Consider the following 57,339-nt stretch of genomic DNA (forward strand, 5'->3'; position numbering starts at 1 on the left):
CCGATAGACAGCTGATGCTACGCAATGCGCCGGTCGTTCGATTCGGCGCATTTTCTTGTTTTGGAGTGCCATTCCGATGATGCGTCAGTACGAGCTCGTGGAGCGCGTGCAAAAATACAAGCCGGATGCCAACGAGGCCCTGCTGAACAAGGCTTATGTTTACGCCATGCAGAAGCATGGCAAGCAAACCCGTGCCAGCGGCGACCCCTATATTTCCCATCCGCTGGAGGTGGCGGCGATCCTGACCGAAATGCGGCTTGATGAATCGACCATCGCCGTGGCTCTGCTGCATGACACCATCGAGGACACTTCGGCCACGCGCGCCGAAATCGACGAACTGTTCGGCGAGGACATCGGCCGGCTGGTCGAAGGTCTGACCAAGATCAAGAAGCTCGATCTTGTCAGCAAGCGGGCCAAGCAGGCCGAAAATCTCAGAAAGCTGCTGCTGGCCATATCCGACGATGTGCGGGTGCTGCTGGTCAAGCTGGCCGACCGGTTGCACAACATGCGCACGCTCGAGCATGTGCCGCCGGAGAAGCGCGCCCGCATTGCCGAGGAAACCATGGATATCTATGCGCCGCTGGCCGGCCGGATGGGTATGCAGGAAATGCGCGAGGAGCTCGAGGAGCTCGCCTTCAAGAATATCAACCAGGAGGCCTATGACACGGTTACCGGTAAACTGGCCGAGCTTTCCGAGCGCAACCGCGATCTGATCCACACGATTGAGGATGAGCTGTCGGCGCTGTTCAGCCAGCAAGGGCTGAAGGCGCAGGTGAAGGGCCGGCAGAAAAAGGCCTATTCGGTGTTTCGGAAGATGGAGTCCAAATCGCTGTCGTTCGAGCAGCTTTCGGACGTGTTCGGCTTCCGCATCATCGTTGACACCGAGGCCGACTGCTACCGCGCGCTGGGTATTGTGCATATGCGCTGGTCGGTGGTGCCTGGGCGGTTCAAGGATTACATTTCGACACCGAAACAGAATGACTACCGCTCGATCCACACAACCATTGTCGGGCCGTCGCGGCAGCGCGTCGAGCTGCAGATCCGCACCCGCATGATGCATGACATCGCCGAGCGGGGGGTGGCCGCGCACGCGCTTTACAAGGATGCCTCCACCAGCGGCGACGAGGAACTGCTGTCGAAGGACTCGCGCGCCTATTCCTGGCTGCGGCAGACAATCGAGGCACTGTCTGTTGGCGACAACCCTGAAGACTTCCTCGAGCACACCAAGCTGGAGCTGTTCCAGGACCAGGTGTTTTGCTTCACGCCGAAAGGTCAGCTCATCGCCCTGCCGCGCGGGGCGACGCCGATCGATTTCGCCTATGCGGTGCACACCGATATCGGCGACACCTGTGTCGGCGCCAAGATCAATGGCCGGATCATGCCTCTGGTCACACGGCTTGCCAATGGCGATGAAGTCGAGATCCTGCGTTCGGGCGTTCAGGTTCCGCCGCCCGCGTGGGAAGAGATTGTCGTGACCGGCAAGGCGCGTGCGGCGATCCGCCGGGCGACCAAGGCAGCGGTGCGCAAGCAATATTCCGGTCTGGGCATGCGCATTCTCGAGCGCACCTTCACCAGGGCGGGCAAGCCGGTGTCACGGGATGGTCTCAAGCCCGTGCTGCACCGCCTGGGCCACAAGGATGTCGAGGATGTGCTGGCGGCTGTCGGTCGTGGCGAGCTGGCGTCGGATGATGTGTTCCGCGCGGTTTATCCAAATCATCAGGAAACACGGGTTTCGCCGCGCAAGCCGGCGGACGAGGGCTGGTTCAACTTGCGCAGTGCTGCGGGGCTCATCTTCAAGTTGCCCGGGCTTGCGAAAACCCAGAAACCATCGAAGGCGTCGCGCCAGATCGGGCCCGATCCCGACATGGATGCAATGCCGATCCGCGGCATGGACGACAATTCCGTGGTCAAGTTCGGTCCCGGTGGCGCGGTGCCGGGCGACCGGATTGTGGGCATTCTCGAAACCGGGGCAGGGATTACCGTCTATCCGATCCAGTCGCCCGAGCTGACAAAGTTCGATGACGAGCCGAACCGCTGGATCGATATCCGCTGGGATATCGACGAGAACAACAAGAACCGTTTTCCGGCCCGCATCCTGGTCACGGCGATCAATGCTCCGGGGACGCTGGCAGAGGTGGCGCAGACGATCGCAACCAGCGAGACAAATATCCAGAACCTGACGATGGTCCGGGTTGCCGCCGATTTCACCGAGATGCTGATTGATTTGCAGGTTTGGGACCTCAAGCACCTCAACCAGTTGATTACCCAATTGAAGGTGCTGGAGTCTGTTTCCACCGTCGAGCGGATTTATCAATAGCCTGCAGCTGCAACATGAGCGATAAGCTTGGGTGAAGCCGTGCCCCTGCCTGACCGATTTTTTTGAGTGGCGCCTTTACCAGTTCTTCGCTGTTGGCGGGCAGACTGGCTTTGGTGGACACGGAACAAGGGGCGCTCTCGCGGAATTGTTGTCGCACTGACTTAGAGCTGACACAAAAAGAGCGATATACGGACAACACATGCTGTTTCGTCGCCGAAGACCAGAGGGATTTTTTGACCGGTTGCGCACTGCGCTCTGGCCGAGGAGGTCGTTTGGCCGTTCGTTCCAGTATTTCATCAAACGCGTGCTGCGGCTGACCGCGACACCGCACGCGATTGCGGCGGGTGTGGCTGCCGGGGTTTTTGCCTCATGGACGCCGCTGCTCGGGTTTCATTTCATTCTCGCTTTCGCGATTTCCTATCTGCTTGCCGGCAATATGGTTGCCGCGGCACTGGGAACCGCATTCGGCAACCCGCTGACGTTTCCCTTCATCTGGACATTGACCATCAAGATCGGAAACATGCTGATCGGGATCGAAACCGGTACGCATGAACGGCACGTCAATCTGGAGGCATTGCTGCGGCACCTGGACATCAGCCAGTTGTGGGATCCGGTGCTCAAGCCGATGCTGATCGGGGCGATACCGCCGGGCGTGGTCAGCGGCGTGGCCTTCTACATTCTCACCTATTGGGGCGTCCGGGCGTTTCAGGCGCGGCGCAAATCAAGGCTGGCGATGCGGGCCAAGGCCCGTATCCAGGGACTGGCCACGGCAAGTCCGGACAGGGCTACAGACAGGGCAAACAGCGCGTGATCATCGGAATAGGCAGCGATCTCATCGATATCAGGCGAATCGAGAAAACTCTTGAACGCCACGGCGAACGCTTCACCAACAGGTGCTTTACCGATGTCGAGCGGGCGAGATCGGATCGCCGGGCCCAGCGCGCAGCCTCCTACGCCAAGCGGTTCGCGGCCAAGGAAGCCTGTTCCAAGGCGCTTGGTACCGGGCTTTCGAAAGGCGTGTTCTGGCGTGACATGGGCGTGGTCAACATGCCGGGCGGCAAGCCGACGATGCAGCTGAGCGGCGGCGCGGCGCGGCATCTCGACAGCATGACGCCTGACGGCATGACCTGTGCCATTCATTTGACAATAACTGATGATTATCCGCTGGCGCAGGCTTTCGTTGTCATAGAAGCGCTTCCACGGTCCTGACGCTAGGCTGGCTGTGTGATTGCAGTCCCTTGCGGATCCGATATCCGAGGATATCGGCCGCAGATCGCAGGACATTGGCGGGCGGTGTTGCCGCGAACGATGCAAACAGCTAGAGAAAGCGTTTCCGCGCCATACCTGAGGAACTCAACGCGTGTCAGATACCAAAAAAGACCAATCCGGCGGACTTTGGGAAAACATCAAGGTGCTTGCCCAGGCGCTGCTGCTGGCGGTGATTATCCGCACCCTGTTTTTCCAACCGTTCAGCATCCCTTCCGGCTCGATGATGGAGACGCTTCTGGTTGGCGACTATCTGTTCGTTTCGAAATATTCCTACGGGTATACCAAATATTCGATTCCGTTCTCGCCGGACCTGTTTTCCGGCCGGATCTGGGGCAGCGAACCCGAGCGCGGCGATGTTGCTGTGTTCCGGCTGCCGAGCAATACCAAGATTGACTACATCAAGCGCGTGATCGGTCTGCCGGGTGACCGGATCCAGGTCACCGACGGTGTGCTCTACATCAATGGCGAGGCGGTCAAGCGCGAACTGGTTGGCAGCTACGAGCCCGAAGGGCGCTACAGCCGGGGCACGGACGTTCCCGTCTACAGGGAAACGCTGCCCAACGGCGTGAGCTATACAACGCTTGATCTCAGCCCCAATTCTCCCGGTGACAACACAAGGGAATTCGTGGTTCCCGAAGGCCATTATTTCATGATGGGCGACAACCGCGACAACTCCCAGGACAGCCGCTTCGAGGTTGGTTACGTGCCGCTCGAGAACTTCATCGGCCGGGCGACGATCATCTTCTTCTCCATTGGTGAAGATGCATCGCCGCTGGAAATCTGGAAATGGCCGAGCAGCCTGCGGTTGGAGCGGTTCTTCAAATCAGCTCAGCGATGAAGCGCGCAGTCAAAAAGGCGGCGGAAGTCGTCGCCAGGGTTGAGGAGCGCATCGGGCACACATTCGCCGATGCGGGCAGGCTGGAGCGCGCGCTGACGCATTCCAGTCTCCGCAATCCGGCGGGCGGCAACTATGAACGGCTCGAGTTTCTCGGCGACCGGGTGCTTGGCCTTTGCGTGGCCGAGTTGCTGTTTGATCATTTCCGCGATGCCACCGAGGGCGAGCTGTCGGTTCGTCTCAACCAGCTTGTCAGCGCGCAAACCTGCGGGGAAGTGGCGGACGAGTTGGGATTGCACGAGTTCATCCGGACCGGCGCGGATGTCAAACAGGTTGCCGACAAGCGGATGCTCAATGTCCGTGCGGATGTGGTAGAGTCGATTATTGCCGCGATCTATCTCGATGCCGGGCTTGAGGCTGCGCGGGGCTTTATCCACACGCACTGGAAGGCACGGGCCCTGGCCGATGATGCCGCGCGCAGAGACGCCAAGACAGAATTGCAGGAATGGGCCCACGCCCGGCATGGGGTTACCCCGGTATACCGGGTAACCGACCGGTCCGGCCCTGACCACGAACCGGTGTTCAAGGTGGTGGTCGAGATTGAAGGGGCCAAGCCCGCCAGCGGCACAAGCCGCTCCAAGCGCGCCGCCGAACAAGCCGCAGCGACGGCAGTGCTCGAACGCGAAGGCGTCTGGCAGGCAAATGCAGGAAAAGATGATGACTGACACACCTGAAACAGATGCAACCCCGGCCGAGCCGCAAGGCCCGACCCGATCCGGCTTCGTGGCGCTGATCGGCGCTCCCAATGCGGGAAAATCAACCCTGATGAACCAGCTTGTCGGCGCCAAGGTGTCGATCGTCTCGCACAAGGTGCAGACGACACGGGCGATCGTGCGCGGCATTGCCATTCACGACCGGACCCAGATCGTGTTCATCGACACGCCGGGGATCTTCACGCCGCGGCGTCGGCTTGACCGGGCGATGGTGACAACCGCCTGGGGCGGAGCCAAGGATGGCGACCTGGTTCTGGTGCTGATCGATGCCGAGCGCGGGATCCGTGGTGACGCGGAAGCGTTGCTGGATTCGCTGGCCGAGCGGCACGGGCACAAGATCCTGGTGATCAACAAGATCGACCAGGTCAAGCGCGACACGCTTCTGGCGCTGACGGCTTCCATTCATGAGAAAGCAAAGTTTGACGAGACCTTCATGATCTCGGCGCTCAACGGTTCTGGCTGCAAGGACCTGATGAACTATCTGGCAAACAAGCTGCCGGAAGGGCCGTGGTACTATCCCGAAGACCAGATTTCGGACTTGCCGATGCGGCAGCTGGCGGCGGAGATTACCCGCGAGAAACTGTTCCTGCGCCTGCACCAGGAATTGCCCTATGCATCGCATGTGGAAACGGAAAGCTGGGAAGAGAAGAAGGACGGCTCGGTTCGCATCGAGCAGGTCATCTATGTCGAGCGTGACAGCCAGAAGAAGATCGTTCTCGGCCACAAGGGCGAGACCATCAAGGCCATCGGCCAGGCTTCGCGCATGGAGATCGCCGAGATCCTCGAGCAGAAGGTGCATCTGTTCCTGTTCGTCAAGGTTCGCGAGAACTGGGGCAATGATCCCGAGCGCTACCGCGAGATGGGGCTTGAATTTCCGCACTGAGCGGGCAAGGTCACGCAATGGAATGGCGAGACGAGGGAATCATCCTGGGCCTGCGAAAGCATGGCGAGACCTCGGTTATCGCCGAGGTGATGACGAAGGCGCATGGCCGGCATCTGGGTATCGTGCGCGGCGGCCGCTCCAAGCGGCTTCAACCGGTGTTGCAACCGGGCAATTCGGTGGATCTGGTCTGGCGTGCCCGGCTGGACGAGCACCTGGGACAGTACCAGGTCGAGCTCCTCAATGCCCGCGCCGGGCGGCTGATGGAAAGCGCAATCGGTGTCCACGGGGTGCAGGCGATGGCTGCGCTGCTGCGACTGTTGCCGGAGCGTGATTCCCATCCGCGGCTGCATGATGCCTTTGCGATCATTCTCGACAGTCTGGACACACCCGAGCAAGCCGGCGCGCTCTATGTCCGTTTCGAGCTTGCGGTGCTCGAAGATCTTGGCTTCGGTCTCGACCTGACTGCGTGTGCGGCGACCGGGGTGCGGACGGATCTCATCTATGTCTCGCCAAAATCGGGCCGGGCGGTTTCAGCCGAAGCCGGCGCTCCGTGGGCTGACCGGATGCTGGCATTGCCCGCGTTCCTGCCCGACCGCACCCAGGCCTGCACGACTGCGGAAATGCTCGCCCAGGCGTTCAATCTGACCGGCTATTTTCTCGGCCGGCACGTGTTCGAGCCGCGCGGTGTAGAGCCGCCGATCAGCCGTGAAAGTTTTTGTGCGGCGGCCTTGCGGGCGATGCCGCAGGCTGAGCCCACGTCCCCCTCAATCCAGGAGCCGATTTCATGATGGATGACAGCAATCGCCGCGCCAACGGCCAGTTTACCGGCGTCGTGCCACTCGATGTGGTGGGCAGGGAGGGCGGCCTGAAGGTGATGCAGGGTATTCTCGAGGGACGACTGCCCGGAGCTGCCATGGCGAAAACGCTCAATTTCTGGCTTACCAAGGTCGAAGAGGGGCTGATCGTTTTCACCGGCACACCGACTGTCGATCATCTCAATCCGCTCGGTACCATTCATGGCGGATGGGCGGCAACGATCATGGATTCCTCGCTTGCCTGCGCCGTGATGACGACGATCAAGCCCGGCGAGGGCTACACCACCGCGGAATTCAAGCTCAACCTGACCCGGCCAATCCTGCCGGATATGGGCGAATTGTCCTGCGAGGGGCGGATTGTTCACCGGGGCAGGACGATCGCCACTTCGGAAGCCTATCTGCGCGACAGTTCGGGCAAGCTCCTGGCGCATGGCACCGAAACCTGCGCGATATTCCCGATCGACAAGCTGATGCGCTGAGGCGCAGCGGATACACATGGCCATTGTAGCCGGACTTGCGGGCCTGGCTTTCAGGCGTCTGGTTCACCGGATCCAAATCGGGCGGGCAACCATCTTGTCGCCCCAGCGCAGCAGTCATCAGCGCCAGCGGACTGACAGTCGAAGCGATGACGGTAACCGCAAGCGAGCCGCCCAGGAAACCGTCACGCAAAAAGCTGCAATTCATGATGCCGTCCACGACCGGATTGTCCGACAGGTTTCGGCCGGCATCACTCCGCCGGAGCCAGTTCCGGCCGCTCTACCGCCTGTTCCCTGATTGGCCAGTGAACGATTGCGGCGAACAGGCCGAGCGCCACGCCCAGCCACCAAACAGGGTTGTAGGTGCCGAAGACGTCGTAGAGGTAGCCGCCGAGCCAGACACCAAGGAAGGAGCCGACCTGGTGGGAGAAGAAGACAAGGCCTCCCAGCATGCCGAGGTGTCCGGTGCCGAACATGATGGCCACCAGCGCGTTGGTCGGCGGAACGGTTGAGAGCCAGAGCAGGCCCATGACGATGGCGAAGATCACCACCGACGTGCCGGTCTGCGGCAACAGCAGGAATGCGGTAACCGCGATCGAACGGCAGATATAGATCCAGACCAGCGCCATCGGCTTGGAATAGCGCTGGCCGATATAGCCCGAAGCCAGCGAACCGATGATGTTGAAAAAGCCGATAAGCGCCAGCGACAGCACGGCAAACGAACTTTCGATGCCGATGTCGCGCAGATAGGCCGGGAAGTGGGCGGTGATGAAGGCGACCTGGAAGCCGCAGACGAAGAAACCCGAGACCAGCAGCAGATAGCTCTTGTGACCCAGCGCCTCGCGCAGGGCTTCGCCGATCGACTGCTTGTACTGCAGCGCCGACTGCGATCCTGAACTGGAGTTGCCGCGCAGCGGAATGGCCAGGAACGGGATGATGAACATCATCGCCGCCATCCACAGCAGGGCCTCCTGCCAGCCATAGGCATCGATCAGGCCCTGGCTGAGCGGGGCAAAGACGAACATGCCGGCCGAGCCGGCCGCAGTGCCGATGCCGAAGGCCATGGAGCGGCGCTCGGGCGCGACGTTGCGGGCAAAGGCCGCCAGCACGATGCCGAAGGATGCCGAGGCGATGCCGAGGCCGACGAGTACGCCGCCGCCGATGTAGAACCAGCCCGGGCTCGGCGCCACCGACATGATGAACAGACCGCCCGAATAGACAAAGGCGGACAGGGCGAGAACCTTCCAGGTGCCGAATTTGTCGGCCACCGCGCCGAAGAACGGTTGTCCCAGGCCCCAGAACAGGTTCTGAATCGCCATGGCGAGGCCGAACGTGGTGCGGTCCCAGCCGGTGTCGGCGAGCATCGGCAGCTGGAAAAAACCCATCGCCGACCGCGGTCCGAAGGACAGAAGCGCAATCAGCGAACCGGCAATGATGATCAGCCAGGGCAGGGGCGGGATGGCTGCGGAGGGACGGGTTTCGGACATGGAAGGCTCCTCGAATGAGCGGCGACTTTAGCCATTGCCGTGCAGGGGACAAGTGCTTTTGTTTGAACCTAACGATCACCGGAATTGATCAGTGAGTGCCCGAGCATCAGCAATGCTTGCCGATTGGCCGTGCCTTTGTTGACAGCGGGCGGGCATGAGGGAATGCTTGGACAAGACGTGTGGATGCCGGAGGCAGAGCCGATGAAGCGGAAAATTTCAAAATGGTTTGCCGCGGGCGTATTGCTTGCCGGTCTGTCAGGCGCAGTCAATGCGCAGGATTTTGATCCCGACCGGGCCACATTCGATCCGGAAAGCAAGTTTGTGATCACGCCCTATGGAGCCATTATTGGCGACCCGGCGCAGGTGACGGACCTTTCGACCGAGCGAACCGGGTTTACCTATTGCTCGGCGGTGCCGGACAAGGATCGCGGGCTGCTGCTTATGGCGTCAATCGTGATTCCGGCCCAGGGCGGCGCCGAGGGCAGTGGCCACGCGATGATGATGAATGTCGATCAGGCGCGCAGTTTCATAGCCCACCTGCGCAAGGCGCCGGAATGGGCCGAGGTGGCGGCCAAGAACAAGGTCGGCCTGTTTTCCAAGCCGATCGGAGACGTGACCGGCGCGGAAGGTGATGCCGAGCATCTGGCGCTCAAGTTCGTCTCCGACGCGCAAAGCAAAGGGTCGGTGCGGATCGAGCACATGCTGGGCGGTGTGGCCAGGGCGTTCAGCCTGGGGATCAACCCGGCGCTGAAATTTGCCGCGCAGGCGGAATATGTGCTGGAAAAGGCGCTTGCCGAAACACCAGATGCAGCGCCTGCTGAGGACGCTGAAAAAAGCAAATTGTTCAAGTAACCGGTAATCGCTGCGTCGTTGCTGCGACATCCGGCTGACTTGCAATCGGAAATGCAACGTCCTATGTGAATGGTTCCCCGGCATTGCCGGGTTCTTTTGAAACCCTATTATGCTCAAATTGAGCATAATAGATGATGACGGGAGGGTTTGCCATGACCCGGTTGGAGACAGGCACGAGCGCACAGGCTGCAAGACAGGTGCAAAGTGCAGCAGAGCGGTTTGGCGTGATGGAGCGTCCGGAGTTGAAATATACCCCGGCGGTAGCGCGCGAAACGGCCCATCTCTACGAGCGCGTGCGCAATCACATCCCGGAAATCGAATGGCCCGTCTACGCGCCCTATGTGCACGCCATCAACCGGATCAAGAAGGAACGCGGCGCGGCGATCCTGGCGCATAATTACCAGACTCCGGACATCTTTCACTGTGTTGCCGATATCGCTGGCGATTCGCTGCAGTTGGCGCGTGAGGCTACACTGGTCGACGAGCAGATCATCATCCAGTGCGGTGTGCATTTCATGGCCGAGACCTCGAAATTGCTCAACATGGACAAGACCGTGCTGATCCCCGACGTCAAGGCCGGGTGCTCGCTGTCGGATTCGATCACCGGCGCGGATGTGCGGCTGCTGAAAGAACGCTATCCCGGCGTGCCGGTGGTGACCTATGTCAACACGTCTGCCGACGTGAAGGCGGAGACCGATGTGTGCTGCACCTCGTCCAATGCGGTTGCCGTGTGCGAGAGTTTCGAATCCGATACGGTGCTGTGCATTCCCGACGAATACCTGGCGATGAATGTCGCCAAGCAGACCAAGAAGAAAATCCTGACCTGGAAGGGCCATTGCGAGGTGCATGAGCGCTTCACGGCGGAAGAGCTGCTGGCCTACAAGGAAGCCGATCCGACCATCGAGATCATCGGCCATCCCGAGTGCCATCCGGACGTGATCGCGGTCTGCGATTACTCGGGATCGACTTCCGGCATGATCAATTATGTCAAGGACACGCGGCCGTCGCGGGTGCTGCTGGTGACGGAATGCTCGATGGCATCGAATATCGAGAGCGAAGTTCCGGACGTCGAGTTCATCAAGCCGTGCAATCTGTGCCCGCACATGAAGCGCATCACCTTGCCGAAGATCCTCGACAGCCTGCTCTACATGACCGAGGAGGTTGTGGTCGACCCGGCGATTGCCGACCGTGCCCGGCTGGCCGTCGAGCGGATGATCAACCTCAAGAACTGACGTTCTGGGCCAGCGGCGGCAGCGCCGCTCTCGACCAGCAGGGAGCACGCCATGGCGTCCACAGCAGTTGCCATTCAACAGCCAGAACCGGTCAAGCGATCGGACGAGGTGATCATCATTGGCGGCGGTCTTGCCGGGTTGTTCTGTGCGCTGAAACTGGCGCCCAAGGCGGTGACCGTGCTCGCCGCCGCGCCAATCGGCCGGGGCGCGTCTTCGGCATGGGCGCAGGCCGGTATCGCTGCGGCCGTGGGGCCGGGCGACACGATCGAAAGCCACGTCAACGACACCATCATTGCAGGAGACGGCATCGTCGACGAGAAGGTCATCCGCATGATGGCGTCGGAAGCGTCCGACCGGATCCATGACCTGCTCGGTTACGGCGTGCCATTTGACCGCGATCTCGAGGGCCATCTGGCCGTCAGTCGTGAAGCGGCGCATTCTCAAAGCCGCATCGTCCGGGTCAGGGGTGACATGGCCGGCCGGGCCATCATGGAGGCGCTGGTCGCATCGGTGCGCAAGACACCCTCGATCCGGGTGCTGGAAGGCTATGTGGTCGAGGACCTGATCGTCGAAGAAGGCCGGGTGACCGGCGTGGTCGCCCGTGACAAGGCCGGCAGCGGCGAGGAACTGCACAGGATCACCGGATCGAACGTCGTGATGGCCACGGGCGGTACCGGCCATCTCTACGAGGTGACGACCAACCCGACCGAGGCGCGCGGCGGCGGCATCGGCATGGCGGCGCGCGCAGGTGCACGCATGGCCGACATGGAATTCGTGCAGTTTCACCCGACCGCCATCAATGTCGGCAAGGACCCGGCGCCGCTGGCCACCGAAGCACTGCGCGGTCATGGCGCCACGCTGCACAATTCAGCCGGCGAGCGCTTCATGCTGCCGCTGCATGCGGACGCGGAACTGGCGCCGCGTGACGTGGTGGCGCGCGGCATCTTTGCCGAGGTGAAAGCCGGCCGGGGCGCGTTTCTCGATTGCCGTACGGCTGTGCCGGATTTCGCCGCGGAGTTTCCAACCGTCTACGGCTATTGCCAGGAAGCGGGCATAGACCCGGTTACCGAGATGATCCCGGTTACACCAGCGGCGCATTATTTCATGGGCGGCATCTGGACCGACATTGACGGGCGGACTTCATTGCCGGGTTTCTGGGCCTGCGGCGAATGCACCTCGACAGGCGCGCACGGCGCCAACCGGCTGGCCTCGAATTCGCTTCTTGAAGCAGTGGTGTTTTCAGCCCGCATTGCCGAGACGCTGAAAGCGGAGATCAAGCCGGATGCGCCCGCGGACTGGCAGGATGGTTCGGTGACGACAACCGAGTACATCACCGAGAACGACCATCCCAACATGGTGGCCCTGCGCAAGACCATGAGCGCCAACCTGGGCGTGCTGCGTGATGGCGAGGGCATGCGCCAGGCGCTTGAGACGATCCTGCATCTTGCCAGGGAAAGCCATTCTGTGCGGTTTGACAACGTGATCACCACGGCGAAACTGATCGCGGTCTGCGCACTCAACCGGACCGAAAGCCGGGGCGGGCATTTCCGTACCGATTATCCGGAGGAGCAGGCGGACTGGAAACGGCGGACGCTGGTGACGCTCGATCAGGCCCACGCCATTATCCCCGACCTGCTGGAGGGCTGACCCATGACGACCGCATTCCTGCCTGAACTGCCGCATTTGATGGTCGAGGACCAGGTGCGCGCAGCACTGCTCGAAGATCTCGGACGTGCCGGCGACATTACCTCCAACGCCACCATCGGCCCGGACAGGCAAGCCACCGCGCAGATGAACAGCCGCGAAGCCGGAGTGATCTCGGGTCTGCCATTGGCGCAGGCCGCGTTCCGGCTGATCAACCCGGCAATCAGCTTTGAAGCGCTGGTGGGGGATGGCGAACGGGTCGCGCCCGGCACGATGGTCGCCCGGATTTCCGGACCTGCGCGGGGCCTGCTTTCGGCGGAACGGGTGGCGCTGAATTTCCTCATGCACCTGTCCGGCATCGCGACCCATACGGCGCGCTTTGCCGACGCCATCGCGCACACCAGCGCCAAGGTCACCTGCACACGCAAGACCATTCCGGGGCTCAGGGCGGTGGAGAAATACGCCGTGCGCTGTGGTGGCGGCTCCTCGCACCGCTACGGCCTCGATGACGCGATCCTGATCAAGGATAACCATATCGTGGTTGCCGGCGGGATCACCGAAGCGCTGAAGGCGGCGAAGGCTTTCGCCGGACATCTCACCAAGGTCGAGATCGAGGTCGATACGCTCGAGCAGTTCGAAGCGGTGCTGAAGGAAGGCGCGGATGTCTGCCTGCTCGACAATATGAGGCCCGACACGCTGCGCCAGGCGGTCGCGATGAACAGGTCCAGCGGAGGCCGGATCACGCTCGAGGCGTCCGGCAACGTCAATCTCGACACGGTCAAGGCCATCGCCGAAACCGGCGTCGACTACATCTCGACCTCCAAGATCACCATGGCAGCGCCGACGCTGGATATCGGACTGGACATGGCGATCGGCTGAGGCGCGGGCGGCGACCCCTTGGTTTCGGCAATTGTGGTCGGGAATCAGTTTTGCAGCCTTGGTGTTTGGGCTGCAATTTGTCCCTGCGCTATAGCGTAATCGGGGCTACGCCAGCAGCGGAATCTGGTATCAGGATGACTTGTCGGTGATGCAGGTGCGGTCGCCGGGGCGGCAACCAGCATTGGAATTCGCGTGACACATCATATCGCAACGGATCGCAAAGCCAATCTGGTGGGCAGTGTCTGGATGGTTTCGGCGATGGCGATCTTTGCCATCGAGGACGCCTTCATCAAGGCCGCGTCGGAGATGCTGCCGGTCGGCCAGGTTCTCGTCATTTTCGGCCTTGGTGGTGCCCTTGTGTTCGCATCGCTGGCGCTGATCAACCGGGAACCGCTGTACAATCCCGATGTGATTTCCAAACCGATGTGTGTTCGCGTGGTCTTCGAGATCGTCGGCCGGCTGTTTTACGTGCTGGCCCTTTCGCTGATCCCGTTGTCGGCGGCAACGGTCATTCTGCAGGCGACCCCGCTGGTCGTGGTTGCGGGTGCGGCCGTGGTGTTTGGAGAGAAGGTGGGATGGCGCCGCTGGACCGCCATTGTCGTCGGGATGATCGGGGTTGTGATCATCATCCAGCCGGGAACGGACAGTTTTTCGATGCTGTCGTTTCTGGCCATCATCGGGATGATCGGGTTTGCCGGCCGCGATCTGGCCAGCCGTGCAGCCCCTGCCAAGCTGAGCACGACGATCCTCGGATTGTACGGATTTCTCTCCATCATCGTTGCCGGTGGACTGTTCGCCGCCTGGCAGGCCGTGCCTTTCGTGATGCCGGATGTCGAGGTTTCGCTTTATGTGCTGGGGGCCATCCTGGCAGGTGTCGCAGCCTATTCCTGCCTGATGAAAGCGATGCGGACGGGAGAAGTGTCCGCAGTCACCCCGTTCAGGTATTCGCGGCTGCTGTTTGGCATCGCACTCGGGATCGTGTTGTTTGGCGAGCGGCTGAGCCTGGCGATGGTGATCGGGTCCGGCCTGATTGTTATCTCGGGCCTGTTTATTCTCTGGCGCGGCCGCCAGGTCAACGCGGCGAAATAGTTTTTAGCCTAACCCGCCGGGACGGCATCGTGGGGTCTATGTCAGCAGATAAATCCAGAATGGAAGCGTGATCGCCGAGAGCAGGGTGGACTGGGCAATCAGTGTTGCCGGAAGCGTGCGTTCCGCACCGTAGACCGACGCCAGCACATGAGCCGCCGATGCCGTTGGCAGGGCGGCGAACACCACAAGGACATTGGCTTGTGCTGCGGGAAGCCCGGCGAGGCTGACGCCTGCCCATGTAAGTGCGGGCAGGATCAGCAGCTTGATCGTGGTGATGCCGCCGGTGAACCGGTTGAGCCGCACCATCGCGCCCCAGTCCATCGTGGCGCCAACCGCCATGAGGGCGATCGGAATGGCCGCGCCTGCGAGATAATCCACACCCTGCTTGAGAACACCGGGCAAGGTGATGCCGGCTGCACCAACGCACATGCCGGAGACCGAGGCGATGAAAAACGGGTTGCGGGCAATCTGACCCAGTACACCGAGCAGGCCCAACCCGTTGCCGCGGGAGAGTGCGGTGATGGCAAAGACGTTTGCCAGTGGCACGGCAAAGCCGATGGCCACCGACATCAGTGGAGCGGCATTGCCAACCGCACCGACGGCAACGAACGCAATCGCCGTGTTGAACCGCCAGGCCGTTTGCCAGGCGCCGGCGAAGTCGAGGAACTTTGCCGGTCCAAACGGCCGCAGCAGCCAGCCCAGCGAAAGCCCCAGCGACAGGATAATCCAGACGCCGGCCCCGATGATCGCGGCATCGTCGAGTGCAATCGGGCGCGATGCCGCCGCCGAGAAAATCAGGCAGGGAAACAGCAGTTCGAAATTCAGCCGGTCGATGCCGCGCCACGCATCAACGCTCAGGCGTTCGCGAAACACCCTGCCAAGAGTGATGATGCCCATGGTGGGAATGAGAACTGACAGGATGGGAATCATGAGCCGGATCGCTGGTGGACGCAGTGGCTTGCGTTCCGCAAGTCGCCGGTGTGGATGTGAAGCAGAAATGACGTTATCGGCGGCGAGGGGCCAGACCGATTTGCATCTTGTTGTCACAGGTCTGCAGCTTTTGACAAGGGGGATGCGGGCCGGATTTTCCGGCTTGGAACGGGTAGCGTGTCTGCCGGGTGTCGCCGCTGCGGCAATGGCCGGAATGTGAAAGGGGCCGCCATTTCTGGCGGCCCCTTTGGTGTCAGCGTGGTTCGCTGTGCAACCCCTTGAGGATGGCGTAACAGGCGAGCAGCAGCACGATGGTGAACGGGAAGCCCGTCGAAACCGCCATCGCCTGAAGTGCTCCCAATCCTCCGCCAAGCAGCAATGCGATGGCAACGAGGCCCTCGAAGCTGGCCCAGAACACGCGCTGCGGCACAGGTGCATCGACCTTGCCGCCTGCGGTGATGGTGTCGATCACCAGCGAGCCGGAGTCCGACGAGGTGACGAAGAACACGATGACCAGCACGATGGCGATGAACGAGGTGATCTGCTGCAGCGGCAGCGCCTCGAGCATGGCAAACAGCTTGAGTTCCAGCGGCGCGTCGACGACGACCTGGTAGCCGTCATTGACGAGCTGGCTGATGGCCGTGCCGCCGAAAACGGTCATCCAGAACACCGAAACCAGCGACGGGATGATCAGCACACAGGTGAGGAACTCACGCACCGAGCGGCCGCGGCTGACGCGGGCAATGAACATGCCGACAAAAGGCGACCATGAAATCCACCACGCCCAGTAGAACGCGGTCCAGCCCTGGCGGAAATTGTCATCTGTTCGCCCGAACGGATTGGAGAGTTCGGGCAGGTAACGCGCATATTCATAGAGATTGTGGAAGAAGCCGGTGAAGATCGCCACTGTCGGCCCGACAATCAGCACGAAGAGCAGGAGCAGGGCTGCAAGCACCATGTTGATCTCGGACAGGCGTTTGACGCCCGCATCGAGGCCGGCGACGACCGACAACAGCGCAATGCCGGTGATGACGACGATCAGCAATACCTTGGAAACATCGCTGACCGGCAGGCCGAAGAGGTGATTGAGACCGGCATTGGCCTGTTCCGCGCCGAAGCCCAGCGAGGTGGCGAGCCCGAACAGCGTGGCGAAAACCGCCAGGATGTCGATGACGTGACCGGTCCAGCCCCAGACACGCTCACCGAAGATCGGGTAGAACACCGACCGCATGGTCAGCGGCAGGCCCTTGTTGTAGGCAAACAGCGCCAGCGCCAGGGCGACGATTGCGTAGATGGCCCAGGGGTGCAGGCCCCAGTGGAAAATGGTTGCGGCCATGCCCAGGTCACGCGCCTCGGCGGTATTGCCCGCAGCGCCTCCCAGCGGCGCCCAGCTTTCTGCCGTGCCGGCATTCTCCGCAACGGAGGACGAGAAATGCGAGATCGGTTCGGAGACGCCGTAGAACATCAGGCCGATGCCCATGCCGGCGGCAAACAGCATGGCGAACCAGCCGGTGTAGGAATAGTCCGGCGTCGCGTCCTTGCCACCGATCCTGACCTTGCCGTAAGGCGAGACAATCAGGAACAGGCACAGAAGCACGAAGATGTTGGCTGCCGTGAGGAAGAACCAGTCGAAGGTTCCGGTCAGCCAGTTGCGCAGGTCGTTGAAGGCCGCACCGGTGCTTTCCTGAAAGGCCAGAGTGACGAAAACAAAGGCGACGATGGTCAATCCGGAGATCGCAAATACCGGATTGTGGATGTCGAGGCCAAACGGGCCGACTGACATGGAAATATTGTCCTGACCGACCTCGTACTCGGTGTCGATCAGATTGGCCGGGCCTTCCGGCGCCGGAATACCCGGTTCGCTGTTGTCGCTCATTGGGTGGTCTCCCGCTTGTGTTTTATTGTGGCAGGTGCCGTCGTTTGCGCTTAGCCGCGGACGAGAAAGACGGATGCTTTCGTATGGGTCGCCAGCCGGCCACCATTGGACGGCCAGAAATGGTCAGCGACATTGGGAATATGCGTCGCCATCACGACGAGGTCGCTTCCGGTTTCATCCACAGCCTTGATCAGTGCATTGTCCAGATCGACCGCCGGGTCGTGGCTGACGATGGTCTTGCCGTGTGTCTCGATGCCATGGGCCTTGGCTTGTGCGGCGATGAAGTCGGCCAGTTTCTTGTCGTATTCCGCCGGATTGTGGCCCAGTGGGCCTGGCGCCGACGATGTCACGCCAACATAGGTTATCGGCGCGTGATAGATTTTCGATAGGTTCGCGGCCGTGTCCAGAGCAAGCGCCAGCTTGTCGGCGTGCGCAAGATCCACGGGCACCATGATTTTCTTGTACATTGGTATTCCCCGTCCTGTATCCGGCCGACTGTTTCAGCCGATATGTTGTTGCCGTTTCAGGCTGCCGGGCGTTTCAGATTTCTGATGCTCCACCAACGCCGAAGATGGCTTTGATCGCGACTAAAGGCTAACGCGGCGCGCCCATGATTGTAAACCGGCGGGGGGCCGGTTTCCGTGTACAACGGGATCGGCGAAACGGCTGCGCCGTGGAATTTGCGCTGCTGGATGGGCGATCTGGGTAAAAGAAATATCCTGAATGAACGGGTTTTCGATGTTCAGTGTGATGCCAATGGCGGTGCCGGGTGACGCGTTTGTGCCTATCCTCGCCCGCCGAGACGCAGGCCCGGGGCGGGGCGTTCCTCAAGGATCTTGGCGCGGAAGCGATAAAGGGCTGCGGGGCGGCCGCCGGTGGCGGAGCTTGAAGCGCCGGTTGGCTCCACCAGTTCTGCGCCTTCGACCAGGCGGCGGAAATTCTGCTTGTGCAGGTGCCTGCCCGAGATCGCTTCGACGGTCGCCTGCAATTCGGTCAGCGTGAATTCGGGCGGCATCAATTCGAAGATCACTGGCCGGTACTTGATCTTGGCGCGGAGCCGCTGCACCGCGGTGGCGGCGATACGGCGGTGGTCAAAGCGCATGGCGCGCCCCAGCGGCGTGGCGAGTCCGGTGGATGTCACCCGCTGATCGGCGACGGCCTCGGCGAGCAGCCCGGCCTCATACAGCAGCTCATAACGGTCTAGCACCCGTTCCTCGTCCCAGGGAAAATCACCCAGTCCGAACGCGAGCTTGATGCGGGCCTTGCGGCTTGGTGTCTGCGGGCGCTCTGCCGGCTCACCGGCCCAAGGCAGCAAGCGGGGCAGAATGGCGGTGTCGAGCATGGTGGGCCGGCCTTCGCGCCAGTCTTCCCAGGGGAACAGCTGATACCAGTCGCGCCAGCGGGCGCCGGTGGCATGCAATGCCTCGGGATTTTCGGCGTCGGCGCGGGTGAGTGCCAGATAGCCGACGGATACCAGATGCGGACCGCCATCCTTGCTTGCTTCATCGCTGTGCATCTGGCGTCCACGGTCGCCGAACGTGTAGAGCTGTTCGACATAGCCGAGATTGAGCGCGGTCTGGCTTTCGACGCTGGCGCGCAGGCTGCCTTCAAAGGTCCGGTGCCGGACCGGATCGAACGGGCCGAAGGGAAGCCCGTCGGCGGGGCCATCACCAGGAGATGCCGGTACGGTCAGTATGCTCGGCGTGTGGTTGGTGACGGCAACGATAGCCGCGTTCAGGCCAATGCGCAGGGGAGGGATGTCGTCGGATTCCATGGCATCTGCTCCGTGGCGTTGTCAGCCCTTGCTGTTGCTCATGCCTGAGCGCTTGTATCGAGCCGGCGTGGCAGCGGGCACATCGTCACCCGGCCGCACCGCAAGACAGATCCGGCCACCCTCGAAAGCATCGGCGCCGCGTCCGATGGCCTTGATGGCCCGGATCAGCCGTCCACCACGCCCCAGCATGCTATCACCGATTTCGATGAGCCGCGCATTGGGCGTGACGAAGGGGGATGCGGCGCGTAACCTTTCGGCAAGCGCCATGTCGTCCTGGTCGGGTTCCAGCGTCAGCGCAGTGATCGCGGCGGCTGCGGGTGAGCGGGAGATCCCGAGCCAGCAATGGATGACCAGCGGCGCGCGCTGGTCCCAGCCTTGCGCAAACCGGATCAGCCTGTCGACATGGGCTTCGCCTGGAGCTGTCAGGCCGGGCCGGACCTCGGCGATGTCATTGAGGCCAAGCTTGAGGTGGCGGTTCTGGTCGATGACGGCGGGACGGTGAAAATCCTGGTTCTCTGCCAGCAGGCTCACCATTTCGCGCGCGCCATGCAGCACGGCGGTTTCGGCGATCTGGTTGAGACGGCAGATGACGATATAGGACAAGGGTCAACCTTTCCCGGGATGGCGCAGGGCCTCGATGGCCTCGAAACGCTGCAGGAACAGCGTTTCGATCTCGGCGGCGGGACGGGGCGCCACATCGAGCATGTCCCGGCTGATGCCGCGCGGCGGCCCGAAAAAGGCGCGGGCTTCCTTGTCGTCAAAGCCTGCAAGTTCGGTTGCCTCGAAATAGGCGGCGATCCTGTCCGCCCGCTTGATCAGCGCCTTGATTGTTTTCGATGCCGCCGGAGGGAGGCCAAAACGGATGTGGATGGCGGCCTCGAGCCTCGCTTCAACCGTCTTGTAGCCGCCGCCAACCACGGCTTTGAACGGCGAGATCATGTCGCCAATGACATATTCGGGGGCATCGTGCAGCAGTGCGAGCTGCAGGGTCTGGGGCGATGCGCCGGAAAGACGACCGACAATCGCCTCGACCATCAGCGAGTGCTGCGCCACCGAGAACGCATGATCGCCCCGTGTCTGACCGTTCCAGCGCGCCACCCGGGCCAGCCCTTGCGCGATGTCGGATATCTCCACATCCAGCGGTGACGGATCGAGCAGATCCAGCCGCCGGCCGGAGAGCATGCGCTGCCAGGCGCGGGGCGCTTTTTCGATTGCGGGCATTGATCAGTTGTCCGTTGCGTTGCTGTCGCCGCTGTTAAAGGACAAACCGGTCCAGCCTGGCAAGGTCAATGTGACGGGTATGCCATCGAGGGTCAGGGGAACGGCTTGAGAAAGCGCGTCGGCAACGCGGTCGGTTCGCACGATGGCAAGCGCGGAGTTGCCCGAGACAGAGCCAAGGCTGCCGACAGGCTTGTCGCCTGCCATGATGCTGGGCTGCGTTTCGGAACCTTCGCGGAGCGGCAGGTCTGTTTCCGCCGTCAGCGTTACCACCCTGCGCCGGGCGGTGCCGCGGTGCTGCATGCGCGAGACCACTTCCTGGCCGACATAGCAGCCCTTCCTGAAATCAACGCCGCCATTCTTGTCCATCAGGATGTCGTGCGGGAAGACATCCGAAAGCGCAAAATCCGTGCCTGATTCGGCAACGCCGTGGGCGATGCGGATTGCGTCCCATGCCTGCCGGTCTGCATCGACAACCGATCCGCTGCCATAAAGCCGCCAGACGCCTGCTTTCTTCGGGAACCGCATGTCGCGGAGTGCGCCCTGCGGCGCTTCACCATTCCAGCCAGCAATGACCGGAAGATCTTCGCATTTTTCAAAGGTGACCGCGGCGCGCAGCTTGTAAAGCGTCAGCCTGCGGACGAAATCGGCTGCCTGGTCTGTGCTGATGTCGCAGTCATAGCTGTTCTCGCCCGATTTCGAGATCAGGAAGTCGAAGAGGATCTTGCCCTGAGGGGTGAGAAGCGCAGCAGGATGGGCCTCTGCCGGCTTGACCATGTCGAGGTTGGCGGTGATCAGGTTCTGCAGGAAGTGGTGTGCGTCCGCACCATCCACACGTACGATGGTCCGGTCGGGGAGGATCAGGGCTGGCACGGTGCGGCACTCCGGATTGTTCGGCAATGAATGCAGGTATGTTGGGCTTGTGGATAGGTAGGCGGTCGCGTGGTCAGCGGCAAGGGCGAAAGAGATCAGTCGCCGGCCATGAAAAAGCGCCACTCGCCATCGGGCGAGATTCCGATCCGGTAGAAGTTGTAGGCGCCGTAGGCTTTCATGTCCTCGACGTCGCCGGCAGTCACCAGCCGCAGCAGCTCGACCCTTTGCGGCGCGGTCAGGCTGTCGAGCGGCAAAGCCACGAAATAGGGCCACACATAGGTCTCGTCCTGTCCGCCGGCATCGATACGGACAAAACCGGTGTTGAGCAGATCAATCAGGATCGCAAGGATTTCCTGGCCTTCGCTGTCGCCGGAGATCGAACGCAGGTAGGACACGGGATCGGTTTCGATCTCTCCGAATGACAGCTGGGTGGCGTTGGGGCCGGTGCCGAGCAGCGCGCGGAGATTTTCAGGGTCGCCGGTGGTCGCGGCAGCGAGGATCAGTTCCCGCATGCGCCGCGCCGGTTCGGGCAGCTGGGCAAGATCGGTGATGATGTCGAGCGGGACGTCGTCTTCGGCAATCGCGGGATCGGGGCTGACGTCTTCGGATTGGGAATCGGGCGTTGCGCGGATGATCGGGTCTGGTGGCGGCAGCCCGCCGTCGGGACCGATGGTGGGTTCGTCAAGCGGCGGCAGGGAAGGGCCCTGTTCGACATCGGCAGCCTCAGGATGGGCCGGTTTGAGTTCGCTCAACGCCTGCGCCGGCGAGCACAGGCTCATCATCAACAGCGCGGCCATGGCCGCTGATCGGGCACTCAAATCGCGTCCAGCAATTCGGCACATGTGCTTGTCGGCCACGTGGTACCCCGCCGGTCAGCCTATTGAAGAATGCGTTCGGGGGAAAATTCGCCCGCGAGAATGCGTCCCCTGAGTGATTCCACCAGAGCTTCCGCCTGCTCTTCACCCAAAGCGCGGACGGTTTCCCGGATGGCGGTAATCATCGCTGCATCGGCGATGATTTCAGGCTCGATGCCGTCGGCGGTGCTTTCAGCCCAGGCATCATGCTGCAATTCCATAGCAACCTGGAGCTTTTCCTGGATGATCAGATCATCGAGTTCATCGGGCGTGTGGGCTGTGGGATGTGTCATGCGGACCAACTTTTACTTACTATCTCGTTAACACCCTAGCACGGCTTGGAGCGTTTCGGCACGGGGCAGAGGCGATATCGGTTAACAAATTGTCAATTTCCGTAACGGGCGACAATTTCTGTAATCAGTGTTGCAGCTTCGCGACGGTATCGCTCCTCGGCGACAAGGGCAGATGCGGTGCAAGTGGTGTAAACCGAGGCGAAAGCGCGAAATCCCCGGTTGTATCCCGCGGTCAGTCGCTCGCGCCGGTCCGGCTCGCCTACGGTCTCGCTGTCCAGCAGCGCCTGCATGCTCTCGCGCCAGCCGGGTTCGCCCTCGGAATTGCACAGATTGCGCAGATACTGGATCGAGCCGATGATTTCGGCCAGGCGCAGCAGTCTGGGCTCATAGGGTGGCGGCGGAAGCTTGGGTTCAACTGTTGTGGCCGCATCGCTTTCCTGCGCCAGAACCGGCTGGTGGCCAATGGCCGGCAGCAGGGGCGTGAGCAGGGTGAGGATCAGCAGCAATCGGCGCATCATGATGGCTCCCTTACACCAAGACTGGGCCTGATGAAATCCCATGGCGGAGGCGATGGTTACTTGAGAATTGCGGTGCCGGGCAGGAAGGCCCGGACGACAAACGCAAATGTCAGCTCGTGTGCAACAGGTGTGCCATCGCGGGTGACATTGACGCTTCCGATTTCGCGGCCTTCCTCGATGGCACCGGTATCAAGCACCGAGCGGACGCCGGCAAGCCATTCGATCTCGATGCCCTTGCTGCTGATTTTGCCTTCGCGCCGCAGCCGGTCGAGCGCTATGGCAACCGGCTCCGGTCCGTCGCGCACGACGACAACGTATGAGAGCGGGGAAATGCCTTCCGGCATCGGGCCACGGTAGAGAAACGGGACGGAGGAGCTATCATAACCGGCATAGGGATTGCGCCCGTAATCGCGCAGGCCGGGATTGCCGGGCACCAGCACCTGACCATCCGGAAAACGCTGGCGAAAACTCTGCCAGGATTCAAGCCGTGAAGGAATGACGTTGAGGCTGGTTCCGGTTCTCGACCCGGTGATGGCCTCGCCGGTGAATTGCTGCCACCAGCTTTCGGTGGCGCGGTCATACATGACCAGATCGGAGTTCCTCAGTTTTCCGGTGGTTCCGAAGCTTGTCACCTCTCCATCTATGGTTCGCTCGAACACGATTGCGGCGTTGCAAAGCGGGCAGTAGGTGACCGAAATCGGCTGTCCCGCAAGGTTGTCATTGACGATCTCGTGCCAGATCATGATGCGCAGCGGATAGGCGCGGGCCTTGCCATCGATTGCGACCGACATCACCGGTTCCATTGCATCTAGGCCAGAAGCTTCGGACACCGGCAGAAAGACCGGGTCGTCGATCGGCGGTATCCCGTCCCTGGGCGGACCGCCTGACATGACGCTTGCAAAATCAATGCTGGATAAAGAGAAATCGGTTTTCCAGCCCTCGGAACGCCAACGGTCGGGGTTGGCGGCTGCACTCATGGCTGAAAATGCCAGCAACAGGCCGGCAACCAGCGTAATGCCGATGATGCCGGAAAGTCTTGCCTGCCAGGCGCGGGCTGATCTGGGGGCGTCGAATCCGTTCATCAGCGGATGATCGGGCAAGACCGGCGGCGAGGCCAATCAAGCCGGGTCACAATTGCTTGAGACGGGCCGCACGGTTGAGACGGACCGGGTGCTTGTGCAGCATCGGGCGCTTGAGCGGGTTCAGTCCTTGAGGTCCGTGGCGAGCCGTCCGATCTGCTCAACGCCGATGCCGCAGCATCCGCCGACCAGCGTGGCGCCGGCGGCTACCCAGTTGCGGGCAAAACGCAGATAACCGTCGCCGTTGAGCTCGGCGCGCATGTCACTCAGCCCCTCGTTTGCCTTTTCTTCGGCGGTCTCGTCCTCGAACGCATTGGCATAGACCCCGATATCTATCTTCACGCCGGATTTCCGGAACTCGGCTGCGGCGGTACTGATCGCGGCTTGCATGACTTCCGGCTTGCTGCAGTTGAACAGCAGCGCCTGGATGCCCGATTTTGCTGCCCAGGCAGCGGCCTCGGCCACGGTTTCACCGGAGCGCAAGGCCGGTTCAGAGGCGAGTGCACCGGGGCCGTCCTTGAGCGTGAAAGAGATCCAGAGCGGCTTGCCGGTGGCTTGAACGGCTGAACGCACCGCGTCGGCTTCGGCGATCAGGCTGAGCGTTTCGCCAAGCCAGACATCGATGCTAGGTGACAGGTTTTCGACCAGAACGGAGAGGTAGTCCTGCACCCGCGACGGGTCAAAATTCTCGGGCTCATAGGAGCCAAAGATCGGGGGCAGGGAGCCGCAGACCAGAACCTCGCGGTCGCTGCGCGCATCGGCGGCTTCACGTGCCAGCTTGCCCGACAGAGCAATCAGCGCCGGGCCCTGTTCGCGAAACCGGTCTTCCCCAATGTGGAAAGGAACCAGCGCATAGCTGTTGGTGGTGATGGCGTCAGAGCCGGCATCGATGAATTCGGCGTGAACCTGGCGGACGATCTCGGGGCTTTCCATCAAAGCCAGAGCCGACCATTCCGGCTGCACCAGCTTGGCGCCAAGCCGGGTCAGTTCGCGGCTCATCCCGCCATCGAGAATCCTGATTGTGCCGGTCATTTGGCTTCTCCGTCGCTGTCGTCAAATCCGCTGCCGCGGGGGGGGGCGATGATATCGCGCTTGCCGTAGTCGGAATTTGCTGCACAGGCAATACGTCTCCGGTACACCACAATAGCGCTTGCCGATTTTCACGCCTACGGGTGTCTTTCCGCCAGCATTTCCATGCATTCCAGCATGCTTTGAGGAACTGGCAGGCTGAGAATTTCCTCGGGCGTAAACCAGCCGACGGCCTTGGCGTCGTCGAGTGCCTGAGGTTCTCCACCGGGGTCGTCGGCGAGAAACACGGTCAGCAGGAAGTGCGAGGAAAGGCTGCCATCGGCACGTCGGGACGGCAGGTCAAAGGTGGCGAAGGGGCGTGGATTGGATGCCTTCAATCCGGTTTCCTCCTCAAGCTCGCGCAAGGCTGCAGCTTCGAGTTTTTCATCCGGATCAACCCGGCCGCCGGGGAAGGCATACATGTGCTGGGCCGGCGGGTTGGCTCGCAGCACCAGCAGGAATTTTCCGTCGCGTTCCAGCGCCACGGAGACCGCAAGCGCTGGCTGGTTGGCAGGTATGGCATTCTGATCGGTCATTGCTGGCCTTCTGCATGCATTGTCGGTGACAGACACTGTGCCGGGTTTTGGACTGGCGGCAAACCCGGAAAAGTCTGGGAAACGGAAATGACTGCAGCATCATCGCAATGCGGTACAATGCCGGGGATTGGCGTTGTAAAAACATGCTGAAAATAATATATATTAAGCCTGCCTCCTGCGCGGCCTTGAGAACTGGACCTGGCGATGACAATTCCACCTGAAACCGACCTGCCACTGAATGTCATCCGGCACGACAGCGACAGCCAGCCAGTCGCCCGGCGGCGGTGGCGGTTTCGCAAGCGCTATCTTCTTGTGCTGCTGATCCCGGTGTTCATGTTCTCGGGCGGGGTAATCGGCATGTATTACCAGCCTGTCGCCTTGCAGAAATTCTATGCGCTCACCGGTTTGCAGCCCGGTGCCGGCTCGGAGACGCCGATCGCGCTTCCGCCGGATATGGAAATGCCCAAGGAGATGGTGGCGACCATGCAGGCCAGCGATGTGGTCGGGCTGGCCCGGCTGATGCCGCGTGGCGATGTGTCGATCGTGGCGCCGCCCTATGGCGCGGGCGATGCACGGATTGCCGAAGTGCTGGTGAGCATCGGTGACCGGGTGGAAAAAGGCGCGGTCGTTGCGCGACTGGACAATCAGGGGCAGTTGCAAAGTGCGGTGCTGTCAGCTGAGGCGAATGTCGCGGTGCGCGAGGCGGCACTGGTTCAGACCACGGCTTCGGTGCAGAACTCGCAAGCCGAAGCCCGCGCGGCGATGGAGCAGGCGCGGAGCGCCAGCACCGAGGCGTCAGCCGAACTTGAGCGGGGCAAGGCCCTGTTCGAGCGCGGCGTGATCACCCAGGCCTCGCTCGATTCGCTTGCGGCAGCCGAGCGTCAGGCGGTTCTTGCTGTGCAGAAGGCCGAAGCGACATTGTCGCGGTTCAGCGGAGACGTCGTCGAACTGCAGCCTGACGTGATCGTCGCCGCGCGCAACCTTGATGCGGCCAAGGCGGACCTGACCCGTGCCGAACAGGATCTGGTCCGGTCCGCGGTTCTGGCGCCGATCAGCGGCGTGGTGCTTGATTCGATGGCCAATCCGGGAGAAAAGCCGCCAAGTGATGGCATCATGCTGATTGGTGACACCGATCACATGATGGCCGAGGTCGAGGTTTATCAGGACCGCATCGCCACTGTGGCCGAGGGGCAGCCGGTGGAGCTGGCGGCTGTCGCCATCGGCCAGACGCTTCAGGGCCGGGTCAAGTCGATCGGTTTGACTGTTGGGCGTCAGGGGCTGCTGTCGGATGACACCGCGGCAAACACCGATGCGCGGGTGATCAAGGTGATGGTCGAGCTGGACGAGGCGTCATCGAAGGTGGCGGCGCGCTACACCAATCTCGAGGTGATCGCCCGCATCGATACCCGCACCGCTGCGCCCATAGCCAAGAGCAATCCATGAGCCGTTTGCTGCAATGGCTGTTCGGGCGGCTGCCGATCGGCTGGCTGCAACTGACCCACAGCCGGACCCGCTTTGCCGCGGCGATTGCCGGCGTCGCGTTTGCCAATGTGCTGGTGTTCGTGCAACTGGGCATCATGAACTCGATGGCGACGGCAACGCTGAAGCCTTACGATTTTTTCACAGCCGACATCATGATTTCGGCCTCGGACGCCAATTCGATGACCGAGGGCGGCAATGTCGCGCGGCAATGGCTGTTTCAGGCGCAGGCCGATCCGGAAGTGACACTTGGGACCGGAATTTTTGTCGGCAACACCAACTGGCCGCGCCCGACCAAGACCCTGGGCCTGACCAGCTTCGGCATCGACCCGACGCTGCCGGATTTTTTGAGCCCGGTGCTCAAACCCAAGCTGGCGACGCTGCAACTCAAGGATTCGGGCATTCTCGACATGGCCACCCGCGGCCTGCCGCCTGAAGAGGCTGCGGCGATCCGTCCGCAGACGCCGGCCTCGTTCGAGGTGACCGGCAAGACACTGACGCTTTACGACACGTTTCAGGGCGGCGGCGGCTTTGGCGGTGACGGCTATCTGATCATGTCGGACCAGACCTTCCTGTCGGTGTTTCCGGCGCGGAGTTCGGCAGCGCCCGATCATATTCTGCTCAAGGTGAAACCGGGGGCAGACCCGGAGGTCGTGGCGTCGCGGTTGCGGGATCTGATTTCGGACAAGTCGCTGCGCATACGCTCCTATGATCAGGCCAAGGCAGACGACCTCAGCTACCAGCAGACCAAGCGGCCGACCGGCATCATTTTCGGTTTTGGCGTCATCATCGGTGTGCTCGTCGGCATCGTCATTGTCTACCAGGTGCTGTCGACAGACGTGGCCGATCATCTGTCCGAATATGCGACCTTCAAGGCGATGGGTTACCCGCAGACATTCTTCCTCGGCATTGTTTTCGAGGAGGCGCTGATACTGGCTGTCTTCGGCTTCGTGCCCGGTGTGATTGTGGGCACGGGATTGCTGGTGGGGATGAAGAAGGCCACCAATCTGCCCTTGGCGATGACCTGGGACATGGCTGTGATCGTGCTGATCGGAACGCTGGTTGCCTGCTCGCTGTCAGGCGCCATCGCCACGCGAAGGCTGGCGGCGGCTGATCCGGCTGATTTGTTTTGAGGTTAGGGCGATGAACCAGGATTATCCAATCATTGTGCGGGGCCTGAACCACTGGTTCGGCACCGGAGAAGCCCGCAAACAGGCGATTTTCGATGTTAATCTCAACGTCGTGCGTGGAAGCCTGACGATACTGATGGGCCCCTCCGGGTCTGGCAAGACCACGGTGCTGACTCTGATGGGCTGTCTGCGCGATGTGCAGGAAGGCTCGATTACCCTGCTCGGCCATGAGCTGTTGGGCGCGGGCAACGCGCTCAATGAAGCACTCCGGCGGCGGCTTGGTTTCATTTTTCAGGCTCACAATCTGCATGGCAGTCTGACCGCGATGCAGAACGTGCAGATGGGGGTTCAGGTTCACCATTTGAACGACCCGAAGCTTGAGCAGCAGGCCGCACGTCATGCCTTGTCGCTTGTGGGGCTTGGTGACCGCATGGACTATCTGCCGGGCAATCTCTCGGGCGGTCAGAAGCAGCGTGTGGCGGTGGCACGGGCGCTCGTCGGCAATCCCGACATCGTCTTTGCCGACGAGCCGACCGCAGCGCTCGACAAGGAGAGCGGGCGCAATGTGGTGGCCATGCTCAAGCGGTTGGGCGAGCAGCGCGGCACGACAACGGTGATGGTCACCCACGACAACCGCATTCTCGAACTGGCAGACCGTATCATCACGCTGGAAGACGGGCGGATCGTCTCCGACACCAAGCCGGTGTAATGCGGCGGGTCATTGCTTGACCGTGCCCCCGTCCTGCGCCATGGATTGGGCATGTGTGGACGTTTTTCGCTGACAGCAACGCCGGAAGAGGTGCAGGAACTGTTCGGTCTCGAGGAGATCGAGGATTTCCCGCCGCGCTACAATATTGCGCCGACGCAGCCGATCATGATCATTGCCGGTGACCGCCGCCGTGCCGAGGGTGACAACCGCACCGACCGCCGGGCGCTCTTGGCCCGCTGGGGCTTTTTGCCCGGCTGGGTCAAGGATCCGGCCGAGTTTCCGCTGTTGATCAATGCGCGGTCTGAAACGGCGGCCGAAAAGGCCTCGTTCCGCGCCGCCATGCGGCACCGCCGGGTGCTGATCGCGGCTTCCGGGTTTTACGAGTGGCATCGGCCGGACAAGGGCTCGAAAGAGAAGTCCGTTCCCTACTGGATCAAGCCCAAACAGGGTGGCATCGTGGCCTTTGGCGGGCTGATGGAAACCTATATGAGCGCCGACGGGGCGGAGATCGACACCGCCGCGGTGCTGACCACTGCTGCCAACCAGATGATTGCGCGGGTGCATGACCGTATGCCGGTGGTGATCAGGCCAGAGGATTTCTCCCGCTGGCTTGATTGCCTCAATCAGGAACCGCGCCATGTCAGCGACCTGATGGCGCCGGCGCCGGAGGACTATTTCGAGGCCATCCGTGTTTCCGACCTGGTCAACAAGGTTGCCAACAGCGGCCCCGAGGTGCAAGAACCCGCCCCCGGTGATACGACACCTCCCGAACCAGCCAAACCGGTTCGCAAAGCCAAAGCGTCGCCTGCTGCCTCTGACCAATTGAAGTTGTTCTGATCCGATGACACCTCTCTTTGCTCCCGCTCTCTCCGGCCTGCTGCTCGGCGGCTCGCTGATCATCGCCATTGGCGCGCAAAACGCCTTCATCCTGCGGCAGGGGTTGCTGCGTCAGCATGTCTTCATCCTGTGCCTGATCTGTGCGCTTTCGGATGCGGTACTGATCGGGCTGGGTGTCGCCGGACTTGGCGCGATCATTTCAGGCTCGAAAATCCTGATCGCCGTGGTTACGCTTGGCGGTGCGGCGTTTCTGGCGGTTTATGCGTTTCTGGCGCTGAAGCGAGCGATCTCTCCGTCGGGGCTTGAGGCGGCCAAATCCGGTCCGGGATCGCTCAAGGCTGCGGTGCTGACCTGTCTCGCCTTCACCTTCCTCAATCCGCATGTCTATCTCGACACGGTGCTCTTGGTCGGCGGGCTCAGCGGGCGTTACGAGGGCTCGGCGCGACTGGCATTCGCCATCGGCGCGATGTCAGCCTCGTTCATCTGGTTCTTCGGACTTGGTTATGGTGCGCGGGTGCTGGAGCCGCTGTTTTTGAAACCCTCTGCCTGGCGGGTGCTCGACGGGTTGATTGCTTTTGTCATGGCGGCACTGTCGGTGTCGCTGCTGGTGCGGTTTTTTACCGGCTGAAAGCCGTTCCTGCGCATCTTGACCGGGCGGATGCAATCGGGGATAAGACCAGCATGAAAACGGCACACGGCGCACGCGCCACCTGCATTTGCGGCATCATTATTCGCTAGCGCTTCGCTGGCTCGGCCGTTTTCGTCTTCTCACCATACAGGACAAACGACCCGGGCCGGGCGCCGGCATCGGGGAGTTACCATGACCGAACTCAAATTCTGGAACACGCTGACGCGGGTCAAGGAAGAGTTTAAGCCGATCGATCCGAAAAATGTGCGGATGTATGTCTGCGGCCCGACGGTCTATGATTACGCCCATATCGGCAATGCCCGCCCGGCGATTGTCTTCGACGTTCTGTTCCGGCTGCTGCGCCATGTCTACGGCGATGATCACGTCACCTATGTGCGCAACCTCACCGATGTCGACGACAAGATCAACGCCCGGGCCTTGCGCGATTATCCCGATCTGCCGCTGAACGAGGCGATCGCCAAGGTGACCGAGAAGACGGCTGACCGCTACCACAAGGATGTCGCAGCCCTCGGCTGCCTGCCGCCGACGTTTGAACCGCGCGCCACCGCCCATATCGATGGCATGATCGGGATGATCCAGACGCTGATTGCCAAGGGCAACGCCTATGTGGCATCAGGCAGGGAAGGCCGCGAAGTGCTGTTCTCGGTCAGTTCGATGCCGGATTACGGCAAGCTGTCGAACCGCAAGCTCGAGGACCAGCAGGCCGGCGCCCGGATTGCGGTGGAAGATCACAAGCGCAACCCGGCGGATTTCGTGCTGTGGAAGGAATCCGCGAGCGACGAGCCGGGCTGGGACGCGACCTTTACTGAAACCGGCGAGACCGTCACCATCCACGGGCGCCCCGGCTGGCACATCGAATGCTCGGTGATGAGCGAATATCATCTGGGCGAGACCTTCGACATTCACGGCGGCGGGCTGGACCTGATCTTCCCGCACCACGAGAACGAGATCGCCCAATCCTGCTGCGCCCATGGCAACAAGCGGATGGCCAATCTCTGGATGCACAACGGCTTCCTGCAGGTCGAAGGCAAGAAGATGTCGAAATCCGACGGCAATTTCGTCACCATCGCCGAGCTCTTGGAGACGGAAAAATTCGGCGGCCGCAAATGGCCGGGCGAAGTGCTGCGGCTGGCGATGCTGATGACGCATTACCGCGAGCCGATCGATTTCAGCGTGAAGCGGCTGGAGGAGGCGGAGGCTGCACTTTGGAAATGGGCGGAAGCTTCTGACGGTGCATCGCTTCAGCATAGAATGGATCAACGTGCCGTTGACATCTTGTCAGACGATCTCAACTTTTCAGCGCTTAAAGTCTACTTGGACCAGATGAGCAAAGCGGCTTCGAATGGTGACGCGCAGGCACGGGATTGGCTTAAGAGTACTCTTTATCATCTTGGTTTTGTTCAGCTTGGGAGAAAACCAGACAACGAGATTGCAAAAGTTGTTTTCGACAAGCTTGATCCGACGATTAGGCCGCGCATTGAACAGCGCCTTGAGTTTATCAAAGCCAAAAACTGGACCGAGGCTGACAAGATCCGTGATGAATTGCTTGAGCAGGGCATTCAACTCAAGGACGGCAAGGATCCGGAAACCGGTGAGCGGGTGACAACCTGGGAAGTGAAGCGGTGAGCTTGCGGCTTGGCAACAGACCCCTCCCCAACCCCTCCCCACAAGGGGGAGGGGCTTCGTGCGGCACCACCCTGCCTACTGGCCAGACGGTATTTGCCGAAGGGGCAACGGATGAGTTCGGCCTGAAATGGCAGCGCGGTCGTTTGGGTCTTTCAGAGATCATGTCTTGTTCAAGAGCGTCGTGGTCAGGCAGGATGGCTGATCGTTCTAGCCCCTCCCCCTTGTGGGGAGGGGTTGGGGAGGGGCCTTTCCTAACTATCAATGCGGCATCGCGGGGAGCATGAGCATGCCCCATTCCAACATCACGCCCACGACACGCGAGAGAGCCCGAACGCTCCGCACGGAGTTGACAAAGGCCGAGGCGAAGATGTGGAATCTGCTGCGTGATTTCCGGCCACGCGGTGCGCGGTTCAGACGCGAAACGCCGATTGGACCGTATATTGCTGATTTTGCATGGCTGTCGAAGAAGCTTGTCATCGAGGTGGACGGGGACAGTCATGAAACAGATCAAGGCCGTGCCCATGACCAGGTGCGTGATGCCTGGATGAAGGATCAGGGCTACACTGTCCTCAGGTTTGACAATTCAGACCTGACCGATGCCGAAGATCATGTTTTCCTGGAAATCGAAAAAGCCATCAGCAGGTATCTCGATGAGTGAGCGGCAAGTGCAAACTTCCATCCACACCGGCGGCTGCCAGTGCGGTGCCATCCGGTACCGCGTCGAGGGCGCGCTCGAGTATCCGCATCTGTGCCACTGCCGCATGTGCCAGAAGGCGGCGGGCAATTATTTCATGCCGCTCGGGTTTGCGCCGGGCAAGATGCTCACCATCACCCGGGGCGAGCCGGGCTGGTTTCAGTCCTCCGATCCGGTGCGGCGCGGGTTTTGCCGCGATTGCGGCACGCCGCTGTTTTTCGACACGCTGCAATCGGACGGCATGGCGGTGACGCTTGGCAGTCTCGATGATCCGGCGGCGTTTCCGCCGGTGTCGCAGGACGGGATTGAAACACGCATGCCGTTTCACGCGGCACTCGGCAGTTTGCCGGGCAAGAATGTCGACCGTGATGATCTGCCCGGCGGCATTGAGAGCATTGCTTCGACCAATCATCAGCACCCGGATCACGACACCGAACTGTGGTGCACGTCATGAGCATCGATACCCATTCCGGCGGCTGCCAGTGCGGGGCGGTGCGTTACCGGTTCAGCACTCTTGGCAAGGCGTCCATTTGTCATTGCCGGATGTGCCAGAAGGCGTTTGGCAATTACTTTGCACCGCTGGTTGAAGTCGAGGGATTTGAATGGACCCGCGGAGCGCGCGCGGTGTTCGCCTCGTCGAACCTGTCAAATCGCGGCTTCTGCAGGGATTGCGGCAGCCCGCTGACGCTGGAGACCGATGATGTGTTCGAGGTTGCGGTCGGCTCGCTTGATGATCCATCGGTGGTGTACATCGCCTATCACGCCAACATCGCCGATCGTCACGAGGTCATCATGCGGCTTGATGCAATTCCGGATGCATCGCCGGATAGAGAGGCGGAGAACAACCAGTGGAACGCCCGGATTGTCTCCCACCAGCATCCCGACCATGACACGAAAACCTGGCCGGAGCGGAAAGCATGAGCGAGCGCAAGCCGGGAACTGAAATGCCGAAATGGTTGCTTTACGGCCTGATCGGCAAGGGCGTACTGGTGGCCGTGGTCACAGTCGCGGTCGTCGTCTGGGTCAATTGGAGTTGAGAGCATGAGTGAGTTGCGTGGACTGTATCCGGAGATCGAACCGTTCGAGACCGGGTTTCTCGATACCGGCGACGGGCATCGGGTCTACTGGGAGCGGATCGGCACCAGGGGCGCCAAGCCGGCGGTGTTTCTGCATGGCGGGCCGGGCGGTGGCTTTGGTCCGGTGCATAGGCGGCTGTTTGACCCCGTGCTTTACGACGTGATCCTGTTTGACCAGCGCGGTTGCGGCCGCTCGACGCCATTTGCCTCGCTTGACAACAATACCACCTGGGATCTGGTTGCCGATATTGAGCGCTTGCGCGAGATGGCAGGGTTCGAGCAATGGCTGGTTTTCGGCGGCTCCTGGGGCTCGACGCTGGCGCTGGCCTATGCAGAGACCCATCCGCAACGGGTGAGCGAACTGGTGCTGCGCGGCATCTACACGCTGACCAAGGCGGAGCTCGACTGGTATTATCAGTTCGGCGTCTCGGAGATGTTCCCGGACAAATGGGAGCGGTTCCTGGCGCCGATCCCGGAGGCCGAACGCGGCAACCTGATGATGGCCTATCGCAAGCGGCTGGTGGGCGACGACCCGGCCGAGCAGATCGCCGCGGCGAGGGCATGGAGCGGCTGGGAAGGCGAGACCATCACGCTGCTTCCTGAACCCTCGACCAGCGACAAGTTCCACGAGGACCAGTTCGCGCTGGCTTTTGCCCGGATCGAAAACCACTTCTTCGTGCATGCCGGCTGGCTGGAAGAAGGGCAATTGCTGCGCGATGCCCACAAGCTCGCCGACATCGACGGCGTCATCGTGCATGGCCGCTACGACATGCCATGCCCGGCGCGCATCGCATGGCAGCTGCACAAGGCCTGGCCACGCGCCGGCTTCCACCTGATCGAGGGCGCAGGCCACGCATTTTCCGAACCGGGAATTCTTGACCAACTGATCCGCGCGACCGACCGGTTCGCGGGCAAGGCAGACACATGAGTGACAAGCAACGCATCTACCTGTTCGACACCACGCTGAGAGACGGCCAGCAGACGCCGGGCATCGATTTTTCCGTCGAGGACAAGATCGCCATCGCCAGGATGTTGGACGAGTTCGGCATTGATTATGTCGAGGGTGGTTATCCGGGCGCCAACCCGACAGACACGGCATTCTTTGCCAAGAAGCGCACAGAAAAGGCCTCGTTCGTTGCCTTCGGCATGACCAAGCGGGCCGGCGTTTCCGCATCGAATGATCCGGGGCTGGCCGGCCTCATCCAGGCGGCAGGCGATGCGGTCTGTCTGGTCGCCAAGAGCTGGGACTACCATGTGAAGGTGGCGCTCGGCTGCACCAATGAGGAGAACCTTCAGTCGATCTCGGAATCGGTGCAGGCCGTGGCTGATGCCGGCAAGGAAGCGATGGTCGATTGCGAGCATTTCTTCGATGGCTACAAGGCCAATCGGGACTATGCCGTGGCCTGCGCCATGGCGGCCTACAAGGCCGGTGCGCGCTGGATCGTGCTGTGCGACACCAATGGCGGTGCCCAGCCTTCCGAAATCACCGAGATCGTAAGTGCGATGATTGCCGAGGGCATTCCCGGCGACCGTCTTGGCATTCATGCACACAATGACACCGGGCAGGCTGTGGCCAATTCGCTTGCCGCAGTGGAAGCCGGTGTGCGCCAGGTGCAGGGAACGCTCAATGGTGTCGGCGAGCGCTGCGGCAATGCCAACCTGATCACGCTGATTGCCACGCTGGCGCTGAAGCCGGTCTATGCGGAGCGTTTTCAAACCGGCATCACCGAAGACAAGCTGCAGCGGTTGACGCCTCTCAGCCATGGGTTTGACGAATTGCTCAACCGGTCGCCGGCCACGCAGTCGCCCTATGTCGGTGCTTCCGCCTTTGCCACCAAGGCCGGCATCCATGCTTCGGCATTGCTGAAGGACCCGCGCACCTACGAGCATGTGCCGCCGGAAAGCGTGGGCAATTTCCGCAAGGTGATGGTTTCCGACCAGGGCGGGAAATCGAACTTCATCAACGCGCTCAAGCAGCGCGGCATCGATGTCAGCAAGGATGATCCGAAGCTCGACAAGCTGATCAGCCTGGTCAAGGAACGCGAAGCCACCGGCTATGCCTATGAAGGTGCTGATGCGAGCTTCGAGTTGCTGGCGCACCGCACGCTGGGCCGGGTGCCGGAGTTTTTCTCGGTCACCAGTTTCCGGGTGATGGTCGAACGCAGGTTCAATGCGATGGGGCAGATCACCACGGTTTCGGAAGCCGTGGTCAAGCTGGTGGTCGACGGCGTCGAGATGATGTCGGTCGCCGAAGGTCATGGTCCGGTCAACGCGCTCGACATCGCGCTGCGCAAGGATCTGGGCGTCTACCAGTCGGAAATCACCGATCTGGAACTGGTCGATTACAAGGTGCGCATCCTCAATGGCGGCACCGAGGCGATCACCCGGGTGCTGATTGAATCGTCCGATGGCGAGGGCGGTCGCTGGTGGACCGTGGGCGTGTCCGACAACATCATCGATGCCTCGTTCCAGGCGCTGATGGATTCCATCGTGTTCAAACTGATGAAGAACCGCGACATGGCGGGCAGGGTGGCTGCTGAATAGGCGGTTTCGGCGAACCTCGTGACGCTGATCCGGAGCAGGCATTGTTCAGCGGAATGAATTTGCTCATTCATGCCGATTGCCATAAGCGTCGAGCCACGCAACCTGCAAGAGAATGGGACTGACCATGGCGACGAAAACGGCACCGGCGCCCTATGATGAAGACACGCCGCGCGGCTTCGCCTTTGCGCTGGCTGCCTATCTGCTGTGGGGTTTCCTGCCGTTCTACATGAAGGCGGTGGCGCATATCCCGGCGTTGGAAGTGGTGGCGCACCGGGTGATCTGGTCGGTGCCGATTGCGGCGATTGTGCTGATCTGGCTTGGCCGGACGCAGGACATCCGTGCCGCGTTCAAATCGCCGCGGACCATGGGGATGGCGCTGATCACGGCTGCGCTGATCACGATCAACTGGAGCATCTATGTCTGGTCGATCGGCGCGGGCAGGGCGGTCGAAACCGCGCTTGGCTATTACATCAATCCGCTGTTTTCGATCTTTCTCGGATCACTTCTGCTGAAGGAAAGACTCGATGGACGCCAGAAGACCGCGATTGCGCTGGCGGCAATCGCGGTTGCGCTGCTGGCATGGGAATCGGGCGGTGTGCCCTGGGTATCGGTCGGGCTGGCCTTGTCCTGGGGGTTTTACGCGTTCTTCAAGAAGTCGCTGCCGGTTGGCCCCAACCAGGGCTTCTTTCTCGAAGTGCTGGTGCTGACGGTGCCTGCGCTGGGCTACATCGCCTATACCGAAGTCAACGGCACGGGGCATTTCGGTGATACGGGCATGGGCGACGTGCTGCTGTTGCTGGGCTGTGGCGTGGTGACGGCGGTGCCGCTGATGATTTACGCCAATGGTGCCAAACTGCTGCGGTTGTCGACCATCGGGATCATGCAATACATCGCCCCGACGATCATCTTCATCATCGCGGTTTTCATCTTCAAGGAGCCATTTGGCCTCTACAAGCTGGCGGCATTCGTGATGATCTGGATTGCATTGGCAATCTACACGTCATCGCTGTTGCGCAGCCGCAAGGCGCGGCAAGCCGCGGCCGCGGCGGCGGCAGCTTCGGCATCGGGCTGACGGGATAGCAGCCGGGGAAAGGCTGGAGCCGCCTTGGTCCGGCGCTGATCGGTTGCCTAGTTGAACAGCGACAGAAGGTTGTTCGAGCTCGTGTTTGCGATCGTGAGAGCCTGAATGCCCAGTTGCTGCTGGGTTTGCAGGGCCTTGAGCCGGGTCGATTCCTCGTTCATGTCAGCGTCCACCAACCTGCCGACACCGGTGTTTATCGAATCGATGAGGTTGCGGACGAATTTTTCCTGCATGTCGATGCGGGACTTCAATGCACCCATGGTCGAGGTGGCATCTGCCAATTCAACGGAGACATCTTCCGTTGCCTGCACCTGCAGCAGCAACTCATCGGTGGTCATGCCGGTCAGATCGAAATCGAAGACACCGCCAGCCGCGGTGCCAACCACGGTCTGGCCCGCAGAATTGATATAATTGATGTTGGTTTTGACAACCGAGAGCATCCCGTTGCCCTTGGGGACGACCGGCCCGCCGAAGCCCAGCTTGATGAGCGATGAATACTCGGTATCGATATCGAGAGTGGTCAGCGTGATGGTGCCCGAGGCATCACGGTTGAATGATCCGACGATCGATTTCACCGCTGGAGTGTTCTGCCCGACTTCGTGATAGAGCCAGTTCTCACCGGCGAACGAAGCTGATTTGGCGATTGAAACGATCTGTTCCTGCAGCTGATCAATGTCCAGCTGGATCTTGTTCTTGTCAACGCCCGGCTCCAGGGCGGCGATCATCTTGGCCTTGATCTGGTCCACCAGCTCGATCGACGAGTCCATCGCGGTATAGGTCACGTCCACCATCGCTGCACCGAGACCCAATGCATCGGTGACCGTTTCCAGTGCCTTGCTGTCCGAGCGCATCGTGGTCGCAATCGACCAGTAGGCTGAATTGTCTGCAGCGCTTTCGACCCGGTAGCCGGAGGAAATCCGGTTCTGTGCCGTTTCCATATCGCTGCTGATTGAGCGCAGGGTGGAGAGTGCGGCCATCGCCGCGCTGTTTGTCATAATACTCGACATGAACTGGTCAACTACTCAAAATGTATAATAAAAATTGCTAATACAAAATTTAGCAAAGCATGTTTTAGTCAACCGTTCCTGATGACCGGTCCCGTGTATGTTTGATTTGCTGCCAAAAATGCAGGACAGTACACGTTGATCCCAGTATTTACTTGTAGTTGTTGCTGATTTGTTAAGCGCGGCAGAAAATCTGTGCGCAGGCACAATTTTTCGCGTCGCCACCCTGCTTGTGGCGCACGGCGCGTCAGCGCAAGCGCTGCAACACCGGGCCCGCAAAGCTGCGCGGTGTCCTGCCTGGTGGTCAGGCCGGATGAAGCGGTGCCCGGAGCGTGTTACAATTTCGCGATAACCGCGGGGTCTTCGCCGTTGTCGGAAGCCGTTGTTGCCGACTGGATGGCCGGCACGATGTCTTCGGCGCGGTCGATCACAAGCGGGCGGACCAGATGTGCTGTGTGGATGAAGCCCTGACTGCTCATGTGTCCGATCAAGGCGCTGAGAGGGTCCCAGAAGCCGCCGATATTGGCAAACACCATCGGCTTGGTATGGCGGCCGAGCTGGGCCCAGGTCATGATCTCGATGATTTCCTCAAGCGTGCCGATGCCACCAGGCAGCGTCACGAAGGCGTCTGAGCGTTCAAACATCATGTGCTTGCGCTCATGCATGTCCCGGGTGATGTGCAGTTCGGTCAGCTGCCCGAGGTCCTGCTCGGAGGCTTCCTTGTCCATCAGGAATTCGGGGATGATGCCGATCGCCTTGCCGCCGTTCGACAATACCGCGTCGGCAACCGCGCCCATGAGGCCTTTTGTGCCGCCGCCGTAGACGAGGTCGATTCCGTTCTCGGCCATGGTCTTGCCCAGGGTCCGGGCAGCCTGGCGGTATGCCGGATCATTGCCCGGCTGGGATCCGCAATAGACGCAGATCGAGGTAATTCGCGTTTGAGGTGTGGTCATGCGGCCAATGAACATGCGCCGGTTGATGCGGTCAAGACCGGGCAATCGACGCAAATTGCTTTTTCTTGTGCCATGTATCCAAAGCATATAGGTTTTTGGCCGATAGCAGCGCTTTTTGCCGTATCCACGGAGCAGACAATGAATAAAAATAATGCCGGTTTCTGGGCGTTTCTCGGCGTGGTGGCCGCGATTGTCATCGGCGCATTCTTTTTAGCACCTAACTTGTTCAAAACAAATCCGGAATCAGATTCCGAACCGACCCAACAGACCAACCTGGTCGATGCCACGGCACAGGCGCCGGACGCGGCAACGGCGGGCGAGGCGCAGGGGCTGCCTGCCGATGCAGCGCAGGCCGAATCGGCCACTGATGCCGCGCCGGATCCAGCAGTTGCTGCCGACAGCTGGATTACGCCAAGTTTCGATGTTCTCAGGGTTGAGCCCGACGGCTCCACGGTGATCGCGGGCAAGGCCGAACCCGGCACCGCGCTGGACATCATGAATGGAGAGACGGTTATTGCCTCATCCACGGTCGGGTCGAGCGGTGACTTTGCCGTTATCCTCGACAATCCCTTGCCGGCGGGCGATTACCAGCTGACTTTGCGGATTGTCGGCAAGGACGGCACGGTGCGCCAGTCGGAAGAAGTGGCCACGGTTTCGATCCCCGAGAATGCCGACGGCGAATTGCTGGCGATGGTCAGCAAGCCGGGCAAGGCGAGCCGGATCATTGCGCAACCGGCAGCGCCGGCAACCGGGGAAGCCGTCGAAGTGGCCGCAGCGACTGCTGCCTCGGATGATGCCAAGCTGCCAGATCAGCCGGCTGCTGCCGGAAGGGATACCGGTGGCGGGGCGCCCGCTGCGGAATTGGCCAATGGTGGAACCGACACGGATGCTGTGACGGAAAGCGCAACCGAGATGGCCGCTGCCGGAAATTCATCATCGGCGCTCGAAACGCCTGCACTTCCCGAAGCCGCATCGCAACTGACGACTTCTGCACCAAAGATCGAGGGGCAGGACGACGCGGCGAACGCATCCGGCAGTGCTTCATCTTCCGAAACCGCACCGGCTGCGGAGGTCGCAATGGTTGCGCCTGAAGGCGCTGCAGAAGCAATTCCGGTGGATGCCAGCGTGCGCGTCGACGCGGTCGAGATCGAAGGCGACCGGATTTTCATCGCCGGCTCGGCGACACCGGGGTTCGAGGTCCAGGTTGCTGCCGATGGCGTTGTCATTGGCTCCGACAAGGCAGACGAGACCGGGCGCTTCATCGTTGAAGCGACCAGCCCGCTGTCTGTCGGCGATCACATCATCAATGCCGACCTGATGGACAAGGCCGGTAAAAACATCCTGCTGCGGGCAACCGTGCCGTTCAACCGGCCGGAAGGCGAGGCGCTGGCAGCCGTGGCCCCGGCGGAGACCGCCGATATCGCAGCGGCACCGGGCACCGAGACTTCCGCCGGTACGCAATCGGCTGCTGCGGCGGCTCCCGCGAAGTTGGTTCAGCCCGATATCGCCAGCCTCTCGAAAATGCGTGAAGATGCATTCGAAGCGTTGTCAGAGGTGAAAAAGCTGGTAGCTGCATCCGAACCTGCGGAACCCGCAACGGTTGCCGCTGCTCTCGAAAAAGCAGTGACAAAGCTAAAGGCCGCAACCATGGCTGATCTGCCGGAGGGCAGCAGCAAGGAAGCACTGGCCATAGCACAATCGATGCGGATCCAGGCGGAAGCAGCGCTTGCGGTGCTGATGCCGGATGGCCCGCCTGCCAGCGGCAGTGCCGCCTCGATCAGCGATGACATGGCGACTGGCGATCTGGGCAAGCTTGACCAGCTTGTCAGCCAGGCTGAAACCGCGCTCGCAGAGCCGGCGGACATGGCCGGGGTCGCTGTGGCCGGGGTGGAAGAACTGGTTGCCCGTTCGGACGAGCCCGGCGATCCCAAGACCATCCTGCAGGCGCCGCTTGCCTCTACGCCCGGTGCCGTGATCATCCGGCGCGGCGATACGCTGTGGCAGATTTCCCGCCGCACCTATGGCGAAGGTGTTCGCTACACCACCATTTATGTCGCCAACCGGTCGCAGATCCAGGACCCGGACCGGATCAAGCCCGGACAGGTGTTCTCGGTTCCGGAGAACCCGCTGGAGAATGCCGAAGAGATGCACCAGCAGCTTCTGGGCAAGGGGAAAAAGCCCTAAGCCGGTTGACCAAGATACGTTCATCGTATATCGCCGATAAACGATGAACGTATCTGATCCGGATATCAGCCCGAAGGACGAAACCGTTGCCCGCAAACTTGCGGCGCTGGCGCATCCAGTGCGTTTGCAATTGCTGAGAAACCTGGGGGCGAGCGACAGTTGCTGCGTCAAGGATCTGGTCGGACGGATCGGATTGGCGCAGTCGACGGTTTCGCAACACCTCAAGGTGCTCGTCGATGCCGACCTGGTGAATTTCCGGACGGACCGGCAACGCTCCAGATACACCGTCAACGCCGCTGCCCTGCGCGAACTCGCGGGCATCATCGGCCAGACTATTGATCATTGTTGCGGAGGCGCCGGTTGTTCGCGCGTGAGCGACGGTGAATGGACAGACCACAATCGGCAGGTGGACGCATTGGCGACCCTGACCGGAACGAAGGACATCTGAATTGGCTTCGAAAACCGTATCCGCCGACCAGGGAAATCCCTTCGGCACCTTGAAAAACCTTTGGCCCTACATGTGGCCGGCCGACCGCCCCGATCTGAAAATGCGGGTGTTGTGGGCGACGCTGTTTCTGCTGCTTTCGAAACTGGTGCTGATATCGGTGCCATATTTTTTCAAATGGGCGACCGACGCGCTCAACGGCAAGCCCGATGTCGTTGCCTGGATGCCGGCGTTGATCGCCACGCCGGTGATGCTGGTGATCGCCTACAATGTGGTGCGGATCGTGCAATGGGGGTTCAACCAGCTGCGCGACGCGCTGTTTGCCCGGGTCGGTCAGCACGCGGTCCGGCAACTGGCCTACAAGACCTTCGTTCACATGCATGAGCTGTCGCTGAGGTTTCATCTCGAGCGTCGAACCGGCGGCCTGTCGCGGGTCATCGAGCGCGGCACCAAGGGGATCGAGACCATTGTCCGGTTTACCATCCTCAACACCGCGCCAACACTGATCGAATTTGCCCTGACCGCAATCATCTTCGGCGTTGCCTATGGCTGGAGCTATGTGCTGGTTACCGGCGTCACCGTCTGGCTCTACATCTGGTTTACCGTGCGGGCTTCGGACTGGCGCATCGCGATCCGGCGGTCGATGAATGCATCGGACACCGATGCGAACACCAAATCGGTCGATTCACTGCTCAACTACGAGACGGTGAAATATTTCGGCAACGAAGAGATGGAGGCGCGCCGGTTCGACGAATCGATGGCGTCATACGAGAAGTCGGCGACCCAGGTCTGGACGTCGCTTGGCTGGCTCAACATGGGGCAGGGCGTCATTTTCGGGGTCGGCATGACCGTGATGATGGTGATGTCGGCGCTTGCGGTGCAGGCAGGCACCCAGACCATCGGCGATTTCGTGTTCATCAATGCGATGTTGATGCAGCTTGCCGTGCCGCTCAATTTCATCGGCTTCGTGTATCGCGAAATCCGCCAGGGACTCACCGACATCGAGCACATGTTCGAACTCCTCGACGTGGAACCCGAAGTGAGGGATGCGCCGGATGCCAAGCCGCTGGTGATCGACCAGGGCGCCATCCGCTTTGACGATGTCAGCTTCAGCTACGATCCGGCGCGGTCGATCCTCAAGGGGGTCTCCTTCGAGGTTCCGGCGGGGAAGACCGTCGCGATTGTCGGGCCGTCGGGAGCGGGCAAATCCACGATCTCGCGGCTGTTGTACCGGTTCTACGACATCCAGTCGGGCAGCATCACCATCGATGGCCAGAATGTGCGTGACGTGACGCAGAAAAGCCTGCGTGCCGCCATCGGTATGGTTCCGCAGGATACCGTTCTGTTCAACGACACCATTGCCTACAACATCCGCTACGGGCGGATCGATGCGACTGAGGACGAAGTCAACAAGGCTGCGGACCTGGCCCAGATCGGCGATTTCATCCGTGCGCTGCCCGAGGGCTTCAATGCCATGGTCGGCGAGCGCGGCCTGAAACTTTCCGGCGGCGAGAAACAGCGCGTGGCCATTGCCCGCACGATCCTCAAGGCGCCGCCGATCCTGATCCTCGACGAGGCCACGTCGGCGCTCGACACGGCGACCGAGCAGGAAATCCAGGCGGCACTGGATTTTGTCTCCAAGGGGCGGACGACGCTGGTGATTGCTCACCGCCTGTCGACCGTGGTCAGCGCGGACGAGATCATCGTGCTCAAGGATGGCCAGATCGCCGAACGCGGCCGGCATGCCGAGCTGCTGGCGCAGAAGGGGCTCTATGCCTCGATGTGGGATCGTCAGCGCGAAGCCACCGAGGCGGAAGAGCAACTCAAGCGCATGCGCGAAGAGGATGAGCTGGGTATCGTCACGCGGCGGCGCACGCCCGAGATTGGCGAGGCCTGAGCTGGACAACGCGCAAATGACGCGGGAAAGTGGTTTCCCCTTTGCGGCAATTTGCTGTAGTCACGGCCAAGGACAAAATCAGGGAAGACGTCATGAGTATCATCGATAGCGTTCGCAATGCGCTGGTGCCGGTTCACCGCGAAGGCTACAAGTTTGTCGCCACGTTCTTTGGCGTGTCGCTGCTTCTGGGCTTTGTCGCCGAACCCTTGTTCTGGATCGGCATGGTTCTGACCGCGTGGTGCGCCTATTTTTTCCGGGATCCGGAACGCGTGACGCCGCTTGACGATGATCTGGTGATCAGCCCGGCCGATGGCCGTGTCTCGTCGGTGGTGCGGATGACGCCGCCTGCCGAACTGAGCCTCGGAACCGACGAGATGCTGCGCATTTCCGTGTTCATGAACGTGTTCAACTGCCATGTGAACCGGGCTCCGATGAAGGGGCGTGTGCTTCGCAAGATCTATTCCCAGGGCTCCTTCCTCAACGCAGAACTCGACAAGGCGAGCACCGAGAACGAGCGCAGCGGTCTGGTGCTCGAGACCGCTCGCGGCGAAATCGGGGTGGTCCAGATCGCCGGACTTGTGGCGCGCCGGATTCTTTGCTGGGCCGAGGAAAACGAGCAGCTTGACGCGGGCGAGCGTTTTGGCCTGATCCGGTTCGGATCGCGGCTTGATGTTTTCCTGCCAGCATCGGTACGGCCGCTGGTCAGCGTCGGGCAGACTGCGATTGCAGGTGAAACCATGCTTGCCGAATTTGGATCAAACAAGGGGCCCGTGGTCAGCCGCCGCGACTAGCGGATTGACCGGGCGACAAGGGAGACATGCATGCCAACGCCGTTTCCGCCGTATGATCCCAACGGTCTGGACGAATCGGATCATGACGAGGGGCGTGGACCGCGGTTGCGCGAGATCCCGTTCCGGATGCTCATTCCGAACCTGATCACCGTGCTGGCGATCTGTGCCGGCATGACGGGTATCCGTCTTGCATTCGAAAACCACATCCAGCTGGCCGTGGCGATGGTGCTGATTGCTGCCTTTCTCGACGGGGTCGACGGGCGGGTGGCGCGGCTGTTGAAGGCGCAGTCGAAATTTGGCGCGCAGATGGATTCGCTGGCCGACATCATCAATTTCGGCGTTGCGCCGGCGCTGGTTCTCTACGTTTTCATTCTCGATCAGGCCCGCTCCTTTGGCTGGATTGCGGCCATCGTGTTCGCTGTCGCGGCCGGGCTGCGGCTGGCGCGGTTCAACGTCATCTCGGAAAACACGACACGGTCGGCCTGGCAGAGCTACTATTTTGTCGGCGTGCCGGCGCCAGCGGGTGCGCTGTTGGTGTTGCTGCCGGTCTATCTCGGGATCATGGGCGTGCCAATCGACCGGACGACAGGTTTTGCTGCTTCCGCCTACACCGTGTTTATCGGCTTTCTGCTGGTCAGCCGGGTGCCGGTGTTTTCCGGCAAGGGCATCAGCGGCGGGGTGCGCCGCGATCTGGTGATGCCGTTCATCCTGGTGGCGGTGGTCTATGTGTCGTTGCTGATGAGCTTTACCTGGGAAACGCTGACGGTGACGGCGCTTGCCTATCTCGCCTCGCTGCCGTTCGGAGCCCGGGCATGGTCGCTCAAATACGGACCCAAATCGCGGCAGAACAACGGGAATAATCCGGCTGGGGCCACTGAGCCCACTTCATCGACTGATCCCAAAGACGACGCGGAAAAGTAAGCCGGGGAAAATTACGCCGAGGTTTTTTGGCCGTGACTCGGTGGTCTCGGATCCTATTTCCTGGCGCGGTCGGTGCGGTGTGACTGGATCCACTCGTCGGCAATCTTCTGTGCGGTGACGTAATCGGTCTTGCCCGAGCCCAGAAGCGGGATTTCGGGGACATTGACGATCTCGCCGGGCACCATCAGGTCGGTGGCGCCGAACCTGCGCGAATACTCCCGCAATTCATCGCGAAGTGCCGGCATCCTGGTTGTGACCAGCACGATGCGCTCTCCCTTGCGGGTATCGGCGACAGCGACGGCGGCGTGAAAATCTTCCGGCCAGAGCTGCTGCACCATCAACTCGATGGCGCCGAGCGAGATCATTTCTCCGGCAATCTTGGCAAAGCGCTTTGCGCGTCCACGGATGGTGATGTAGCCGTCCTCGTCAACGGCAACGATATCGCCGGAATCATGCCAGCCATCGGTGAGCGGCTGCAGCACGCCGGGTTCGGAGGCCAGCATGTAGCCCAGCATGACATTGGGCCCCGAGACAAACAGCCGGCCGGCATCGTTGATGCCTTCTACCGGCTCGAGCCTGAGCGCCATTGCCGGCAGCAGGCGGCCAACCGTGCCGTCCTTGTTGTGACTGCGCGAATTGACGGCGGCGACCGGTGCAGTCTCGGTCATGCCGAAGCCCTCTATGATCGTGGCATCGAAGCGCTCACGATAGATCCTGCGTGTTTCGGCGCGGACAGCTTCCGCACCCGCCACGATCAGCCTCAGGCTTGCAAAATCGGTGTCCTTGGCAGTGCGTGCATAGCCGGCGAGGAAGGTGTCGGTGCCGAACATGATCGAGGGCCTGACTTCGCGGGCCACTGCCGGGATGATCCGGTAATGCAGCGGCGAGGGGTAGAGGAACAGTCTCACCCCATAGAGCAGGGGCAGGATGGCACCGCCGGTCAGCCCGAAGCAATGAAACACCGGCAGCACGTTGAACAGCTTGTCCTCGACCGAGATATCGATGCGGGCTTCGGCCTGGGCCGCATTGGCATGAATGTTGCGATGGGAGAGGACCACGCCCTTGGGGGTGCCTTCCGACCCCGAGGTGAAGAGAACAACGGCAGGATCACCGGCTTTGACAGGCTGCAGCGGTTTGCGCCAGTTCAGGAAGGCGCTGGCCTTTTCCTGCCAGGAGATGCTCTCGCGCATATCCTCGAGCCAGATGATGGTCACACCGGCTTTCTCGATGGCTGCGACCGGCGCTTCAAGGCCAGCCTTTTCGACAAAGGCGCGGCTTGCCAGCACGATGCGGATCTTTGCGGTCGACAAGGCCGAAACAAGGGCCGCGGGACCCGCGGTGTAGTTGAGCATGGCCGCGACCCGCCCGGCGGACTGCAGCGCGAGAAAGGTGACGATGGCGGCGTTGGCGTTGGGGAGCATCACGCCCAGGGCCTCGCCGGGCTGGCTCATTGCCGCGAACCGGACGCCGAGCACCCTGGCGCCGATCAGCATCTTCTTGTAGCTCAGCTTGCCGCCGAGCGCGTCTTCGAGCACGGGGCCTGCCTTGCCATAGCGGTCGGCGGCATCGCGAAACGCCAGAAACAGGCCGCGATCGAGATCGTTGCTGGCAAACCGCACCTCTGCCAGCAGGTCATGCACCCGGTCTTCGTCGCGTGGCGCTGTCGCTCCATTGCTGGCCGGGCTGATGACGCCGAAATCGAGAAGGCCGGACTGCGCCAGCCTGAAGCGTGGCAACAGATGGCGGGGTGCGCTGGAGCGTGGATACGCCGACCAGATGGACAAACTCGATCCGCGCACATGCATGGCGCGCATGACCGCGCCGTGCTTGCGCGCGAAACCCGCCAGGGCCTTGTAGGCCGCAAGAGTATCGCTGCCAGGTTCTGCGTCGGGCGGGCAGGGCACAGTGACCGCGCGCCCGGAGGCAAGAGCGGCTTCGATGGCGGCAGCGTCTCCGGCATGCGCTGTGCGGGCGAAGAGGCGCATGCCAAACAGGATCAGCGAGCGCTGGTCGTCCGGATGCAGCACATGCAGGCAATCCCGGTCGAGAACCGACCACAAGACCGCCGCGTCGAGACCTGACTGGCGCGGATAGACATGGACAACCGGACGGTCAGGAGAAGGGGCAGGTGAGCCAGGTGACTGTTCAGGCAAATGAAGCCGGAAAAGCGTCTTGAGCTTGACCAGCGCGATGGCCTGCGCGAGCCCGGAATTGCGTTGACGCGACACTTTAACAGCCGCAAGTAAACCGGCTGCCAATATTATGATTATCAGCGCTACCGCAAAGCCCGCCATCTACAACATCCTCCATGCCTGCCGGTCCATGAAGGTGGTTCATCCCTGAACCGGGCGAAAGCTCCCGTCAGTCAGCCTAGAGCCGATCTTGTGCGAATGGAACCGGTTTGATTGTCCGGCGGAGATGCGGGGGTCGTTATTCCGGCAGCCGGTAGTCGAAGAACCGGTTTTCAGCGACCCGGAACAGTTTGCCGGTCTCGGTGCATGCCGGCGCACAGAGCGGGACCAGCTTGGCCGCGACTTCGGAGGGATGGGGCAGGGTATCGGGGTCTTCGCCCGGCATGGCCTGCGCCCGCATCGCCGTCCGGGTGGCACCCGGATCAATCGAATTGACCTTGAGCGAGGTCTTGTTTGTTTCCGCGGCCCATACCCGTGCCAGGGTCTCGACGGCGGATTTGGAGGCGGCGTAAGGCCCCCAGAAGGCGCGTGCCGAATGGGCGACGCCTGACGACAGGATCAGCGCCCGGCCGGCATCGGACTTGATCAGCAACGGCTCGACCGAGCGCATTACCCTCCAGGTGGCGGTGACATTGACTGCCATCACCTTGTCGAACACCTTGGCCTCGACATGGCTGACAGGCGAAATGGTGCCGAGCACACCGGCATTGGCGACGAGAATGTCGAGCTTGCCCCAGCGCTCGTTGATGGCTCCGCCGAGGCGGTCAATGGCGGGCATGTCGGTCAGGTCCATCGGTACCAGCGTGGCGCTGCCGCCGGCTGTCTGAATGGCGTCGTCGAGTTCCTCGAGCCCGCCGGTGGTGCGGGCCACGGCAATCACGTGTGCGCCATGCTTGGCAAGCGCCAGCGCCGTGGCGTAACCGATTCCCCGGGAAGCGCCTGTGACCAGCGCGATACGTCCTTCAAGCAATGCCATGATTCCAGTTTATCCGTTGTTGGCCAGCAGCGACAGGCTGCGCACATTTTCCAGATCTTCCTGATCGGTGAGCACTGTCGGGTAGTCTCCGGTAAAGCAGGCATCGCAGAATTGCGGGCATTCTGCATTGCGCCCCGGTTCGCGCACGGCGCGGTAGAGCCCGTCGATCGAGACGAAGCCGAGACTGTCCACCCGGATGAAATCCGCCATCGCCTCGACCGACATGCGCGAGGCGAGAAGCTTGGATTTTTCCGGCGTGTCGACCCCGTAGAAGCACGACGACATGGTCGGCGGGGAGGCGATGCGCATATGCACTTCGCGCGCGCCGGCTTCGCGCACCAGCTTCACGATCTTCTGGCTGGTGGTGCCGCGGACGATGGAATCGTCGACCAGCACCACGCGTTTGCCTTCGATCATGTTCTTGTTGGGGTTGAGCTTGAGCTTGACGCCCATGTGGCGAATCTCGGATGACGGCGCGATGAAGGTGCGGCCGACATAGTGGTTGCGGATGATGCCGAGTTCGAAGGGCAGTCCCGCCTGTTGGGAGAAACCGATGGCCGCAGGCGTGCCGGAATCGGGAACCGGGATGATGACGTCGGCATCGACCGGGCATTCCTTGGCCAGTTCCTCGCCGATCTTCTTGCGCGCCTCGTAGACATTGCGGTTCTCGATGGTCGAGTCGGGACGGGCGAAATAGACGTATTCGAAGATGCACAGGCGTGGTGACTGTTTCTCGAAGGGGAAATGGCTCTCGATCCCCTTGGACGTGATCACCACCACCTCGCCGGGCTGGACGTCGCGGACAAAACGGGCGCCGATGATGTCGAGCGCGCAGGTTTCCGATGCGAGAATATAGGCGCCATCAAGGTCGCCGATGCACAGCGGCCGGATGCCGAGCGGATCGCGCGCGCCGATCATCTTTTTCTCCGACAGTCCCACAAGCGAGTAGGCGCCTTCGATCCGCGACAGCGCATCGATGAACTTCGGCACGATCCGGGCCTTTTCGCTGGTGGCGATCAGATGCAGGATGACTTCGGTGTCCGATGTCGAGGAGAAAATCGAGCCGCGCTTCTGCAATTCGCGCTGCACGGTCAGTGCATTGGTGATGTTGCCATTGTGGGCAATGGCAAAGCCGCCGCCGGCAAACTCGGCAAAGAACGGCTGGACGTTGCGCAGGCCTTCGCCGCCGGTGGTGGAATAGCGGGTGTGGCCGATGGCGCGATCACCGGGCAGCCGGTCCATGACCGAGCGCTTGGTAAAGGTGTCACCGATCAGGCCGACATGGCGCTCGACGGAAAACTGCTGGCCGTCGAAAGCGACGATGCCGGCGGCTTCCTGACCGCGGTGCTGAAGCGCGTGCAGACCCAGAGTGACAACGGCTGCAGCCTCGGATTTTCCGAAGATGCCGAACACGCCGCATTCGTCATGGAAGTCATCGGCTTCGTTGTCGACCGGTTTCAAGCCACTGTCTGTCATCGGCGTCGAACCCTTCATGTAGACCCGCCGGATTGATCCCGGCCGGAATTCCTATCCGCTGGTGGCGGGAGCCGCATCGGATCCCGGTTCTTGCGAACCGCCGCCGCGCAGGCGTTCAAGGATCGTTGCATCGGCATCATCGGGCAGCATGTTGACCAGCTTGGCACCCAGTGAATCGAGCATCGGCTTGGATTTCGCGGTTACCACCCATTCAGGCTGCTTTGGCGAGGCCACCAGCCAGTTGAAGAACAGCATGGCGACAACAACCAGCAACACACCGCGTGCTGCGCCAAAGACGAAGCCGAGGGTGCGGTCGAGCGCGCCGATGCGGCTGTCGATGATGAAATCGGCAATGCGCATGGTGATGTAGGACACCACGATCAGCGCGATCAGAAACACCAGTGCGGCGGAGCCGATCATGGCGATCTTGTCCGACGAGGTGTATTTCAGCGCCAGCGGCGTGAGCAGGGGGTAGAGGAAATAGGCCGCGGCAGCGGCAGCGATCCAGGAAGCGACGGCCAGCACCTCGCGCGAAAATCCACGAACCATGGCAAGCACTGCAGAAAACAGCGTGATGCCAAGCAGGATGCCGTCAAGAAGGGTAATGGGCATGAAATCGCGTTCCGTTCAGGCTCTGCCTACCATTGCCGTTTCTGGCTCCCGGATAGGCTGAATTCAGTTTTCGTCCTCGTCACTTCCGGTCAGGGCCGCACCCTTGGACCCGGCAATGCGCGCGACCAGATCCGCCAGTGTTTCCATCTGGGCCAGACCGGCGCCCGACCTCGTCGGCAGGTCGGCGGATCCCGATGGCAATACCGCGTTGGCGAAGCCCAGTTTTTCGGCCTCCTTCAGCCTCAAACCCGTTTGCGCCACCGGACGGATAGCCCCCGACAGGCTGACTTCGCCGAAATAGACGCAATCGGCGGGAAGGGCAAGCCCGGCAAGCGAGGAAACCAGCGCTGCGGCCACAGCCAAATCGGCCGCGGGTTCCGCAATGCGGTATCCGCCGGCGATATTGAGGTAGACATCATGGCTGCCAAGGCGCACGCCACAATGGGCCTCGAGCACTGCGAGAATCATCGACAGGCGCGCCGAATCCCAGCCGATCACCGCACGGCGCGGTGTGCCCAGACTCGAAGGCGCCACCAGCGCCTGGACCTCGACCAGCACCGGCCGGGTGCCCTCGATGCCGGCGAACACCGCAGCGCCGGGGGCCTTGGCGTTGCGCTCTCCCAGGAACAGTTCCGACGGGTTGGCAACTTCGCGCAACCCCTTGTCGGACATTTCAAACACGCCGATCTCGTCGGTGGCGCCGAAGCGATTCTTGACCGTTCTGAGAATGCGGTAGTGGTGGCCGCGGTCGCCTTCGAAATACAGCACCGCGTCGACCATGTGTTCGACCACGCGGGGGCCGGCGATCTGGCCATCCTTGGTCACGTGCCCGACCAGGACCATGGCAGCGCCGGTCTGCTTGGCGTAGCGCACCATGGCGTGCACGCCGGTACGCACCTGCGTGACCGTGCCCGGCGCCGAACCGGCAAGGTCGCTCCAGAGCGTCTGGATCGAATCAATAATGACGAAATCGGGACGTTTGCCTTCGGCGAGCGTGGCGAGGATATCCTCGACATTGGTTTCCGCCGCCAGCAGGACGCCCGAATCAGCAGCACCCAGCCGTTGCGCCCTGAGCCTGACCTGGGCGACGGCTTCTTCGCCCGAAACATAGATCACCCGGTTGCCCTGCCTGGCGAGGGCGGCGGCGGCCTGCATCAGAAGTGTGGATTTGCCGATGCCGGGATCACCGCCGACCAGCACTGCCGATCCGCGCACGAATCCGCCACCGGTCACCCGGTCGAGTTCGCTGACCAGCGTGGAGATGCGTGGCGCTTCCTCGATCTCGCCCGACAGGCTGGCCAGCGCCACCGCACGGCCCTTTTTCGCCGCAGTACCAGGTCCTCCGCCAATGCCGCCGGTGGGGTCGTCTTCGACAATGGTGTTCCATTCGCCGCAACCATCACACTTTCCGGCCCAGCGGGCATGCACGGTGCCGCAGGATTGACAAACAAATTGAACGCGGGCTTTGGCCAAGGATCAGTTACCTCTGTTGCTGTCGCCGGTTTGTCAGGAAGATGACAGTTTGTCCACTGTTTGTTCTGTTTTTCCATGCTGATCCATGAAAAAACTGATGCAGTTTGGCCGCATTGCGCAGACGGCTGGCATTTATCCATCAACAGTGGCGGCTGTCGTCAATCCACATAGCTGCGCGCGTGACGCTGTCCGAGGCTGGTGAGCAATTCATAGCTGATGGTGCCGGCCGCGGTTGCTGCTTGTTCCAGCGAGACGGTTGGACCAAGCAGTTCGACCCAGTCTCCGGCATTCACAGCTCCATCGGGCAGGTCGGTCACATCGAACATGGTCAGATCCATGGTGATCTTGCCGATCACCGGAATGCGCGTGCCGTTGATGGCTCCGAAAGCGCCTTGCGGCACCGCAGACCGCAACGGTACGCCGGCGCCCGAGCCGTTCCGGTGAAAGCCGTCGGCGTAGCCCACGCCGCAGACCGCGATGCGGCTGTCGCGCGTCAGCGTGTGCGCGGCGCCGTAACTCACTGTCTGGCCGGCCTTTGCATTGCGGATGACAAGCACGCGTGTTTGTGCGGTGACAACTGTGCGCATCCGGTTTGGAACATCCGACACCGGATCGCCGCCATAGAGCGCAATGCCCGGGCGCGTCAGGTCGTGATGGGGTGCTGATCCGAGGAAAATGCCGCCGGAATTGGCAAGGCTCGCCTCGATCCCGGAAAAGCAGGGCCTGATGCTGTCAAACAGCTTGATCTGCTCTTGGTTCAGCGGATGATCGGGATCGTCAGCGCAGGCGAAATGGCTCATCACAAGGCAGGGAGGCGGTGCGCTGCCCTGTGAATGCGCTGCAGCTTCCTCGGGTGTCAGGCCCATCCGGTTCATGCCGGTGTCGATATGCAAGGCGTAGGCGCGGCCATCGGCATTTGCGCACCAGAAGGCGGCTTGTTCCGGCGAGTTGATGATCGGGATCAGGTCATGCGCCAGTGTTTGCGCGAACGAGCCTTCGAAGACGCCGTTCAGCACGTAGATGCGGGCGTCGGGCAGCAATGGCCTCAGGGCCGCGGCCTCATTGGCGTCAGCGACAAAGAAGTCCCTGCAGCCCTCGCGGGCCAATCTTGGCGCAACCCTGTCGGCACCGGTTCCGTAGGCATTGGCCTTTACGGCGGCGCCGCAACGGGCGCTGCCGGACAGGTCACGCATCTTCCGCCAGTTTTCAGCCAGTGCGCCCAGATCAACGCTCAGGCGCGTTGTGGTGGCGGAGGGGGAGCCGTGCTCAAAGGTGCTCGCGGATGACGTCACAGCGTAAACCTACTCGTCGTGGACAAATTGGTCGTAGGAATTGTCGGCCAGATCCTCGAAGCGGGTGAATTCCGCCTGGAAGGCCAGCTGTACCGTACCGGTCGGTCCATGACGCTGCTTGGCGATGATGACGTCGGCGGTGCCCTTCACCTTCAGCATCTTTTCTTCCCAGGCGAGGTATTCCGGGGTCTTGATGTCGGCGGCCACTTCTTCCTGGCTGCGGCGTGGCTCGCCATTCTTGACGTAGTATTCCTCACGATACACGAACAGCACCACGTCGGCGTCCTGCTCGATCGAACCCGATTCACGCAAGTCGGAGAGCTGCGGACGCTTGTCCTCGCGGCTTTCCACCTGACGCGACAGCTGGGACAGCGCGATGATGGGAACATTGAGTTCCTTGCCGAGCGCCTTCAGGCCGGTGGTGATCTGGGTGATTTCCTGCACCCGGTTGTCGCTCGACTTGCCCGAGCCGGTCATCAGCTGGATGTAGTCGATAACCAGTACGTCAAGGCCGCGCTGGCGCTTGAGACGGCGGGCGCGGGCGGACAATTGGGCGATGGAAATACCGCCGGTCTGGTCGATATAGAGCGGGACCTTCTGCATCATCTGCGAGCAGCCAACCAGCTTTTCGAAATCGGCTTCGTTGATCTCGCCACGGCGGATCTTGGACGACGAAATCTCGGTTTGCTCGGAAATGATACGTGTTGCCAGCTGTTCGGACGACATTTCGAGCGAGTAGAAGCCGACCACGCCGCCATTCTTGGCCTTCATCGAACCATCGGCTTGGACCTCGCCCTCATAGGCCTGGGCAATGTTGAAGGCGATGTTGGTGGCAAGCGAGGTCTTGCCCATACCCGGACGTCCGGCAAGCACGATCAAGTCGGAATGCTGCAAGCCGCCCATGCGGGCATCGAGCGACGAGATGCCGGTGGAAATGCCCGACAGTCCGCCGTCGCGCTGATAGGCGGCGCCGGCCATGTCGATGGCAAGCGACACGGCGTCGTTGAACGACTGGAAGCCGCCGTCGTAGCGGCCGGTCTCGGCGAGTTCGAACAGGCGGCGCTCGGCGTCCTCGATCTGGGTGCTCGGGGGCATGTCGAGCGGCGCGTCAAAGGCGATGTTGACCATGTCCTCGCCGATCGAGATCAGCGAGCGCCGGAGCGCCAGGTCGTAGATCGCCCGGCCGTAGTCCTCGGCGTTGATGATGGTGACGGCTTCGGTGGCCAGACGGGCGAGATACTGCGCCACGGTCATGTCGCCGACCTTGGCATCGGCGGGCAGGAAGGTCTTGATGGTCACCGGGTTGGCGGTCTTGCCCATGCGGATGATGTCGCCGCCGACCTCGTAGATCTTGCGGTGCAACGGTTCCTGGAAGTGTTCGGGCTTGAGGAAGTCGGAGACCCGGTAAAAGGCGTCATTGTTGACCAGTATCGCGCCGAGCAGCGCCTGTTCGGCCTCGATGTTTGACGGGGCTTCGCGAAACAGCGGACTTTTTTCGGCACGGGCCGGAATCGGCTCTATCTTGCGGGCTGCATCATTCATCTTCTGGACTGTCCTGAACTTGGTGCGGGCGGCGTTGGCTTGCAATAACGAAAGTGGGTGGCCATGTCAGCGCATGGCCAGCCCAAATTCGAAGCGAATCGCCGAAGCACCAATGTTGTGCACGTTGTCCACACTTGTCCACAGCATCGTGCGGCCAAAGTTACGGTGCAGCGACAAATGCGCTTTGGAAGGGTTGTGTCGCCGACCGAATCGGGCGGGGCTCAGGAGCCCGCGAGGAAACTCTCGCAATCCAGCAGCGTGGCATAACCGAACGAGAGTGCGCTCATGAATGCCGCATGGACCTGTTCCGCCGGCACTGCCACGCCGTCAAATTCCACATCCCGTGCAGCACAGGCGTCATGCACCAATGTGACCGTGTAGCCGAAATCGGAGGCAGCGCGGGTGGTGGCGTCGATGCAGATCTGGCTCATTGCACCGACGATGATGACCTTGGTGATGCCGCGTCCCGACAGAGTCGCATGCAGTGGGGTGTTGTGGAAGCTGTTCGGCGCGTGCTTGAGAAACACTTCCTCGCCGGCCTGCGGCGCAACTTTCGGGTGGATTTCGGCGCCTGAAGTCCCCGGTCTGAAGAAGGGCGCGTCGTCGGAGAGCATCTCGTGGTGGATGTGAACGATCATGTGGCCGTTCTTGCGGGCATGGGCCAGAACCTTCGCCGCGTTGTCGCTCGCCTGATCCATCCTGTTCAGCGTCCAGCGGCCGCCATCGAAATAGTCATTCTGGATGTCGACGAGAATGAGGGCTGTGTCAGTCATTTCGGGTCTCCCTTTGTTGAGAGCCAGAGATTTGCACATGGCAGCGGATACGATATATTGGCGTATATGACAAAGATTATGCAGAATCCGCCAAATCGAAGCGGACCGGACCGGTCTCTCGCCCTCATCGCCTATCAGGGCGTTCAGGAAGCCGCAGTGCTGGGGTTGGCCGACCTTTTCGACACGGCCAACAAGATCAGCGCGGAGCAGGGCGGTGTCGTCATCAATGTCGAGGTGCTCAGACCGGGCAGGCTGCCTCCGGTATCGGTTCATTACGACGCGTTGATCGTGCCTCCCAACAGAAGCGATGCCCGCGGGGAGGCAGACCGTGAGTTTCATGGCTGGATTCGCGCCCGGCACGGGGCGGGGACATTGACCGCGTCAGTGTGCGCGGGACTGTTCTGGCTGGGGCATGCCGGGCTGTTGGCCAAGCGGCCGGTGACAACCCACTGGGCGCTGGAAGACGAGGTTCGCGCAGCCTTTCCCGACGCCGACCTGCAGCCCGAGCACCTGTTGATCGACGACAGTGACATCATCACCGCCGGCGGGATGATGGCCTGGGTTGATCTGGGGATGTTCTTCGTCGAACGCTGGCAGGGTGTCGAGGTGCTCAGCAGCACAGCCCGCTATCTGCTGATTGATCCGGGCAAGCGCGAACAGCGCAACTACCGCAGCTTCCGGCCCAATCTCAATCATGGTGACGACACCATTCTGACGCTGCAGCTCTGGATGGAAGGGCATGTGCAGGACGATCTGGGAGTGGAGGCGCTGGCGGCGCACAGCAATTTGTCCGGGCGGACTTTCCTGCGCCGTTTCAAGGCGGCGACGGGTTTGAACCCGAATGCCTACGTCCAGGCGCTTCGGGTGGAAAAGGCACGCGGGTTGCTGGAGAGAACCCGCGACCCTGTCGGTGCCGTCGGCTGGGCCGTGGGGTACCATGACCTGTCGGCCTTTGGCCGGGTGTTCCGGTCGGTCACCGGGCTGACCGCGGCAGAGTACCGGCGTCGCTTCAGTGTTCTGGATGTGCGGGCGTAGCGCGACTTGACGACTGGTTGCGGCCGGAATTTCTATTCATCGAGCGCAGTGCCGGAACTGGAATCGGTCCCCAACGGCAGCAGCATCTCCGATTCAAACGCGATGTGGCGCCGCATGGCCTCGAAGAAGCCGCGCAGCATGTAGCCGATCGCCTCGGTGTTGACGTCCGGAGCACCACTTCCCAGTGCGTGAAGCGCCTCGGTCAGTTCCTCGGCAAAGCACTCGTCCTCGCAATGCTCGAACCGCAAGCGGTTCAGTGTCGCTTCGATTTTCTCGCCGGACCCCATCCGCTTCGCGATCATCGGGAACACCACGTCTTCCTCGAAGCGATGGACGCCCCTGATCATCGGGCCGAGGGCGCGGGCTGCATACATGCAT

General features: G+C 61.5%; 56 protein-coding genes (1 of these 56 cut by a window edge). 31 read left to right on the top strand and 25 right to left on the bottom strand.

Features of this window, described 5'->3' with window-relative positions; translation table 11 throughout:
• Positions 1-76: 76 nt before the first annotated feature.
• From WNY80_RS01070 to WNY80_RS01105, 8 genes are all read left to right on the top strand, one after another.
• Positions 77-2,317, top strand: a complete 2,241-nt coding sequence (locus WNY80_RS01070; protein ID WP_342885485.1) for a bifunctional (p)ppGpp synthetase/guanosine-3',5'-bis(diphosphate) 3'-pyrophosphohydrolase — start codon at positions 77-79, stop codon at positions 2,315-2,317.
• 199 nt (positions 2,318-2,516) lie between these two features.
• Positions 2,517-3,128 (top strand): DUF2062 domain-containing protein, encoded by a 612-nt coding sequence (locus WNY80_RS01075; RefSeq protein ID WP_342885486.1) that lies wholly within the window; start codon positions 2,517-2,519, stop codon positions 3,126-3,128.
• The gene (gene acpS / locus WNY80_RS01080; protein WP_342885487.1) at positions 3,125-3,526 is read left to right on the top strand and encodes a holo-ACP synthase; all 402 of its coding nucleotides are present in this window, start codon (positions 3,125-3,127) and stop codon (positions 3,524-3,526) included. Before WNY80_RS01075 ends, acpS begins: the two co-directional genes overlap by 4 nt.
• A gap of 151 nt (positions 3,527-3,677) precedes the next feature.
• Complete coding sequence (gene lepB, locus WNY80_RS01085) at positions 3,678-4,424, top strand: signal peptidase I (protein ID WP_342885488.1); 747 nt, start codon at positions 3,678-3,680, stop codon at positions 4,422-4,424.
• Positions 4,421-5,146, top strand: coding sequence for a ribonuclease III (rnc, locus tag WNY80_RS01090; protein WP_342885489.1), 726 nt, complete (start codon positions 4,421-4,423; stop codon positions 5,144-5,146). Before lepB ends, rnc begins: the two co-directional genes overlap by 4 nt.
• The gene (gene era / locus WNY80_RS01095; RefSeq protein WP_342885490.1) at positions 5,139-6,077 is read left to right on the top strand and encodes a GTPase Era; all 939 of its coding nucleotides are present in this window, start codon (positions 5,139-5,141) and stop codon (positions 6,075-6,077) included. Before rnc ends, era begins: the two co-directional genes overlap by 8 nt.
• A gap of 17 nt (positions 6,078-6,094) precedes the next feature.
• Complete coding sequence (recO, locus tag WNY80_RS01100) at positions 6,095-6,865, top strand: DNA repair protein RecO (RefSeq protein WP_342885491.1); 771 nt, start codon at positions 6,095-6,097, stop codon at positions 6,863-6,865.
• Positions 6,862-7,371: a PaaI family thioesterase gene (locus WNY80_RS01105; RefSeq protein ID WP_342885492.1), complete on the top strand. Its 510-nt coding sequence runs from the start codon at positions 6,862-6,864 to the stop codon at positions 7,369-7,371. Before recO ends, WNY80_RS01105 begins: the two co-directional genes overlap by 4 nt.
• Before the next feature lie 248 nt (positions 7,372-7,619).
• Here the strand turns inward: WNY80_RS01105 and WNY80_RS01110 are convergent, their stop codons facing one another.
• Complete coding sequence (locus WNY80_RS01110) at positions 7,620-8,855, bottom strand: MFS transporter (protein WP_342885493.1); 1,236 nt, start codon at positions 8,853-8,855, stop codon at positions 7,620-7,622.
• Between the two features lie 201 nt (positions 8,856-9,056).
• On the opposite strand from WNY80_RS01110, the gene WNY80_RS01115 reads away from it, so the two are divergent.
• The 5 genes from WNY80_RS01115 to WNY80_RS01135 all read left to right on the top strand — a co-directional run bounded on the left by WNY80_RS01115 (position 9,057) and on the right by WNY80_RS01135 (position 14,551).
• Entirely contained in the window at positions 9,057-9,707 is a 651-nt protein-coding gene (locus tag WNY80_RS01115; protein ID WP_342885494.1) for a hypothetical protein, read from the top strand.
• A 152-nt stretch (positions 9,708-9,859) separates the two neighbouring features.
• On the top strand, positions 9,860-10,939 hold the full coding sequence (gene nadA / locus WNY80_RS01120; RefSeq protein WP_342885495.1) for a quinolinate synthase NadA: 1,080 nt from the start codon (positions 9,860-9,862) through the stop codon (positions 10,937-10,939).
• A 51-nt stretch (positions 10,940-10,990) separates the two neighbouring features.
• On the top strand, positions 10,991-12,586 hold the full coding sequence (locus WNY80_RS01125; RefSeq protein WP_342885496.1) for an L-aspartate oxidase: 1,596 nt from the start codon (positions 10,991-10,993) through the stop codon (positions 12,584-12,586).
• Positions 12,587-12,589: 3 nt separating this feature from the next.
• Positions 12,590-13,462, top strand: coding sequence for a carboxylating nicotinate-nucleotide diphosphorylase (gene nadC, locus WNY80_RS01130; RefSeq protein WP_342885497.1), 873 nt, complete (start codon positions 12,590-12,592; stop codon positions 13,460-13,462).
• 192 nt (positions 13,463-13,654) lie between these two features.
• Positions 13,655-14,551 carry a DMT family transporter gene (locus tag WNY80_RS01135; protein ID WP_342885498.1) on the top strand — a complete coding sequence of 299 codons (897 nt, stop codon included), beginning with the start codon at positions 13,655-13,657 and terminating at the stop codon, positions 14,549-14,551.
• A gap of 36 nt (positions 14,552-14,587) precedes the next feature.
• Here WNY80_RS01135 and WNY80_RS01140 read toward each other — a convergent pair whose 3' ends face one another.
• The 13 genes from WNY80_RS01140 to WNY80_RS01200 form a co-directional block, all read right to left on the bottom strand.
• On the bottom strand, positions 14,588-15,481 hold the full coding sequence (locus WNY80_RS01140; RefSeq protein WP_342885499.1) for an AEC family transporter: 894 nt from the start codon (positions 15,479-15,481) through the stop codon (positions 14,588-14,590).
• A 253-nt stretch (positions 15,482-15,734) separates the two neighbouring features.
• Positions 15,735-17,357 carry a BCCT family transporter gene (locus WNY80_RS01145; RefSeq protein WP_342885500.1) on the bottom strand — a complete coding sequence of 541 codons (1,623 nt, stop codon included), beginning with the start codon at positions 17,355-17,357 and terminating at the stop codon, positions 15,735-15,737.
• A 50-nt stretch (positions 17,358-17,407) separates the two neighbouring features.
• Positions 17,408-17,824 (bottom strand): universal stress protein, encoded by a 417-nt coding sequence (locus tag WNY80_RS01150; protein ID WP_342885501.1) that lies wholly within the window; start codon positions 17,822-17,824, stop codon positions 17,408-17,410.
• Positions 17,825-18,141: 317 nt separating this feature from the next.
• Positions 18,142-19,131 (bottom strand): NAD regulator, encoded by a 990-nt coding sequence (locus WNY80_RS01155; protein WP_342885502.1) that lies wholly within the window; start codon positions 19,129-19,131, stop codon positions 18,142-18,144.
• 21 nt (positions 19,132-19,152) lie between these two features.
• Entirely contained in the window at positions 19,153-19,734 is a 582-nt protein-coding gene (locus tag WNY80_RS01160) for a tyrosine phosphatase family protein (RefSeq protein WP_342885503.1), read from the bottom strand.
• A 3-nt stretch (positions 19,735-19,737) separates the two neighbouring features.
• On the bottom strand, positions 19,738-20,352 hold the full coding sequence (locus WNY80_RS01165; RefSeq protein ID WP_342885504.1) for an HD family hydrolase: 615 nt from the start codon (positions 20,350-20,352) through the stop codon (positions 19,738-19,740).
• 3 nt (positions 20,353-20,355) lie between these two features.
• A complete protein-coding gene (locus tag WNY80_RS01170) occupies positions 20,356-21,222 on the bottom strand; it encodes a folate-binding protein (protein ID WP_342885505.1) in 867 nt (288 codons plus the stop codon).
• 95 nt (positions 21,223-21,317) lie between these two features.
• Positions 21,318-22,040: a hypothetical protein gene (locus WNY80_RS01175; RefSeq protein ID WP_342885506.1), complete on the bottom strand. Its 723-nt coding sequence runs from the start codon at positions 22,038-22,040 to the stop codon at positions 21,318-21,320.
• A 59-nt stretch (positions 22,041-22,099) separates the two neighbouring features.
• Positions 22,100-22,369, bottom strand: coding sequence for a hypothetical protein (locus tag WNY80_RS01180; protein WP_342885507.1), 270 nt, complete (start codon positions 22,367-22,369; stop codon positions 22,100-22,102).
• Positions 22,370-22,461: 92 nt separating this feature from the next.
• Complete coding sequence (locus WNY80_RS01185) at positions 22,462-22,887, bottom strand: TIGR02301 family protein (protein ID WP_342885508.1); 426 nt, start codon at positions 22,885-22,887, stop codon at positions 22,462-22,464.
• 56 nt (positions 22,888-22,943) lie between these two features.
• Positions 22,944-23,969 carry a DUF3179 domain-containing protein gene (locus WNY80_RS01190; RefSeq protein WP_342885509.1) on the bottom strand — a complete coding sequence of 342 codons (1,026 nt, stop codon included), beginning with the start codon at positions 23,967-23,969 and terminating at the stop codon, positions 22,944-22,946.
• 120 nt (positions 23,970-24,089) lie between these two features.
• Complete coding sequence (locus tag WNY80_RS01195; RefSeq protein WP_342885510.1) at positions 24,090-24,998, bottom strand: homocysteine S-methyltransferase family protein; 909 nt, start codon at positions 24,996-24,998, stop codon at positions 24,090-24,092.
• A gap of 134 nt (positions 24,999-25,132) precedes the next feature.
• Entirely contained in the window at positions 25,133-25,570 is a 438-nt protein-coding gene (locus tag WNY80_RS01200) for an NUDIX hydrolase (protein ID WP_342885511.1), read from the bottom strand.
• Positions 25,571-25,774: 204 nt separating this feature from the next.
• On the opposite strand from WNY80_RS01200, the gene WNY80_RS01205 reads away from it, so the two are divergent.
• The 12 genes from WNY80_RS01205 (at position 25,775) to rarD (ending at position 37,386) form a co-directional block, all read left to right on the top strand.
• A complete protein-coding gene (locus WNY80_RS01205; protein ID WP_342885512.1) occupies positions 25,775-27,013 on the top strand; it encodes an HlyD family efflux transporter periplasmic adaptor subunit in 1,239 nt (412 codons plus the stop codon).
• Positions 27,010-28,182 carry an FtsX-like permease family protein gene (locus tag WNY80_RS01210; RefSeq protein WP_342885513.1) on the top strand — a complete coding sequence of 391 codons (1,173 nt, stop codon included), beginning with the start codon at positions 27,010-27,012 and terminating at the stop codon, positions 28,180-28,182. Before WNY80_RS01205 ends, WNY80_RS01210 begins: the two co-directional genes overlap by 4 nt.
• Before the next feature lie 10 nt (positions 28,183-28,192).
• Positions 28,193-28,888: an ATP-binding cassette domain-containing protein gene (locus tag WNY80_RS01215; RefSeq protein ID WP_342885514.1), complete on the top strand. Its 696-nt coding sequence runs from the start codon at positions 28,193-28,195 to the stop codon at positions 28,886-28,888.
• 51 nt (positions 28,889-28,939) lie between these two features.
• Positions 28,940-29,725 carry an SOS response-associated peptidase gene (locus WNY80_RS01220; RefSeq protein WP_342885515.1) on the top strand — a complete coding sequence of 262 codons (786 nt, stop codon included), beginning with the start codon at positions 28,940-28,942 and terminating at the stop codon, positions 29,723-29,725.
• Between the two features lie 4 nt (positions 29,726-29,729).
• Positions 29,730-30,353, top strand: coding sequence for a LysE/ArgO family amino acid transporter (locus WNY80_RS01225; protein ID WP_342885516.1), 624 nt, complete (start codon positions 29,730-29,732; stop codon positions 30,351-30,353).
• Between the two features lie 192 nt (positions 30,354-30,545).
• Complete coding sequence (gene cysS / locus WNY80_RS01230) at positions 30,546-32,000, top strand: cysteine--tRNA ligase (RefSeq protein WP_342885517.1); 1,455 nt, start codon at positions 30,546-30,548, stop codon at positions 31,998-32,000.
• A gap of 286 nt (positions 32,001-32,286) precedes the next feature.
• Positions 32,287-32,658, top strand: coding sequence for an endonuclease domain-containing protein (locus WNY80_RS01235; protein WP_342885518.1), 372 nt, complete (start codon positions 32,287-32,289; stop codon positions 32,656-32,658).
• A gap of 7 nt (positions 32,659-32,665) precedes the next feature.
• Positions 32,666-33,148 carry a GFA family protein gene (locus WNY80_RS01240; RefSeq protein ID WP_342885519.1) on the top strand — a complete coding sequence of 161 codons (483 nt, stop codon included), beginning with the start codon at positions 32,666-32,668 and terminating at the stop codon, positions 33,146-33,148.
• Positions 33,145-33,615 (top strand): GFA family protein, encoded by a 471-nt coding sequence (locus tag WNY80_RS01245; protein WP_342885520.1) that lies wholly within the window; start codon positions 33,145-33,147, stop codon positions 33,613-33,615. Before WNY80_RS01240 ends, WNY80_RS01245 begins: the two co-directional genes overlap by 4 nt.
• 120 nt (positions 33,616-33,735) lie before the next feature.
• Positions 33,736-34,698, top strand: coding sequence for a prolyl aminopeptidase (pip, locus tag WNY80_RS01250; protein ID WP_342885521.1), 963 nt, complete (start codon positions 33,736-33,738; stop codon positions 34,696-34,698).
• Positions 34,695-36,314, top strand: coding sequence for a citramalate synthase (cimA, locus tag WNY80_RS01255; RefSeq protein WP_342885522.1), 1,620 nt, complete (start codon positions 34,695-34,697; stop codon positions 36,312-36,314). Before pip ends, cimA begins: the two co-directional genes overlap by 4 nt.
• Positions 36,315-36,438: 124 nt before the next feature.
• A complete protein-coding gene (gene rarD / locus WNY80_RS01260; RefSeq protein ID WP_342885523.1) occupies positions 36,439-37,386 on the top strand; it encodes an EamA family transporter RarD in 948 nt (315 codons plus the stop codon).
• Positions 37,387-37,442: 56 nt separating this feature from the next.
• Here the strand turns inward: rarD and WNY80_RS01265 are convergent, their stop codons facing one another.
• Entirely contained in the window at positions 37,443-38,402 is a 960-nt protein-coding gene (locus tag WNY80_RS01265) for a flagellin (protein WP_342885524.1), read from the bottom strand.
• 332 nt (positions 38,403-38,734) lie between these two features.
• Entirely contained in the window at positions 38,735-39,352 is a 618-nt protein-coding gene (locus WNY80_RS01270) for a TIGR00730 family Rossman fold protein (protein ID WP_342886282.1), read from the bottom strand.
• Positions 39,353-39,490: 138 nt separating this feature from the next.
• Between WNY80_RS01270 and WNY80_RS01275 the strand changes: the two genes are divergently transcribed.
• The 5 genes from WNY80_RS01275 to pssA all read left to right on the top strand — a co-directional run bounded on the left by WNY80_RS01275 (position 39,491) and on the right by pssA (position 45,590).
• Positions 39,491-41,536 carry an Ig-like domain-containing protein gene (locus WNY80_RS01275; RefSeq protein ID WP_342885525.1) on the top strand — a complete coding sequence of 682 codons (2,046 nt, stop codon included), beginning with the start codon at positions 39,491-39,493 and terminating at the stop codon, positions 41,534-41,536.
• Positions 41,537-41,579: 43 nt separating this feature from the next.
• Positions 41,580-41,984, top strand: a complete 405-nt coding sequence (locus WNY80_RS01280; RefSeq protein ID WP_342885526.1) for a metalloregulator ArsR/SmtB family transcription factor — start codon at positions 41,580-41,582, stop codon at positions 41,982-41,984.
• A gap of 1 nt (position 41,985) precedes the next feature.
• A complete protein-coding gene (locus WNY80_RS01285; protein ID WP_342885527.1) occupies positions 41,986-43,878 on the top strand; it encodes an ABC transporter ATP-binding protein/permease in 1,893 nt (630 codons plus the stop codon).
• A 77-nt stretch (positions 43,879-43,955) separates the two neighbouring features.
• Positions 43,956-44,669: a phosphatidylserine decarboxylase gene (locus tag WNY80_RS01290; protein ID WP_342886283.1), complete on the top strand. Its 714-nt coding sequence runs from the start codon at positions 43,956-43,958 to the stop codon at positions 44,667-44,669.
• Between the two features lie 30 nt (positions 44,670-44,699).
• Positions 44,700-45,590, top strand: a complete 891-nt coding sequence (pssA, locus tag WNY80_RS01295) for a CDP-diacylglycerol--serine O-phosphatidyltransferase (RefSeq protein ID WP_342885528.1) — start codon at positions 44,700-44,702, stop codon at positions 45,588-45,590.
• 53 nt (positions 45,591-45,643) lie between these two features.
• On the opposite strand, the gene WNY80_RS01300 is transcribed toward pssA, so the two are convergent.
• From WNY80_RS01300 to WNY80_RS01335, 8 genes are all read right to left on the bottom strand, one after another.
• Positions 45,644-47,818, bottom strand: a complete 2,175-nt coding sequence (locus WNY80_RS01300; protein WP_342885529.1) for an AMP-binding protein — start codon at positions 47,816-47,818, stop codon at positions 45,644-45,646.
• A gap of 202 nt (positions 47,819-48,020) precedes the next feature.
• On the bottom strand, positions 48,021-48,761 hold the full coding sequence (locus WNY80_RS01305) for an SDR family NAD(P)-dependent oxidoreductase (protein ID WP_342886284.1): 741 nt from the start codon (positions 48,759-48,761) through the stop codon (positions 48,021-48,023).
• 6 nt (positions 48,762-48,767) lie between these two features.
• Positions 48,768-50,234, bottom strand: coding sequence for an amidophosphoribosyltransferase (gene purF / locus WNY80_RS01310; protein WP_342885530.1), 1,467 nt, complete (start codon positions 50,232-50,234; stop codon positions 48,768-48,770).
• A 51-nt stretch (positions 50,235-50,285) separates the two neighbouring features.
• Positions 50,286-50,846, bottom strand: a complete 561-nt coding sequence (locus WNY80_RS01315) for a CvpA family protein (protein ID WP_342885531.1) — start codon at positions 50,844-50,846, stop codon at positions 50,286-50,288.
• A gap of 63 nt (positions 50,847-50,909) precedes the next feature.
• Positions 50,910-52,319 carry a DNA repair protein RadA gene (gene radA / locus WNY80_RS01320; protein WP_342885532.1) on the bottom strand — a complete coding sequence of 470 codons (1,410 nt, stop codon included), beginning with the start codon at positions 52,317-52,319 and terminating at the stop codon, positions 50,910-50,912.
• Positions 52,320-52,477: 158 nt separating this feature from the next.
• Positions 52,478-53,611, bottom strand: a complete 1,134-nt coding sequence (gene alr / locus WNY80_RS01325) for an alanine racemase (protein ID WP_342885533.1) — start codon at positions 53,609-53,611, stop codon at positions 52,478-52,480.
• 9 nt (positions 53,612-53,620) lie between these two features.
• Positions 53,621-55,153 carry a replicative DNA helicase gene (locus WNY80_RS01330; RefSeq protein ID WP_342885534.1) on the bottom strand — a complete coding sequence of 511 codons (1,533 nt, stop codon included), beginning with the start codon at positions 55,151-55,153 and terminating at the stop codon, positions 53,621-53,623.
• Between the two features lie 221 nt (positions 55,154-55,374).
• Positions 55,375-55,926 carry a cysteine hydrolase family protein gene (locus tag WNY80_RS01335; protein ID WP_342885535.1) on the bottom strand — a complete coding sequence of 184 codons (552 nt, stop codon included), beginning with the start codon at positions 55,924-55,926 and terminating at the stop codon, positions 55,375-55,377.
• A 78-nt stretch (positions 55,927-56,004) separates the two neighbouring features.
• On the opposite strand from WNY80_RS01335, the gene WNY80_RS01340 reads away from it, so the two are divergent.
• Positions 56,005-56,961, top strand: a complete 957-nt coding sequence (locus tag WNY80_RS01340; RefSeq protein WP_342885536.1) for a helix-turn-helix domain-containing protein — start codon at positions 56,005-56,007, stop codon at positions 56,959-56,961.
• A 32-nt stretch (positions 56,962-56,993) separates the two neighbouring features.
• Here the strand turns inward: WNY80_RS01340 and WNY80_RS01345 are convergent, their stop codons facing one another.
• Positions 56,994-57,339 carry the 3' portion of a hemerythrin domain-containing protein gene (locus tag WNY80_RS01345; protein WP_342885537.1) on the bottom strand. Its footprint extends 143 nt past the window's final position, so the window shows 346 of its 489 coding nt (coding positions 144-489); its start codon lies beyond the right edge, outside the window; it ends in the stop codon at positions 56,994-56,996.

This window comes from Hoeflea sp. AS16 (genome assembly GCF_038900095.1).
Taxonomy (GTDB): domain Bacteria; phylum Pseudomonadota; class Alphaproteobacteria; order Rhizobiales; family Rhizobiaceae; genus Hoeflea.

What these genes read in the sequence shown, in the direction of transcription:
- WNY80_RS01070 (WP_342885485.1), top strand. Translation starts at nt 77, where the DNA reads ATGATGCGTCAGTACGAGCTCGTGGAGCGCGTGCAAAAATACAAGCCG.
- WNY80_RS01075 (WP_342885486.1), top strand. Translation starts at nt 2,517, where the DNA reads ATGCTGTTTCGTCGCCGAAGACCAGAGGGATTTTTTGACCGGTTGCGC.
- rnc (WP_342885489.1), top strand. Translation starts at nt 4,421, where the DNA reads ATGAAGCGCGCAGTCAAAAAGGCGGCGGAAGTCGTCGCCAGGGTTGAG.
- era (WP_342885490.1), top strand. Translation starts at nt 5,139, where the DNA reads ATGACTGACACACCTGAAACAGATGCAACCCCGGCCGAGCCGCAAGGC.
- recO (WP_342885491.1), top strand. Translation starts at nt 6,095, where the DNA reads ATGGAATGGCGAGACGAGGGAATCATCCTGGGCCTGCGAAAGCATGGC.
- WNY80_RS01105 (WP_342885492.1), top strand. Translation starts at nt 6,862, where the DNA reads ATGATGGATGACAGCAATCGCCGCGCCAACGGCCAGTTTACCGGCGTC.
- WNY80_RS01110 (WP_342885493.1), bottom strand. Translation starts at nt 8,855, where the DNA reads ATGTCCGAAACCCGTCCCTCCGCAGCCATCCCGCCCCTGCCCTGGCTG.
- WNY80_RS01115 (WP_342885494.1), top strand. Translation starts at nt 9,057, where the DNA reads ATGAAGCGGAAAATTTCAAAATGGTTTGCCGCGGGCGTATTGCTTGCC.
- nadA (WP_342885495.1), top strand. Translation starts at nt 9,860, where the DNA reads ATGACCCGGTTGGAGACAGGCACGAGCGCACAGGCTGCAAGACAGGTG.
- WNY80_RS01125 (WP_342885496.1), top strand. Translation starts at nt 10,991, where the DNA reads ATGGCGTCCACAGCAGTTGCCATTCAACAGCCAGAACCGGTCAAGCGA.
- nadC (WP_342885497.1), top strand. Translation starts at nt 12,590, where the DNA reads ATGACGACCGCATTCCTGCCTGAACTGCCGCATTTGATGGTCGAGGAC.
- WNY80_RS01140 (WP_342885499.1), bottom strand. Translation starts at nt 15,481, where the DNA reads ATGATTCCCATCCTGTCAGTTCTCATTCCCACCATGGGCATCATCACT.
- WNY80_RS01145 (WP_342885500.1), bottom strand. Translation starts at nt 17,357, where the DNA reads ATGAGCGACAACAGCGAACCGGGTATTCCGGCGCCGGAAGGCCCGGCC.
- WNY80_RS01150 (WP_342885501.1), bottom strand. Translation starts at nt 17,824, where the DNA reads ATGTACAAGAAAATCATGGTGCCCGTGGATCTTGCGCACGCCGACAAG.
- WNY80_RS01155 (WP_342885502.1), bottom strand. Translation starts at nt 19,131, where the DNA reads ATGGAATCCGACGACATCCCTCCCCTGCGCATTGGCCTGAACGCGGCT.
- WNY80_RS01165 (WP_342885504.1), bottom strand. Translation starts at nt 20,352, where the DNA reads ATGCCCGCAATCGAAAAAGCGCCCCGCGCCTGGCAGCGCATGCTCTCC.
- WNY80_RS01180 (WP_342885507.1), bottom strand. Translation starts at nt 22,369, where the DNA reads ATGACACATCCCACAGCCCACACGCCCGATGAACTCGATGATCTGATC.
- WNY80_RS01185 (WP_342885508.1), bottom strand. Translation starts at nt 22,887, where the DNA reads ATGATGCGCCGATTGCTGCTGATCCTCACCCTGCTCACGCCCCTGCTG.
- WNY80_RS01190 (WP_342885509.1), bottom strand. Translation starts at nt 23,969, where the DNA reads ATGAACGGATTCGACGCCCCCAGATCAGCCCGCGCCTGGCAGGCAAGA.
- WNY80_RS01195 (WP_342885510.1), bottom strand. Translation starts at nt 24,998, where the DNA reads ATGACCGGCACAATCAGGATTCTCGATGGCGGGATGAGCCGCGAACTG.
- WNY80_RS01200 (WP_342885511.1), bottom strand. Translation starts at nt 25,570, where the DNA reads ATGACCGATCAGAATGCCATACCTGCCAACCAGCCAGCGCTTGCGGTC.
- WNY80_RS01205 (WP_342885512.1), top strand. Translation starts at nt 25,775, where the DNA reads ATGACAATTCCACCTGAAACCGACCTGCCACTGAATGTCATCCGGCAC.
- WNY80_RS01210 (WP_342885513.1), top strand. Translation starts at nt 27,010, where the DNA reads ATGAGCCGTTTGCTGCAATGGCTGTTCGGGCGGCTGCCGATCGGCTGG.
- WNY80_RS01215 (WP_342885514.1), top strand. Translation starts at nt 28,193, where the DNA reads ATGAACCAGGATTATCCAATCATTGTGCGGGGCCTGAACCACTGGTTC.
- WNY80_RS01220 (WP_342885515.1), top strand. Translation starts at nt 28,940, where the DNA reads ATGTGTGGACGTTTTTCGCTGACAGCAACGCCGGAAGAGGTGCAGGAA.
- WNY80_RS01225 (WP_342885516.1), top strand. Translation starts at nt 29,730, where the DNA reads ATGACACCTCTCTTTGCTCCCGCTCTCTCCGGCCTGCTGCTCGGCGGC.
- cysS (WP_342885517.1), top strand. Translation starts at nt 30,546, where the DNA reads ATGACCGAACTCAAATTCTGGAACACGCTGACGCGGGTCAAGGAAGAG.
- WNY80_RS01235 (WP_342885518.1), top strand. Translation starts at nt 32,287, where the DNA reads ATGCCCCATTCCAACATCACGCCCACGACACGCGAGAGAGCCCGAACG.
- WNY80_RS01245 (WP_342885520.1), top strand. Translation starts at nt 33,145, where the DNA reads ATGAGCATCGATACCCATTCCGGCGGCTGCCAGTGCGGGGCGGTGCGT.
- pip (WP_342885521.1), top strand. Translation starts at nt 33,736, where the DNA reads ATGAGTGAGTTGCGTGGACTGTATCCGGAGATCGAACCGTTCGAGACC.
- cimA (WP_342885522.1), top strand. Translation starts at nt 34,695, where the DNA reads ATGAGTGACAAGCAACGCATCTACCTGTTCGACACCACGCTGAGAGAC.
- rarD (WP_342885523.1), top strand. Translation starts at nt 36,439, where the DNA reads ATGGCGACGAAAACGGCACCGGCGCCCTATGATGAAGACACGCCGCGC.
- WNY80_RS01265 (WP_342885524.1), bottom strand. Translation starts at nt 38,402, where the DNA reads ATGTCGAGTATTATGACAAACAGCGCGGCGATGGCCGCACTCTCCACC.
- WNY80_RS01270 (WP_342886282.1), bottom strand. Translation starts at nt 39,352, where the DNA reads ATGACCACACCTCAAACGCGAATTACCTCGATCTGCGTCTATTGCGGA.
- WNY80_RS01275 (WP_342885525.1), top strand. Translation starts at nt 39,491, where the DNA reads ATGAATAAAAATAATGCCGGTTTCTGGGCGTTTCTCGGCGTGGTGGCC.
- WNY80_RS01280 (WP_342885526.1), top strand. Translation starts at nt 41,580, where the DNA reads ATGAACGTATCTGATCCGGATATCAGCCCGAAGGACGAAACCGTTGCC.
- pssA (WP_342885528.1), top strand. Translation starts at nt 44,700, where the DNA reads ATGCCAACGCCGTTTCCGCCGTATGATCCCAACGGTCTGGACGAATCG.
- purF (WP_342885530.1), bottom strand. Translation starts at nt 50,234, where the DNA reads ATGACAGACAGTGGCTTGAAACCGGTCGACAACGAAGCCGATGACTTC.
- WNY80_RS01315 (WP_342885531.1), bottom strand. Translation starts at nt 50,846, where the DNA reads ATGCCCATTACCCTTCTTGACGGCATCCTGCTTGGCATCACGCTGTTT.
- WNY80_RS01330 (WP_342885534.1), bottom strand. Translation starts at nt 55,153, where the DNA reads ATGAATGATGCAGCCCGCAAGATAGAGCCGATTCCGGCCCGTGCCGAA.
- WNY80_RS01335 (WP_342885535.1), bottom strand. Translation starts at nt 55,926, where the DNA reads ATGACTGACACAGCCCTCATTCTCGTCGACATCCAGAATGACTATTTC.
- WNY80_RS01340 (WP_342885536.1), top strand. Translation starts at nt 56,005, where the DNA reads ATGCAGAATCCGCCAAATCGAAGCGGACCGGACCGGTCTCTCGCCCTC.